This is a genomic window from Agromyces bracchium, from assembly GCF_009709675.1.
Lineage (GTDB): Bacteria > Actinomycetota > Actinomycetes > Actinomycetales > Microbacteriaceae > Agromyces > Agromyces bracchium.
In genome coordinates, this window is the sequence record NZ_WMLB01000017.1 from 55,288 (window position 1) to 110,344 (window position 55,057).

General features: G+C 72.9%; 57 protein-coding genes (2 of these 57 running past the window's edge). 18 read left to right on the forward strand and 39 right to left on the reverse strand.

What is annotated here, in order from left to right:
• From GJ743_RS05660 to GJ743_RS05670, 3 genes are all read right to left on the reverse strand, one after another.
• Window positions 1–240 carry the 5' portion of a hypothetical protein gene (locus GJ743_RS05660; protein ID WP_155050952.1) on the reverse strand. It extends 21 nt beyond the left edge of the window, so 240 of the gene's 261 nt are visible here — the first part of the coding sequence; it begins with the start codon at window positions 238–240; its stop codon lies off the left edge, out of view.
• 109 nt (window positions 241–349) lie between these two features.
• Window positions 350–1,528, reverse strand: coding sequence for a bifunctional 2-methylcitrate synthase/citrate synthase (locus GJ743_RS05665; RefSeq protein WP_155050953.1), 1,179 nt, complete (start codon window positions 1,526–1,528; stop codon window positions 350–352).
• Between the two features lie 185 nt (window positions 1,529–1,713).
• A complete protein-coding gene (locus GJ743_RS05670) occupies window positions 1,714–3,252 on the reverse strand; it encodes an MmgE/PrpD family protein (RefSeq protein WP_328288830.1) in 1,539 nt (512 codons plus the stop codon).
• Window positions 3,253–3,334: 82 nt separating this feature from the next.
• Between GJ743_RS05670 and GJ743_RS05675 the strand changes: the two genes are divergently transcribed.
• Together GJ743_RS05675 and sufU are read left to right on the forward strand one after the other, a co-directional pair.
• Window positions 3,335–4,648, forward strand: coding sequence for an aminotransferase class V-fold PLP-dependent enzyme (locus GJ743_RS05675; protein WP_155050955.1), 1,314 nt, complete (start codon window positions 3,335–3,337; stop codon window positions 4,646–4,648).
• The gene (gene sufU / locus GJ743_RS05680; protein ID WP_155050956.1) at window positions 4,648–5,088 is read left to right on the forward strand and encodes a Fe-S cluster assembly sulfur transfer protein SufU; all 441 of its coding nucleotides are present in this window, start codon (window positions 4,648–4,650) and stop codon (window positions 5,086–5,088) included. Before GJ743_RS05675 ends, sufU begins: the two co-directional genes overlap by 1 nt.
• Window positions 5,089–5,175: 87 nt before the next feature.
• Here the strand turns inward: sufU and GJ743_RS05685 are convergent, their stop codons facing one another.
• The 4 genes from GJ743_RS05685 to GJ743_RS05700 form a co-directional block, all read right to left on the reverse strand.
• Window positions 5,176–5,514, reverse strand: a complete 339-nt coding sequence (locus GJ743_RS05685) for a YciI family protein (protein WP_155050957.1) — start codon at window positions 5,512–5,514, stop codon at window positions 5,176–5,178.
• A gap of 82 nt (window positions 5,515–5,596) precedes the next feature.
• Window positions 5,597–6,034: an SRPBCC family protein gene (locus GJ743_RS05690; protein WP_155050958.1), complete on the reverse strand. Its 438-nt coding sequence runs from the start codon at window positions 6,032–6,034 to the stop codon at window positions 5,597–5,599.
• Window positions 6,027–6,413, reverse strand: coding sequence for an ArsR/SmtB family transcription factor (locus GJ743_RS05695; protein ID WP_155050959.1), 387 nt, complete (start codon window positions 6,411–6,413; stop codon window positions 6,027–6,029). Before GJ743_RS05695 ends, GJ743_RS05690 begins: the two co-directional genes overlap by 8 nt.
• Before the next feature lie 135 nt (window positions 6,414–6,548).
• Window positions 6,549–7,691, reverse strand: a complete 1,143-nt coding sequence (locus GJ743_RS05700; protein WP_328288831.1) for an enoyl-CoA hydratase/isomerase family protein — start codon at window positions 7,689–7,691, stop codon at window positions 6,549–6,551.
• Between the two features lie 56 nt (window positions 7,692–7,747).
• Between GJ743_RS05700 and GJ743_RS05705 the strand changes: the two genes are divergently transcribed.
• The 3 genes from GJ743_RS05705 to GJ743_RS05715 are packed head-to-tail and all read left to right on the forward strand — an operon-like array spanning window position 7,748 to window position 9,063.
• Entirely contained in the window at window positions 7,748–8,131 is a 384-nt protein-coding gene (locus GJ743_RS05705) for a VOC family protein (RefSeq protein ID WP_155050960.1), read from the forward strand.
• Window positions 8,132–8,160: 29 nt separating this feature from the next.
• Window positions 8,161–8,799, forward strand: a complete 639-nt coding sequence (locus GJ743_RS05710; protein ID WP_328288832.1) for a LysE family translocator — start codon at window positions 8,161–8,163, stop codon at window positions 8,797–8,799.
• A 42-nt stretch (window positions 8,800–8,841) separates the two neighbouring features.
• Window positions 8,842–9,063, forward strand: a complete 222-nt coding sequence (locus tag GJ743_RS05715) for a PLD nuclease N-terminal domain-containing protein (protein WP_155050961.1) — start codon at window positions 8,842–8,844, stop codon at window positions 9,061–9,063.
• A gap of 42 nt (window positions 9,064–9,105) precedes the next feature.
• Here the strand turns inward: GJ743_RS05715 and GJ743_RS05720 are convergent, their stop codons facing one another.
• Entirely contained in the window at window positions 9,106–9,642 is a 537-nt protein-coding gene (locus GJ743_RS05720) for a YbhB/YbcL family Raf kinase inhibitor-like protein (RefSeq protein ID WP_155050962.1), read from the reverse strand.
• A gap of 139 nt (window positions 9,643–9,781) precedes the next feature.
• On the opposite strand from GJ743_RS05720, the gene trhO reads away from it, so the two are divergent.
• Window positions 9,782–10,681, forward strand: a complete 900-nt coding sequence (gene trhO / locus GJ743_RS05725) for an oxygen-dependent tRNA uridine(34) hydroxylase TrhO (RefSeq protein WP_328288833.1) — start codon at window positions 9,782–9,784, stop codon at window positions 10,679–10,681.
• 12 nt (window positions 10,682–10,693) lie between these two features.
• Here trhO and GJ743_RS05730 read toward each other — a convergent pair whose 3' ends face one another.
• The 5 genes from GJ743_RS05730 to GJ743_RS05750 all read right to left on the reverse strand — a co-directional run bounded on the left by GJ743_RS05730 (window position 10,694) and on the right by GJ743_RS05750 (window position 17,692).
• Window positions 10,694–12,175, reverse strand: a complete 1,482-nt coding sequence (locus GJ743_RS05730) for an LssY C-terminal domain-containing protein (protein ID WP_155050963.1) — start codon at window positions 12,173–12,175, stop codon at window positions 10,694–10,696.
• A gap of 45 nt (window positions 12,176–12,220) precedes the next feature.
• Window positions 12,221–13,324, reverse strand: a complete 1,104-nt coding sequence (locus tag GJ743_RS05735; RefSeq protein ID WP_155050964.1) for a serine hydrolase domain-containing protein — start codon at window positions 13,322–13,324, stop codon at window positions 12,221–12,223.
• A gap of 85 nt (window positions 13,325–13,409) precedes the next feature.
• Entirely contained in the window at window positions 13,410–14,867 is a 1,458-nt protein-coding gene (locus GJ743_RS05740) for an aminobutyraldehyde dehydrogenase (RefSeq protein WP_155050965.1), read from the reverse strand.
• Window positions 14,868–14,930: 63 nt separating this feature from the next.
• A complete protein-coding gene (locus GJ743_RS05745) occupies window positions 14,931–16,343 on the reverse strand; it encodes an NAD(P)/FAD-dependent oxidoreductase (RefSeq protein WP_328288834.1) in 1,413 nt (470 codons plus the stop codon).
• A complete protein-coding gene (locus GJ743_RS05750; protein ID WP_155050966.1) occupies window positions 16,340–17,692 on the reverse strand; it encodes a glycosyltransferase in 1,353 nt (450 codons plus the stop codon). Before GJ743_RS05750 ends, GJ743_RS05745 begins: the two co-directional genes overlap by 4 nt.
• A 133-nt stretch (window positions 17,693–17,825) precedes the next feature.
• Between GJ743_RS05750 and GJ743_RS05755 the strand changes: the two genes are divergently transcribed.
• Entirely contained in the window at window positions 17,826–18,434 is a 609-nt protein-coding gene (locus tag GJ743_RS05755) for a TetR/AcrR family transcriptional regulator (RefSeq protein WP_155050967.1), read from the forward strand.
• On the opposite strand, the gene GJ743_RS05760 is transcribed toward GJ743_RS05755, so the two are convergent.
• The 4 genes from GJ743_RS05760 to GJ743_RS05775 are packed head-to-tail and all read right to left on the reverse strand — an operon-like array spanning window position 18,416 to window position 22,524.
• On the reverse strand, window positions 18,416–19,648 hold the full coding sequence (locus tag GJ743_RS05760) for an ABC transporter ATP-binding protein (RefSeq protein ID WP_155050968.1): 1,233 nt from the start codon (window positions 19,646–19,648) through the stop codon (window positions 18,416–18,418). The genes GJ743_RS05755 and GJ743_RS05760 overlap by 19 nt on opposite strands.
• Window positions 19,645–20,514 carry an ABC transporter permease gene (locus GJ743_RS05765; RefSeq protein ID WP_328288835.1) on the reverse strand — a complete coding sequence of 290 codons (870 nt, stop codon included), beginning with the start codon at window positions 20,512–20,514 and terminating at the stop codon, window positions 19,645–19,647. Before GJ743_RS05765 ends, GJ743_RS05760 begins: the two co-directional genes overlap by 4 nt.
• A complete protein-coding gene (locus GJ743_RS05770) occupies window positions 20,507–21,409 on the reverse strand; it encodes an ABC transporter permease (RefSeq protein WP_328288836.1) in 903 nt (300 codons plus the stop codon). Before GJ743_RS05770 ends, GJ743_RS05765 begins: the two co-directional genes overlap by 8 nt.
• Window positions 21,410–21,420: 11 nt before the next feature.
• The gene (locus tag GJ743_RS05775) at window positions 21,421–22,524 is read right to left on the reverse strand and encodes a polyamine ABC transporter substrate-binding protein (RefSeq protein WP_230386546.1); all 1,104 of its coding nucleotides are present in this window, start codon (window positions 22,522–22,524) and stop codon (window positions 21,421–21,423) included.
• 120 nt (window positions 22,525–22,644) lie between these two features.
• On the opposite strand from GJ743_RS05775, the gene GJ743_RS05780 reads away from it, so the two are divergent.
• On the forward strand, window positions 22,645–23,907 hold the full coding sequence (locus GJ743_RS05780; RefSeq protein WP_155050969.1) for a hypothetical protein: 1,263 nt from the start codon (window positions 22,645–22,647) through the stop codon (window positions 23,905–23,907).
• The gene (locus GJ743_RS05785) at window positions 23,871–24,866 is read left to right on the forward strand and encodes an SIS domain-containing protein (RefSeq protein ID WP_328288837.1); all 996 of its coding nucleotides are present in this window, start codon (window positions 23,871–23,873) and stop codon (window positions 24,864–24,866) included. The genes GJ743_RS05780 and GJ743_RS05785 overlap by 37 nt, the downstream gene beginning before the upstream one ends.
• A gap of 612 nt (window positions 24,867–25,478) precedes the next feature.
• Here GJ743_RS05785 and GJ743_RS05790 read toward each other — a convergent pair.
• From GJ743_RS05790 to GJ743_RS05805, 4 genes are all read right to left on the reverse strand, one after another.
• Complete coding sequence (locus tag GJ743_RS05790; RefSeq protein ID WP_155050970.1) at window positions 25,479–26,237, reverse strand: iron ABC transporter ATP-binding protein; 759 nt, start codon at window positions 26,235–26,237, stop codon at window positions 25,479–25,481.
• Window positions 26,234–27,280: an iron chelate uptake ABC transporter family permease subunit gene (locus GJ743_RS05795; RefSeq protein WP_328288838.1), complete on the reverse strand. Its 1,047-nt coding sequence runs from the start codon at window positions 27,278–27,280 to the stop codon at window positions 26,234–26,236. Before GJ743_RS05795 ends, GJ743_RS05790 begins: the two co-directional genes overlap by 4 nt.
• The gene (locus tag GJ743_RS05800) at window positions 27,270–28,202 is read right to left on the reverse strand and encodes an ABC transporter permease (protein WP_328288839.1); all 933 of its coding nucleotides are present in this window, start codon (window positions 28,200–28,202) and stop codon (window positions 27,270–27,272) included. The genes GJ743_RS05795 and GJ743_RS05800 overlap by 11 nt, the downstream gene beginning before the upstream one ends.
• Before the next feature lie 71 nt (window positions 28,203–28,273).
• The gene (locus GJ743_RS05805; RefSeq protein WP_155050971.1) at window positions 28,274–29,224 is read right to left on the reverse strand and encodes a siderophore ABC transporter substrate-binding protein; all 951 of its coding nucleotides are present in this window, start codon (window positions 29,222–29,224) and stop codon (window positions 28,274–28,276) included.
• A 163-nt stretch (window positions 29,225–29,387) separates the two neighbouring features.
• On the opposite strand from GJ743_RS05805, the gene GJ743_RS05810 reads away from it, so the two are divergent.
• Complete coding sequence (locus tag GJ743_RS05810) at window positions 29,388–30,182, forward strand: siderophore-interacting protein (RefSeq protein WP_155050972.1); 795 nt, start codon at window positions 29,388–29,390, stop codon at window positions 30,180–30,182.
• Between the two features lie 49 nt (window positions 30,183–30,231).
• On the opposite strand, the gene GJ743_RS05815 is transcribed toward GJ743_RS05810, so the two are convergent.
• Window positions 30,232–31,323 carry a serine hydrolase domain-containing protein gene (locus tag GJ743_RS05815; RefSeq protein ID WP_196216929.1) on the reverse strand — a complete coding sequence of 364 codons (1,092 nt, stop codon included), beginning with the start codon at window positions 31,321–31,323 and terminating at the stop codon, window positions 30,232–30,234.
• Between the two features lie 173 nt (window positions 31,324–31,496).
• Here GJ743_RS05815 and GJ743_RS05820 point away from each other — a divergent pair, with 173 nt between their 5' ends.
• The 5 genes from GJ743_RS05820 (at window position 31,497) to GJ743_RS05840 (ending at window position 35,926) form a co-directional block, all read left to right on the forward strand.
• Window positions 31,497–32,747, forward strand: coding sequence for a cysteine desulfurase-like protein (locus GJ743_RS05820; protein WP_155050974.1), 1,251 nt, complete (start codon window positions 31,497–31,499; stop codon window positions 32,745–32,747).
• Between the two features lie 208 nt (window positions 32,748–32,955).
• Entirely contained in the window at window positions 32,956–33,729 is a 774-nt protein-coding gene (locus GJ743_RS05825; protein WP_155050975.1) for an isocitrate lyase/PEP mutase family protein, read from the forward strand.
• A gap of 46 nt (window positions 33,730–33,775) precedes the next feature.
• Window positions 33,776–34,678 carry an ATP-binding cassette domain-containing protein gene (locus tag GJ743_RS05830; protein WP_155050976.1) on the forward strand — a complete coding sequence of 301 codons (903 nt, stop codon included), beginning with the start codon at window positions 33,776–33,778 and terminating at the stop codon, window positions 34,676–34,678.
• On the forward strand, window positions 34,678–35,508 hold the full coding sequence (locus GJ743_RS05835; protein WP_155050977.1) for an ABC transporter permease: 831 nt from the start codon (window positions 34,678–34,680) through the stop codon (window positions 35,506–35,508). The genes GJ743_RS05830 and GJ743_RS05835 overlap by 1 nt, the downstream gene beginning before the upstream one ends.
• A gap of 28 nt (window positions 35,509–35,536) precedes the next feature.
• Window positions 35,537–35,926 carry a DUF1304 domain-containing protein gene (locus GJ743_RS05840; protein ID WP_155050978.1) on the forward strand — a complete coding sequence of 130 codons (390 nt, stop codon included), beginning with the start codon at window positions 35,537–35,539 and terminating at the stop codon, window positions 35,924–35,926.
• Window positions 35,927–36,006: 80 nt separating this feature from the next.
• On the opposite strand, the gene GJ743_RS05845 is transcribed toward GJ743_RS05840, so the two are convergent.
• From GJ743_RS05845 to hemE, 14 genes are all read right to left on the reverse strand, one after another.
• Entirely contained in the window at window positions 36,007–36,435 is a 429-nt protein-coding gene (locus GJ743_RS05845; protein WP_155050979.1) for a hypothetical protein, read from the reverse strand.
• 187 nt (window positions 36,436–36,622) lie between these two features.
• Window positions 36,623–38,026, reverse strand: coding sequence for a glutamate-1-semialdehyde 2,1-aminomutase (gene hemL, locus GJ743_RS05850; RefSeq protein WP_155050980.1), 1,404 nt, complete (start codon window positions 38,024–38,026; stop codon window positions 36,623–36,625).
• On the reverse strand, window positions 38,026–39,021 hold the full coding sequence (gene hemB / locus GJ743_RS05855) for a porphobilinogen synthase (protein WP_328288840.1): 996 nt from the start codon (window positions 39,019–39,021) through the stop codon (window positions 38,026–38,028). The genes hemL and hemB overlap by 1 nt, the downstream gene beginning before the upstream one ends.
• A 204-nt stretch (window positions 39,022–39,225) precedes the next feature.
• Window positions 39,226–40,023 carry a uroporphyrinogen-III synthase gene (locus tag GJ743_RS05860; RefSeq protein WP_155051124.1) on the reverse strand — a complete coding sequence of 266 codons (798 nt, stop codon included), beginning with the start codon at window positions 40,021–40,023 and terminating at the stop codon, window positions 39,226–39,228.
• A 14-nt stretch (window positions 40,024–40,037) separates the two neighbouring features.
• Window positions 40,038–41,009, reverse strand: a complete 972-nt coding sequence (hemC, locus tag GJ743_RS05865; RefSeq protein WP_328288841.1) for a hydroxymethylbilane synthase — start codon at window positions 41,007–41,009, stop codon at window positions 40,038–40,040.
• Window positions 41,006–42,292: a ferrochelatase gene (locus GJ743_RS05870; RefSeq protein WP_155050981.1), complete on the reverse strand. Its 1,287-nt coding sequence runs from the start codon at window positions 42,290–42,292 to the stop codon at window positions 41,006–41,008. The genes hemC and GJ743_RS05870 overlap by 4 nt, the downstream gene beginning before the upstream one ends.
• Window positions 42,292–43,026 carry a hydrogen peroxide-dependent heme synthase gene (gene hemQ / locus GJ743_RS05875; RefSeq protein ID WP_155050982.1) on the reverse strand — a complete coding sequence of 245 codons (735 nt, stop codon included), beginning with the start codon at window positions 43,024–43,026 and terminating at the stop codon, window positions 42,292–42,294. The genes GJ743_RS05870 and hemQ overlap by 1 nt, the downstream gene beginning before the upstream one ends.
• A gap of 191 nt (window positions 43,027–43,217) precedes the next feature.
• Window positions 43,218–44,348, reverse strand: coding sequence for a class I SAM-dependent methyltransferase (locus GJ743_RS20120; protein WP_328288842.1), 1,131 nt, complete (start codon window positions 44,346–44,348; stop codon window positions 43,218–43,220).
• Window positions 44,349–44,373: 25 nt separating this feature from the next.
• On the reverse strand, window positions 44,374–45,060 hold the full coding sequence (locus GJ743_RS20125) for a GntR family transcriptional regulator (RefSeq protein WP_155050983.1): 687 nt from the start codon (window positions 45,058–45,060) through the stop codon (window positions 44,374–44,376).
• A complete protein-coding gene (locus GJ743_RS05890) occupies window positions 45,041–45,334 on the reverse strand; it encodes a DUF3618 domain-containing protein (RefSeq protein ID WP_155050984.1) in 294 nt (97 codons plus the stop codon). The genes GJ743_RS20125 and GJ743_RS05890 overlap by 20 nt, the downstream gene beginning before the upstream one ends.
• On the reverse strand, window positions 45,321–45,725 hold the full coding sequence (locus tag GJ743_RS05895) for a phage holin family protein (RefSeq protein ID WP_155050985.1): 405 nt from the start codon (window positions 45,723–45,725) through the stop codon (window positions 45,321–45,323). The genes GJ743_RS05890 and GJ743_RS05895 overlap by 14 nt, the downstream gene beginning before the upstream one ends.
• 23 nt (window positions 45,726–45,748) lie before the next feature.
• The gene (locus GJ743_RS05900; RefSeq protein ID WP_155050986.1) at window positions 45,749–46,204 is read right to left on the reverse strand and encodes a YtxH domain-containing protein; all 456 of its coding nucleotides are present in this window, start codon (window positions 46,202–46,204) and stop codon (window positions 45,749–45,751) included.
• 113 nt (window positions 46,205–46,317) lie between these two features.
• On the reverse strand, window positions 46,318–48,009 hold the full coding sequence (locus GJ743_RS05905; RefSeq protein ID WP_155050987.1) for a protoporphyrinogen/coproporphyrinogen oxidase: 1,692 nt from the start codon (window positions 48,007–48,009) through the stop codon (window positions 46,318–46,320).
• Window positions 48,006–49,166: a uroporphyrinogen decarboxylase gene (hemE, locus tag GJ743_RS05910; RefSeq protein WP_155050988.1), complete on the reverse strand. Its 1,161-nt coding sequence runs from the start codon at window positions 49,164–49,166 to the stop codon at window positions 48,006–48,008. Before hemE ends, GJ743_RS05905 begins: the two co-directional genes overlap by 4 nt.
• A gap of 196 nt (window positions 49,167–49,362) precedes the next feature.
• On the opposite strand from hemE, the gene GJ743_RS05915 reads away from it, so the two are divergent.
• The 3 genes from GJ743_RS05915 to GJ743_RS05925 all read left to right on the forward strand — a co-directional run bounded on the left by GJ743_RS05915 (window position 49,363) and on the right by GJ743_RS05925 (window position 52,286).
• A complete protein-coding gene (locus tag GJ743_RS05915; RefSeq protein WP_155050989.1) occupies window positions 49,363–50,079 on the forward strand; it encodes a hypothetical protein in 717 nt (238 codons plus the stop codon).
• Window positions 50,080–50,158: 79 nt separating this feature from the next.
• Complete coding sequence (locus tag GJ743_RS05920) at window positions 50,159–51,583, forward strand: glutamyl-tRNA reductase (protein ID WP_328288844.1); 1,425 nt, start codon at window positions 50,159–50,161, stop codon at window positions 51,581–51,583.
• A gap of 55 nt (window positions 51,584–51,638) precedes the next feature.
• The gene (locus GJ743_RS05925; protein ID WP_155050990.1) at window positions 51,639–52,286 is read left to right on the forward strand and encodes a GNAT family N-acetyltransferase; all 648 of its coding nucleotides are present in this window, start codon (window positions 51,639–51,641) and stop codon (window positions 52,284–52,286) included.
• 292 nt (window positions 52,287–52,578) lie between these two features.
• On the opposite strand, the gene GJ743_RS05930 is transcribed toward GJ743_RS05925, so the two are convergent.
• The 3 genes from GJ743_RS05930 to GJ743_RS05940 form a co-directional block, all read right to left on the reverse strand.
• Entirely contained in the window at window positions 52,579–53,601 is a 1,023-nt protein-coding gene (locus GJ743_RS05930; protein WP_155050991.1) for a DUF4190 domain-containing protein, read from the reverse strand.
• Window positions 53,602–53,690: 89 nt separating this feature from the next.
• Entirely contained in the window at window positions 53,691–54,827 is a 1,137-nt protein-coding gene (locus tag GJ743_RS05935) for a sensor histidine kinase (RefSeq protein WP_155050992.1), read from the reverse strand.
• Window positions 54,824–55,057, reverse strand: partial view of a response regulator transcription factor gene (locus tag GJ743_RS05940; protein WP_328288845.1) — the 3' end only. 576 nt of this gene lie beyond the right edge of the window; 234 of the gene's 810 nt are visible here — the last part of the coding sequence; its start codon lies beyond the right edge, outside the window; it ends in the stop codon at window positions 54,824–54,826. The genes GJ743_RS05935 and GJ743_RS05940 overlap by 4 nt, the downstream gene beginning before the upstream one ends.

Consider the following 55,057-nt stretch of genomic DNA (forward strand, 5'->3'; position numbering starts at 1 on the left):
GCCCGCGTAGTACGTGTCTTGCATCAACCGCTTGTGTACCCGCGTCAAGTCGGCGATCGCCTCGCCGAGGGCGAGCTCGACATTGGGGTTGCCGCCGGTCTTCTTGACCTGGGCAAGAGCCTTCTTGGCGCGCGACAGGCTGTGCTCGACGTTGAGCAGCACATCAGAGACTTCTCCGAGCGCCTGCTCTTGTGCGACCTCGCGCGGCGAGCGGTCGTCAGCCCGTGCGGTTGCACCCATCGTCGGCCTCCCCAGGATCGTGTTCCTCCACAGTACGCCGAGCGACCGACGCGCGCGTGGTCGCTTCCGCGCGCCGCGCGGCCGTCCGGCCAGGCACCTGTGGAGGAGCTCACGCGGCTGGTTCGCCGTCGGCGTTGCCGCGCGGCGGCACGTGCCGCTCCTCGGGCCCCTCGTAGACCGAGAGCGGACGGATGAGCGCGTTCGACGCGAGCTGCTCCATGACGTGCGCAGTCCACCCGGTCACGCGGCTCGCGACGAACAGCGGCGTGAAGATCTCGGTGTCGAAGCCCATGAGGTGGTAGGTCGGCCCCGCCGGGTAGTCGAGGTTCGGCTTGATGCCCTTGCGCTCCTCCATCGCCTGCTCGAGGGCCGTGTAGAGCTCGAGCAGGTCGGGGCGGTCGTAGTGCTCGACCATCCGCTCGAGGGCGTCGCGCATCGTCGGCACCCGGGAGTCGCCGTTCTTGTACACGCGGTGGCCGAAGCCCATGATCTTGCGCTTGTCGGCCAGCGCGGCATCCAGCCAGGCGACGGCGCGCTCCGCGCCGCCCTCACCCGCACCGATCTCGTCGAACGCGTGCATGACGGCCTCGTTGGCGCCTCCGTGCAGCGGGCCCTTGAGCGCGCCGATCGCACCGGTGATCGCCGAGTACAGGTCGGAGAGCGTCGACGCGATCACGCGCGCGGTGAACGTCGAGGCGTTGAACGAGTGCTCGGCGTACAGGATCATCGACGTGTCGAACGCGTTGACGACCTCGAGCTCGGGCGTCTCTCCGAACGCCTGCCAGAGGAAGTTGGCCGAGTAACCGAGGTCGTTGTTCGGCTCGACGAAGTCGAGCCCGCGGCGGCGGAGCTGGTCGTAGGTGACGATCGACGGCAGCTTTGCGAAGAGTCGCACCGACTTCTCGAGGTTCGCCGCGTGCGAGTCGTCGGGCGTCGCCGGGTCGCTGGCACCGATGACACTGACCGCCGTGCGGACGACGTCCATCGGGTGCGCGGTGAGCGGCAGCTCGTCGACGATGCGCTTGGTCTCGTGGTCGAGGCCGCGGTGGCTGCGCTCGAGGTCCTCGAACGCGGCGAGCTCCTCGTCGTTCGGCAGCTCGCCGTACCAGAGCAGGTAGGCGACCTCCTCGAAGGTGACGGATGCCGCGAGCTCCTGCACCGGGTAGCCGCGGTACAGCAGCGAGTTCGTCTCGGGGTTCACCTTCGAGATGGCGGTGACGTCGACGGGGACTCCGGCGAGGCCCTTGTAGATCTTCGGCGTCTCGGCTTGCGGGGTCTGCTCGCTCATCGTGCTCCTCGTGGGGCTCTTCGGACGGGCGGGTCGCCTCGTCGCGACCGCTCCCCCAGCCTACGGCCCGCCGCCCGCGCGCGCGCTTCACAGGAGATCCCGCGATTCACATGAGGGCGTACGCGGATTCGTCCTGCAGATCGCGGAATCTCCTGTGATCCGCCCGGGTCCCGCGCGGACCCCGCTCAGAAGAGGCCCGTGGGGATCTCGACGTGGTTCAGGGCGCCGGGGGCGGCCGTGATCGTCAGCTGGCCGAGTTCGTCGGGGCCGAGTTCGGGGAGGCGTTGCGCGACCTCGAGGAAGCGGTCGATCTCGGCGGGCTCGAGCACCCACTCGGCGAGCGTGCGGAACTTCTGCACGTACTGCTCGCGCCCGAACGGGCGGGCGCCGAGCGGGTGGGCGTCGGCGACGGCGATCTCGTCGACGATCTCGTTGCCGTCGGCGAGGCGGATGACGACGCGACCGCCGAACGCCTTCTCGCCGATGTCGAGCGAGTGGTAGCGGCGCGTCCACTCCGGGTCCTCGACGGTCGAGACCTTGCGCCACAGCGCGACGGTGTCGGGCCGGTGCGCCCGCTCGGGCGTGTACGAGTCCGCGTGGTGCCAGGTTCCGTCCTGCAGGGCGACGGTGAAGATGTACGGGATCGAGTGGTCGAGCGTCTCGCGCGAGGCATCCGGATCGTACTTCTGCGGGTCGTTCGCCCCGGTTCCGATGACGTTGTGCGTGTGGTGCGACGTGTGGATCGTGATCGACTCGATGCCCTCGGGGTCGTCGAGGATCAGCGGATAGGCGTCGTGCAGCTTGCGCGCGAGGTCGATGAGCGCCTGCGCCTGGTACTCGGCCGAGTGCTCCTTCGTATAGGAGTCGAGGATGGCGCGCTTGGCCTCGCCCTGCTCGGGCAGCGGCACGTCGTACGTCGCCTCGGGGCCGCCGAGGAGCCAGGCGATGACGCCGTCTTCGCCCTCGTAGATCGGCACGGGGCTGGTCTCGCCGCGCATCGCGCGGTCGACCGACTCGACCGCCATCTTGCCGGCGAACGCCGGTGCGTGCGCCTTCCACGTCGAGATCTCGCCCTTGCGGGACTGCCGGGTCGCGGTCGTCGTGTGCAGCGCCTGCCCGATGGCCTGGAAGATCGTCTCCCGGTCGAGGCCGAGCAGGGTGCCGATACCGGCGGCGGCCGACGGGCCGAGGTGCGCGACGTGGTCGATCTTGTGCGCGTGCAGCGTGATGGCCTTCACGAGGTCGACCTGGATCTCGTACCCGGTCGCGATGCCTCGGACGACGTCTCGACCCGTCAGGCCGCGCGTCGCGGCGAGGTGCTGCGCCACGGCGACGATCGGCGGGATGTTGTCGCCGGGGTGCGAGTAGTCGGCGGCGAGGAACGTGTCGTGGAAGTCGAGCTCGCGCACGGCGACGCCGTTCGCCCACGCGGCCCACTCGGGCGAGGTCCGGCGCGCGGCATCCGCACCGAACACGGTGGCGCCGTCGCCGCCGATCGAGACCGGGTGCGCGAGTGCCTGGCTGCGGGCCGACACGACGGGCTTCCGGGCGAGGGATGCCGCGGCCACGGCCGCGTTGTCGATGACGCGGTTCACGACCATGTCGACGACCTCGTCGTCGACCTCGACCGGATCGACGGCGACGCCCGCGAGCTGCCAGGCGAGCTGGCCCTCTCGTGCGAGGTTCTCGTCGCTCCGGTGGGTACGCAGGTGGTGGATCTTCACGTCGCTCACGCTATCGAACCGGGCCCCGTCGCGCCCGGTCTTGACGGCGACCTCCCGGCCGGGGCATGGGACGATGGAGGGGATGATCCCCACCGCTACCGAGCGCGTCGGCGCACGCGCGATCGACGACATCCGGAACGACTTCCCGGCCTTCGCGGCATCCGGCGACGCCCGACCCACCGCGTACCTCGACTCGGCCGCCACGGCGCAACGCCCGACGGCCGTGCTCGACGCCGAACGCGACTACCTCGAGCACGACCTCGCGGCCGTGCACCGCGGCGCGAGCGCCGCGACCGGCCGCTCGACGACCCGCTTCGAGGAGGCCCGCGCCGACCTCGCCCGCTTCGTCGGTGCCGCCGACGACCGCGAGATCGTGTGGGCGCAGAACGCGACCGACGCGCTCAACATGGTCGCGCTCGGCATCGCCGACGCGAGCGCCGGCATCGGCGGGGCGGATGCCTCGCGCTTCGCGCTCCAGCCCGGCGACGAGATCGTGCTGACCGAGGCCGAGCACCACGCCAACCTCTTGCCCTGGCAGCGCGTCGCACAGCGGACCGGTGCCCGGCTCGTGCCCGTGAAGGTCGACGAGCAGGGCTGCTGGTCGGTCGACGACCTCGTCGCGGTGCTGACGCCGCGCACGCGCGTCGTCGCATTCGCCGAGATCTCGAACGTGACCGGGCTGATCGTGCCCGTCGCCGACGTCGTCGCGGCCGTCCGGGCGCGCGCCCCTCAGGCGCTCGTCGTGCTCGACGCCTGCCAGTCGGTGCCGCACCGCCCCGTCGACTTCGCGGGGTACGACGTCGACTTCGCGGCGTTCTCGGGCCACAAGATGCTCGGGCCGAACGGCATCGGCGTGCTCTACGGGCGCGCCGAGCTGCTCGACGCGCTCCCGCCGGCCCGCACCGGCGGGTCGACCATCACGCGCGTGACCTTCGAGACGGCGGAGTTCCTGCCCGCGCCGCAGCGCTTCGAGGCCGGCACGCAGCCCGTGTCGCAGGCGATCGGGCTGGCCGCGGCCGTCCGCTACCTCGAGGGGATGGGTATGGATGCCGTCGCGGCCCACGAGGACGCGTTCGCCGAGCGCGTGGTCGAGGGCGTCGCGGGCATCCCCGGCGTGCGCATCGTCGGCCCGCAGGCCGGGCACGCACGCGCCGGCCTCGTGAGCGTCGCCGTCGACGGCGTGCACGCGCACGACGTCGGCCAGTTCCTCGACGACGCGGGCCTCGTCGTGCGCGTGGGCCACCACTGCGCGCAGCCGCTGCACCGCGCGCTCGGCCTCACCGCGACGACGCGGGCGAGCGCGCACGTCTACACGACCGCGGAGGAGGCCGACCGGTTCGTCGCCGCACTCGGCGAGGTCCGCACCTTCTTCGGACTCGGAACGGGAGCCGCGTGATGGCGAACCTCGACGGCCTCTACCAGGAGATCATCCTCGACCACGCGAAGGCGCGGCACGGCGACGGCCCGCTCGAGGGCGCCGACGCCGAGCACCACGAGTACAACCCGACCTGCGGCGACGAGATCACGCTCCGCGTCAAGCTCGACGGCGCGCACGAGCGCATCGACGCGGTCGCCTGGCAGGGCGACGGATGCAGCATCTCGATGGCGTCGGCGTCCGTGCTCACCGACCTCGTGGCCGGTCGGCCGGTCGACGAGGCGCTCGGCCTCGCCGAGGAGTTCCGCACGATGCTGCGCTCGAAGGGCGAGGGCGAGCCCGACGAGGACGTGCTCGGCGACGCGATCGCGTTCCACGGCGTCTCGAAGTACGTCATGCGCATCAAGTGCGCGATGCTCTCGTGGGTCGCGCTCGAGGCGGCGGTCGCGAAGGCGCGCTGAGCGCGGGGGCGGGGTCTCGATACGGGCGCTTCGCGTCCTACTCGACCACCGGGGCCGGCGCTTCGCGTCCTACTCGACCAGCGGGGGTCACATGCCCGGAACCGCCTGCGCGGCATGCACCTCGATCTCGCACCCGCCAGGCATCTTCAGGTGCGGATGCACCTTCGCCAGCGCGAGCGCCGCGTCCATGTCCTCGGCTTCGATGATCGTGTAGCCGCTGACCTCGCGTGTGCTCGGCGCGGTCGAGCCGTCGGAACTCACGCGGACACCCTCCGCGAGCGGCGTGCCGAAGTCGACCATGTCGTCGCCGACCTTCGCCGCCCACTCCATCCACTCGCCCATCACGGCGGCGGTCTGCTCGTCGGTGGGCGGGGTGGCATCGGCGGGGCTCATCGGGGCGTGGTAGATGAACACGAAACGTGACATGGTGTCGGTCCTCTCGGAATCGGTGGCGGGCTTCCGGTCGGGAGCCCGGGGTGCCGGCGACGGCGCCGGTACGGGACGTGGGTCAGCCGGTCGACGGCTCGAAGACGGCGGCGATGGATTCGAGGCATCCGCGCCAACCGTCGCCGTGCCGTTCGGCCGACTCGGTCGACGAGAAACGCGTGTGGGTGATCCGGACGCTGGTGCCCTCGTCGGCGTCGGCGAAGCGCACCTCGACGAGCGTCTCCTCGTCGGTTCCGTCCCACCGCCAGGTGAAGCTCAGCCGGTCGATGGGGTCGACGTCGACGTACGTGCCCGAGGTGGCGTAGACCGCGTCGGGCCCGTGCATCTCGAAGCGGTAGGCTCCGCCGGGTCGCGGGTCGATCGTGGCGACGGTCTCCCCGTACTCGGAGACGGACGGGCGCATCCAGCGCGCCGCGTGCGCGGCATCCGTCCAGAGCGACCACATGGTCGACCGGTCGATCGCGAACGTGCGCTCGATGTCGAAGACGGCGTCAGGCATCGGGGTCGTCCTCCAGGGTGGAGATGTACGAGTCGAGGGCGTCGAGCCGGGCGGTCCAGTACTCCCGAGCGCGGACGATCCACTGCTGCGCTTCGATCAACGCCACCGTGTCGAGCACGAGCCGACGCTCCCGGCCGTCGCCCACGCGACGGACGAGACCGGCCTTCTCGAGGGCCGCAGTGTGCTTGTTGAGCAGTTGCGGTGACACGCCGCGGTCGGCGGCGACCTGCGACATGCGCGGCGAGTCGGTCCTCGCGGCGAGGTAGACGACGAGGTCGCGTCGGGACCGATGCGAGAGCGCCGCGAAGACCGCGTCGAGGCGGTCGGCGTCCCCCTCCGTCCGGGCCTGCAGGCCTCCGTCACCCGTCGAGTAAACCATATGGTTTATTATTCGCCGGACGAGGGCGCCGCACAACCCCCTGTGCCGACCGGTCAGCGCAGGACGCGGAGGGCGGGACTCGATACGGGCGCTCCGCGGCCTACTCGACCAGCGGGGTGCCGGGCGCGACGCGGCCTACTCGACCACCGGAGGCGGGGCGTCCCAGACGGGGTCGTGCAGCTGCTCCCGGAGCACGCGCGCGGGCAGGCCCGGCGGAACGTCGTCGAGCGTGGGCGGGTCCCACTTCGGCGAGCGGTCCTTGTCGATGACTTGAGCGCGGATCCCCTCGTGCAGGTCGTGCTGGCCGATGAACCACGACACGGCGCGGAACTCCTGCTCGAGCGCGTCCTCGAGGCTCGGAAGCGTGCGCGCCCGTCGCACGGCCTCGAGCGTGATCGCGAGCGCCGTGGGCGAGAGGGTCTCGAGCTCGTCGGCGGCGGCCGCCGCGTAGGCGTGAGCCGGTTGGTCGGCCGGATGGGACGACCCGTCGCCCGCGCCGGGCGCGCCCCACGCGGCATCCGCTCGCCCCTCGGCGAACGCCCGCAGGCGGTCGATGATCTCGTGCACGGTCGGCGCCGAGAAGCACGCGTCGACCCACGGGCGTGCAGCGGCGAGCGCCGACGGCCCTGGCGTCTCGTCGAAGAGCATGACGATCTCGGACGGCGTGCCGGGGTCGGCCCGTTCCTCGAGCGCCTGCAGCAGGTGCGGGATGCTCGCGCTCGGCACGAACGCGTCGGCGAAGCCGGCGTGCATGGCGTCGGCGGCGTCCATCGTGCGTGCGTTCAGCGCGAGGTGGATGCCGAGCTCGCCGGGGGCGCGACCGAGCAGCCAGGTGCCGCCGACGTCGGGCGTGAAGCCGATGCGGGTCTCGGGCATCGCGACGCGCGAGCGCTCGGTGACGATGCGGATCGACGCGTGCCCGGCGAGGCCGATGCCGCCGCCCATCGTGATGCCGTCCATGATCGCGACGACGGGCTTCGGATAGCGGGCGATCGCGGAGTTCAGCCGGTACTCGTCGCGGAAGAAGCGGAGCGCCTCGGCGACGTGGCCGCCGGTGGCGTACATGTAGAGCTCGCGGATGTCGCCGCCCGCGCAGAACCCGCGCTCGCCCGCGCCGTCGAGCACGACCATCGAGACCTCGGGGTCGTGCCGCCACGCATCGAACACGGCGGTGAGCGCGCGGATCATCTCGTAGCTCAGCGCGTTCAGCGCCTGGGGCCGCTCGAGCGTCAGGTGGCCGACGCCGTCGGCGACGCTCGCGGAGATGTGCTCGCTCACGGTGCAACGGTAGCGGCATCACCGGTCGCGGCGTAGCGTCCTCCGAGGGAGGGACCATGATCGAATCCGCGTTCCCCATCGTCGAGGTGCCCGACATGGAGGCCGCGCTGCGGTTCTACCGCGACGGGCTCGGCGCGACCGTGACGTACCGCTATCCGCCCGAGGGCGAGCCGCTCTTCGCGACGCTGCAGGCGGGGTCGTCGCAGGTCGGGCTCGGCCTCGCCGACGGCTCGACGGCCGGCGAGGGCGCCGGCATCCTGCTGTGGTTCTACGTCGACGACGTCGATGCCGTGACAGCGTCGCTCGCCGAGGCGGGGTTCCTCGTGGTCGAGGAGCCGACCGACAGCGACTGGGGGGAGCGCGTCTCGCTCGTCACCGATCCGTTCGGCACGCGGGTGCGGCTCGGGCAGCCGATCGCGCCGCCGCCCGACGAGGAGTAGCCCGGCTCGGCCGAGCGTAGGATCCCCTCGTGGTCCCCGCATCCAACCTCTGGGCGTTCGTGCTGGCCTCGGTGGTGCTCATCGTCATCCCGGGGCCGAGCGTGCTGTTCGTCATCGGCCGCTCGCTCGCGCTCGGCCGCATGGGCGGGCTGCTCAGCGTCGTCGGCAATGCGATCGGGATGCTGCCGCTCGTCGCGGCCGTCGCGCTCGGCGTCGGCACGGTCGTCGCGCAGTCGGTCGTGCTGTTCACGGGCATCAAGATCGCGGGCGCCCTCTACCTCGTCTACCTCGGCGTGCAGGCGATCCGTCATCGAGCGGATGCCGCGGACGCCGTCACCCGACAGGTCGCGCCCCGCTCCCCGTGGCGCCTGCTCGGCGAGGGCTTCGTCGTCGGCGTCACGAACCCGAAGACCATCGCGTTCTTCGTCGCGGTGCTGCCGCAGTTCGTCGACTTCCACTCCGGCGCGATTCCGCTGCAGATGGCGATGCTCGGAACCGCGTTCGTGGTGCTCGCGCTCGCGTGCGACTCGGTGTGGGCCCTCGCGGCCGGAACGGCGCGCGACTGGTTCGCCCACTCGCCGCGCCGGGCGTCGCACCTGGCGGCCTCGGGCGGCGTCATGATGATCGGTCTCGGCGGCGTGCTGGCGTTGTCGGGCAACAAGCACTAGAACGGTCGTTGGAGAGGGCCGGCACCGGGGATCGGAGGAGCCATGGCCAAGGCGAAGCAGTGGAGCGACCTCAGTCGGGGTCAGCAGGTCAGGGGCATCGTCACGGGGGTGATCCAGCTCGCGCTGGCGACGGCGGCGTGGACCGACCTGGCCAAGCGCGACCAGGACGACGTGAACGGGCGCAAGTGGGTCTGGGCGATCGTGATCGCCGTGAACTTCATCGGCCCGATCTCGTACTTCCTGTTCGGTCGACGGGTCGACTGAGCGAGCGCGCCGCGGGCGGGCCGGCGGCCGGCGGGCCGGGACTCAGTCTCGATTGACGGTGCCGGTGAGGATGCCGCGCGCGAGCGCGTGCGTGAAGCAGCGGATGCCGAGGACCGCGGGCGTCGACGCCGGGTCGAGGTCGAGGCTCGGCACGTCGAGCGCGTGCACGACGAAGACGTAGCGGTGCACGCCCGTGCCGCGCGGCGGTGCCGCGCCGCCGAAGCCGCGATCGCCGTCCTCATTGGCCAGCACCATCGACCCCTCGGGCAGCGGCGGCCCGCCGGGCGTGCCGACGCCGGCGTCGAGGCTCGTGGTCTCGAGCGGCAGGTTCAGCACGGCCCAGTGCCACCAGCCCGACCCGGTCGGCGCGTCGGGATCGAGGCAGGTCACGGCGAAGCCGCGCGTGCGATCGGGGAACCCGCTCCACGACAGCTGCGGCGAGCGGTCGACCCCGCCGGCGCCCTGGCTCCACTGCGGTCGGGCCAGGGGGCCGCCGTCGACGAAGTCGGTGCTCGTCACGGTGAACGAGTCCACGGGGCGGAGCTTCTGCAACGCGTCGTAGGGATCCACGTCGAGCATCTCGAACCTCCTGGTCGGCGACGTCCGGGCGGACGGCCCGGTCGGCGGTCGGGCTCAGGGTACGTCCGACGCGGATGCCGTCGCCCGCGCACACGCCGCGTCGCGGCATCCGCCCAGCCTGCGCCCCTAGGATCTCGGGGTGCCGCTGCCCAAGATCCTGCTGTTCTACGCCTTCACGCCGCTCGCCGACCCCGACGCGATCCGGCTGTGGCAGCGCGACCTCGCCGAGTCGCTCGGGCTGCGCGGGCGCGTGCTCGTCTCGAAGGACGGCCTGAACGGCACGCTCGGCGGCGAGATGGGCGCGCTCAAGCGCTACGTGCGGAAGACCAAGGCGTACGCCGGGTTCCGCGGACTCGATGTCAAGTGGAGCGAGGGCACCGGACTCGATGACGATGGGCGCAGCGTCGACTTCCCGAAGCTCAGCGTCAAAGTGCGCGACGAGATCGTCTCGTTCGGCGCCCCCGGCGAGCTCGTGGTCGACGAGTCGGGCGTGGTTGGCGGCGGCGCGCGGCTCTCGCCGGACGCGCTGCACGCGTTGGTCGCGGAGCGCGGCGACGAGGTCGTCTTCTTCGATGGCCGCAACGCCGTCGAGGCCGCGATCGGACGCTTCCGCGACGCGATCGTGCCGCCCACCGAGACGACCCGAGACTTCGTCGGGCTGCTCGACTCGGGCGCGTACGACCACCTGAAGGGCCGCCCGGTCGTGACCTACTGCACGGGCGGCATCCGCTGCGAGGTGCTCTCGAGCCTCATGGCGAACCGTGGGTTCGGCGAGGTGTACCAGCTCGAGGGCGGCATCGTCCGTTACGGCGAGCGCTTCGGCGACGACGGGCTCTGGGAGGGCTCGCTCTACGTCTTCGACGGCCGCGGGTCGGTCGACTTCAGCGACCACGCCGCCGCCGTCGGCGTCTGCGAGGGCTGCGGCGCGGCGACGAACCGCACGGTGAACTGCACGGATGCCTCCTGCCGGACGCAGCTCTTGCGGTGCGAGGCGTGCACGCCCGCGCAGTGCGTCGAGCACGCGGCATCCGCCGCCTGACCCCGCCCTGCCCTACCGCTCCCGACCTCGACGCCGGGCGCGCGACTGCCGCGCGAAGGCGCGCGCGTCGCGGCTCGAGAGCGCGAGGAGGAGCAGGATGTCGAGCGCGACGGTGACGAACGTCGTCCGCACCGTGACCTCGGCCGAGCCGGTGAACGACTCGATCGCCGTGCCCGTGATGCTGATCGTCGCGAAGAGCATCACCGCGATGCGCGAGAAGTTGCCGCCGGCCCAGATCCGCCAGGCGAACACGGCCTGGATCGCCAGCGCGACCCCGAAGAAGACGACCATCGCGACGAGGGCGCCCCGCGCGATCGCGAGCGAGTCCGGGTCTGCCGACGCGTCGATGCCGAGCTCCTCCCGGAGCACCTGGTCCCACTGGATCGCGACCGCGGCGACCCAGACGATGCCCGCGAGGACGCGGAGGACGACGACCACGACGCCGAACGAGGTCGCGCTCGGCCGGGGCATCCGTCGCACCGGCTCGCGCTCGGCCAGTCGCAGCGGCGATTCGAACGCCGCCCGCTTCGCGACGGGCTCGGTTTCCCCGGCGGGCGAGGCGATGGCGCGCGGGCCGTCGACGGATGCCTCCGCCTCGCCGGTCGCCGAGCGCATCGCCGAGCGCGTCGGCGCGGGCGCGGCCTCTGGCTCGGCCTCGCTCGGTGCGCCGACCCGCACGACGGGCAGGTCGCCGTCGGTGCGGATCGTGTCGCCGCCGCCGTTGCGCGAGTGGTATCCGGTCGAGAAGTCGCGGAGCACCTCGACACGGATGCTCGGATCGGCCTCGACGAGCGTGGCGATGATGTGGTCGCGCTCGACGTCGATGTCGGCGTCGATCTTGTGAGTGACCTGGAGCGTGAACAGCGAGAAGCCCACCGACCGGTCGAACGTGCCCGCCGCCAGCCAGTCGACCCGGCGACCACCGGGCAGGAGCCAGCCGTCGGGAGTCCGCCAGAACCGCACGTGGTGGCGCTTCGCCGGGTTGCCCGCGACCTCCTGCTGGTAGGCGAAGTCCTGCTTCATGCCGAAGAGGAACAACGGACTCACCGGGGCCTCGTCATAGCTGCGTCGAGTGATCGTCGACGTGATGATGCGCCGGCTCGAGGAGAGCGTGACGTCGTCGGCACGCGTCCAGCCGGCGGCCCGCATCGCGGCGTGCAGCGCCTCCTCGTCGCCGTCGAACGCGAGGTTGACGGGGTCGCCGAGCAGTCCGTCGCTCGTACGCGTGCGGCCGATGAAGTAGTCGGGCACGTAGATGGTCGTGAGGATGCGGTGCAGGCGCGGCAGCACGAGGTAGGCGAGCACGAGCCAGAACACCAGGAAGAAGCCGATGCCGGCCCAGCCGAACTCGAACGACTGGTTGAAGATCAGCCACGCGAGCCAGACGGACGCGGCGCCGGCGAAGACGAAGAAGAATCCGTCGAGCAGGCTCGTGAACGACGTGCGCGACGGCAGCGGCGGAGGCGGCTTCTCGTCCGCGACATCCGCCCGCATGCCTGCATGCTAGCGCCGGGCAGCGCGCGGATGGTGCTGCCGCGGTCACTCGCGGACGATCGCGAGCAGGTCGGTCGCCTCGTCCCACGGGTAGGTGTCGCCGCTGTTGCGGAGCACGATCACGGCGCGACGGCTCTCCACGTCCGCGGCCATCGAGACGCAGAACGTCCTCGACCATCCGTAGAAGGCCCGGACCTCGCCCTCGAGGCTCGAATCGACCTCCCAGAAGTAGCCGATCCCCTTCCCCCAGGGCGTGTCCTCGAGTAGGCCGAAGGCCTCGCTGTCCGCGAACTCCCCGGAGAACAGCCCGCGTGCGAGCGCGATGATGTCGTCGATCGTCACGACGACGCCAACGGCGGGCGCGAACGCACCCGGCGCCACCGCACCGCCGCTCGACGAGGTGTTCTTCGGCTTGGCGAGCGCGTCCGGCACGTCCTCCGTCTCCTCGACGAGCACGGCGTCGTCCATGCCCAGCGGGTCGAGCACCCGCTCCTGGAGCAGTTCGGCGTAGTCGCGGTCGGCTGCCGCTGCGAGCGCATTGCCGAGCAGTGCCGCCTGGAGTTCGTTGAACTCGTAGTGCGGCTCGGCGCTGACCGGCGCGGTCTTCGCCGCCTCGAGCATCTCGTCGAGGCTGATCGCCGGCGCCGGCGCCTCCTCGCCACCCGTGCCGCCATCGTCCGTCTCGACCGTGTCGTCGGAGGATTCCGCGGTTCGGCTGTGCCAGACCGTGAGGGGCCCGGTCACCGGCAGCCCGGAGTACTGGGTCGCCAGCGCCCGCAGCGTGACCGATGCGGCGGCGGAGTCCCCGAGGGGCAGGTACTCCCCGACCGGATCGTCCAGCGCGACCTCGCCCCGCTCGATCGCCTCGGCGAGCAGCAGACCCGTGAGGAAGCGCGTGCCCGTGCCCAGCTCGAACATCGTCGACGGATCGGTCGACACGAACGCGGTCCGTACCTCGTCGCCGTCGATCACGGCCATCGCGACGCGATCGGTGCCGTCGCCGAACTTCTCGCGCGCGTATTCGAGCAGTTCCTCATCGCCCGACAGGAGCTGATCGTAGGGCGGGCCGTAGAGGCACCCGGTCATCGCCGCGACCGCTGCGATGACGAGCACGATGCGTGGGTGCGCCACGCGACGACGCGCGGCCATAGGGCGGATGCTACTCCTGCGGCCCCGGCGCGGAAACGCCCGTTCGGGGGTGCACCGCCGCTCCCCGCCGCCCCGCCCGTTCCGCTCAGGCGGGCCGGAAGCCGGACGTCTCGGGCGGCGGCGCGTGCCGGATCATGAGGTGCCGCGTGACCGAGTAGTCGAGCAGCGGCTCGAGCGACATGTCCTTGCCGAAGCCGGAGCCCTTGACCCCGCCGTGCGGGGCCTCCGAGGCGATCGGCAGGTGGTCGTTGACCCACGTGACGCCCACGTCGAGCGACTGGCTGACGCGCATCGCGCGGGCGACGTCCGAGGTCCAGACCGACGACGCGAGCCCGTAGGCGCTGTCGTTGGCGAGGCGGATGCCGTCGGCCTCGCCGTCGAAGGGCAGGGCGACGAGCACGGGCCCGAAGACCTCGCCCTGCACGATCTCCGACGACTGGGCGGCGCCCACGAGGAGGGTGGGTGCGTAGTACGACCCGGTGCGGTCGATCGCGTGGCCGCCGACCAGCGCCTCCGCGCCTTCGGCGACGGCCCGGCTCACGAACCCGTCGACGCGGTCGCGGTGCCCGCGCGAGATGAGCGGGCCGATGTGCGTGTCGGCGTCCATGGGGTCGCCCGCGACGATGCCCGAGAGGGCCTGCCGGAGGGCGGCCACGCCGTCGTCGAACACCGAGCGCTCGAGGTAGACGCGCGTCGCCGCCGTGCAGTCCTGGCCCGTGTTGTACGTCGCGCCGAGTGCGACGGCCTGCGCCATCGCGCCGAGGTCGGCGTCGGCGAACACGATGACGGGCGCCTTGCCGCCGAGCTCGAGGTGCACGCGCTTGACGCCCTCGACGGCGCCGCGCATGACGGCCTTGCCGGTCTGGGTCGAACCGGTGACGCTCACCATGTCGACCTCGCGGTGCGCGACGAGGGCCTGCCCGACCTCGGCGTCGCCGGTGACGACGTTGAAGAGGCCCGCCGGCAGGCCCGCCTCGACGGCGAGTTCGGCGAGGCGGAGGGTCGTGCGCGGGGTCGCGGGCGCGGGCTTCACGATGACGGCGTTGCCCGCGGCGAGCGCGGGCCCCGCCTTCCAGATCGCCATGATGAGCGGGAAGTTCCACGGCGTGATGCCGGCGACGACGCCGACCGGGCGCCGGGTGAGGATCGACGTGTAGCCGTTCGAGAACGAGCCGGCGCCCGTGCCGTCGAGCGAGCGCGCGGCACCGGCGAAGAACCGCAGGTTGTCGATGCCGAACGGCAGCTCGCCGTCGAACGCGGTCGTCCACGGCTTGCCCGAGTCCTCGACCTCGAGCGTCGCGAGGTGCTCGGCGTCGGCCTCGATCGCGTCGGCGAGGCGGAGCAGCGCGAGCGAGCGCTCCCCCGGCGTCTTCGCGGCCCAGGCGGGCTGGGCGGCGCGGGCCGCGGCGGCGGCCTCGTCGACATCGGCGAGGCCCGACTCGCGGTACGCCGCGACCTCCTCCTCGCTCGCGGGGTTCACGATGACGGCGTCGCCGCCCGTGCCGGCGCGGTACTCGCCGATGAAGGTGCCGGTCGTGGTCATGTGCGTGTGCCTTTCGTCGAGGGGATCTCGATACGCCGCTGCGCGGCGACTCGATCACCGGGCTCAGGAGTTGAAGCCGAGGCCGAAGCGGTCGAGCGTGCGCAGCCACAGGTTGCGGCGGCCCTCGTGGGCGTCGGCCGCGAGGATGCTGCGGCGCGTGTACTGGATGATCGGGTTCCGGAACGGCTCCGGTGGAACGGGGAACGGCCGCCGGCGCACGATGTCGTAGCGCAGCCGCGACGTCGGCTCGCCCGCGAGGAGGTCGAGGGCGACATCCGCACTGAATCGGGAGGCGCCGACCCCGAGGCCGGTGTGCCCGACCGCGTAGGCGACCCGACCGCCGCGGGCCGTGCCGTAGGCGGCGGTGAACCGGGTCGTCGAGTCGATCGGGCCGGCCCAGCGGTGCGTGAACCGCACCCCCTCGAGCTGCGGGAACGTCTCTGCGAAGTGCCGCGCGAGCAGCGCGTGCGATCCGCCCTGCTGCTCGTACGCCGCGTCGACGCGGCCGCCGCGGTGGTAGACCGCGTCCCAGCCGCCGAAGAGGATCCGCCCGTCGGAAGTGGGCCGGTAGTAGTGGAACTGGTTGCCCGCGTCGGTGAGCCCCTGCCCCTCCGCCCAGCCGATCGACTCGCGCTGAGCGACGGTGAGCGGCTCGGTCATGAGCACGTGGTCGTAGAGCGGCATGATGTACGACCCGAGTCGGCGCAGCGGCCCCGGGTACGCGGCCGTCGCCACGATCGCCCCGCGCGCGAGCACCTCGCCGTCGTCGGTGCGCACCACGACCCCCGCGCCGGAGCGGTCGATCCCGGTCACGCGCGACCCGTCGTGGATCCGCACGCCGCGCCGCTCGAGCTCGGCCGCCATGCCCCACGCGAGCCGCGCCGGGTCGACGAGCACCGTGCCCGTGCGGTCGCGCAGCCCGGCGAGGTAGGTCGGCGAGTGCACGTCGGCCTGCACCTCGTCGCGCGACTGCAACTCGAGCGCGACGCCGTGGCGGGCACCGAGCTCGGCCGCCTCGCGGAGGCCCGCGACCTGCCATTCCTCGACCGCGAGCGTGGTCTTGCCGACCCGCCGCAGGTCGCAGTCGATGCCCGCCGCCTCGATCGTCGCGACGAGGTCGACGAGGTTCCGCTCGCCCTCCTCGTGCAGCGCGCCGACCTGGTCGGGCCACACCATGGTGCCGTGGGCGAGCCCGTGCGTCAGCGACGACGCCACGAATCCGCCGTTGCGGCCGCTCGCCCCGTAGCCGACCCGCTCGGCCTCGAGCACGACGACGGATGCCGCCTCCCCGCGCTCGAGCGCCCGCCACGCCGCCCACAGGCCCGTGAACCCGGCGCCGACGACGACGAGGTCGGCCTCGTGCCGGCCGGCGAGGGCCGCGCGCGGGGCCGGCGCCTCGGGACGGTCGGTCCAGTAGGGCCGGGGTGCGGCGTCCGAGATCGCCGCGGCCGCGGCATCCGTCATCGAAGGGCTCACTCGGCCCCCGACGCGCCCGAGCCGACGCCGACGCCGGCACCGACCGGGAGCCCGACGCCCGCGATGATCTCGGCGGCCTTCGCGACGCCGTGGCGCGAGCGGATGGCGACGCCCGCCGCCTCGGAACGCGCGCGGAGCGCGTCGTCGGCGAGGATCTCCGTGACCGCGGCGCGGAGCTCGTCGGCCGTGAAGCCGTAGGTGTCGAGGCGGCGGCCGTAACCCTGCTCGTCGACGCGCTGGGCGTTGTCGTACTGGTCCCAGAAGAGCGGCAGCAGGATCATCGGCTTGCCGAAATGCATGGCCTCGGTCGTCGTGTTGTTGCCGCCGTGGGTGATGACGAGGTCGGCGAGCGGCAGGAGCTTGGTCTGCGGCAGGAACTCGGCGCCCCACATGTTGTCGGCGAGCTCGAACTCGTCGTGCAGCGGACCCTTCGAGACGATGACGTTCACGGGCAGCTCGGCGAGCGCGGCGATGACGCGTTGCATGAGCTCGACGTCGGCCGAGCCGAGCGAGCCGAGGCTGAAGTAGACGAGCGGCCGGCTGCCGTCGGTGAACGACGCGGGCAAGTCGGCGGGCGCCTGCTCGGTCTCGCGCACCGAGGAGTCGAGGCGGTGCCAGCTCTCGTCGAGCGGCCGCACGTCGGTGTAGTCGAGTTCCTCGGGGTAGACGTAGAGGTTCGCGTCGCCCGTGTGGATGAACTCGAGGTCGGGCAGCGGCGGCGCGCCCTGCTCCTGCACCCACGCGTTGAAGGACTCCCAGAGCGGGCGGTGCGTGCGCTCGTACTCGGCGCGGAACGCCGCCCAGCCCTCGCGGTCGTCCTTGCCGAGGCCCGAGAACACCGGCGCGATGTCGTCGCCCGGCACCTCGAGCGGGTTGCAGCTCACGATGCGCACGAACGGCACGCCCGCGGTCACGAGCGCGGGGAACGCGAGCACGTTGTCCTCGATGATGACGTCGGGCTGCACGCGGCCGATGATCGCCTTCAGCTGCGGCTCGCAGAACTTCGCGCCGTTGACGAGCTCCTCCCAGATCGGGAGGGTCACGGTCTCGAGCTGCTCGGCGGTCGTCTTCCGGAACTCGGGCGCGACCTCCTTGATGTAGTCCTTCCAGAACTGGCCGGCGTCCTGCTCGGCCTCGTCCTCGCCCTCGGCCGGCTCTGCGGCCGGCGCCAGGTCGACGAGGTCCTCCTCGAAGCCCAGCGCGGTGAGCTTGCCCTGCCACGAGCGCTCCGCGGCGAAGACCACGCGGTGCCCCTGCTTCACCAGCTCGTTGGCGATGCCGATGCAGTTGTTGGTCGGGCCGTAGGCGCTCTCGGGCATGAAGAGGAAGGTGCGGCGAGCGTCGGTCATGGCGACTCCGTTCATCGATTCTTTGCGGCAGGTTATAGAGAATTCAGCACGCCCGAAACCCTGTATTCCAGAGACAGTTCGGGCTAACATTGCGGGGCAGTGCAGACAATCTGTCCGCTCGGGAGGGAGCACCATGGCGAGGCCCAAGCGGCAGGAGGAGCGCCGGAGCCAGCTGGTGGCCGCGGCGCAGCGGGCGATCGCGGCGCACGGCCCCGACGGGGCGCGCCTCAACCGCGTGGCGGAGGAGGCGGGGCTCACCTCCGGCGCGGTGCTGTACTACTACCCCGACATCGACGAGCTCATGTTCGAGGCGAACCGGGCCGGCATGGAGCGCTTCTACGAGGGCCGCGTCCGCATGCTCGAGGGCCTGCCCGACGACCCGGTCGCGCGACTCGTCGCCCTGATCGACTCGGGCCTGCCGAGCGGCTCCGACGACACCGAGGTGCGCCTGCTCTGCGAGCTCGGCGGGTCGGCCGGCCGCAACCCGCTCATGGCGTCGCTGCTCACCACGCTCTACGACCGCCAGGTCGGCATGTACCAGGTCGTGCTCGAGCAGGGCGCCGCGCGCGGGCTGTTCGCGCTCGCGCAGCCGACGCTGGTCATCGCGCGCAACCTCGTCGCGCTGGAGGACGCGTACGGCTATCGCATCGTCGCCAAGCACCCGACGCTCGACCGCGCCGCGGCGGCCGAGCTCCTGCGCGAGTACGCACGCCTGGCGACGGGTCACGCGCTGACGTCCTGAGCTCGGGGCGGGGCGGATGCCTCGGGCGCGCCGGTCGCGGCGGGCGACGCGTCCCCGGTCGCGGCGGTGCCAGCGGCGCCCGCCGCCTCGTCCGTGTCCGCCGCGGTCGCGGCATCCGTCACCGGGATCGCCGTCGTCGGGATCGTCGTGCCGTACGACGGCGGCTGCGACGGATCGCGCGGCACCGCCGTCGCGCGCCCGAACGTCACGCCGACCTCGGCGCCGCGGGCGAGCCGGGTCGCGCCGTGCACGCTCGCGAGGAGCGGCGCCGGGAGCCCGGGGACCTCGACGGAGATCGTCGACGCGCCGCCGAGGAAGTACGTGTCGACGACCGTTCCGCGGAGCCCGCCCGACACCTCGGTGCCGACGGTCACGTCCTCCGGGCGCACGACCGCGGTCGCGGGCGACCCCGCGGCGAGCGCGTGCGATGCGGGCACCGGCCCGATGCCGGGCACGGTCACACCGTCGACCGTCGCCTCGCCGTCGAGCAGGTTGGCGGTGCCGATGAACGCGGCGACGAACCGGGAGGCGGGCTCGGCGTAGAGCTCCTGCGGGCTCGCGAGCTGCTCCAGGCGACCCTCGTTGAGCACCGCGATGCGGTCGGCCATCGACATGGCCTCCTCCTGGTCGTGCGTGACGACGACGAAGGTGAGGCCGACCTCGTGCTGCAGCCGCTTCAACTCGAGCTGCATCGAGGCGCGCACCTGCCGGTCGAGCGCCGACAGCGGCTCGTCGAGGAGCAGCAGCTTCGGTCGCTTGATGATCGCGCGCGCGAGCGCGACGCGCTGCCGCTGACCTCCCGAGAGCTGCGACGGCCGCCGCTTGGCGAGGTGCCCGAGCCTGACGACCTCCATGACCTCGCCGACGCGCGTGCGGATCTCGGCGCGACCGACGCCCTCGGCCTCGAGCCCGTAGGCGATGTTCTTCTCGACCGACAGGTGCGGGAACAGCGCGTAGCTCTGGAACATCATGTTCACGGGCCGCTTGTGGGCGGGCAGCGGCAGCAGGTCGAGCCCGTCGACCGTGATGCGCCCGGCGGCGGGCGTCTCGAAGCCGGCGATCGAGCGCAGCAGCGTGGTCTTGCCGCAGCCCGACGGCCCGAGCAGCGCGAAGAACTCGTTGTGCGCGATGTCGAGCGAGATGTCGTGCAGGGCGACGGTGTCGCCGTACACGGCGCGGACGCCGTCGACGCGGAGCAGGGGTTCGGCGGTCATCGTGAGGTTCCTGTCAGTCGGGTGAGGCGCTGCGCCGAGATCACCGCGACGATGCTCACGAGCAGCAGGAGGGTGGCCAGGGCGTTCACCTCGGGCGTGACGCCGAAGCGCACCATCGAGTAGATGACGATCGGCAGCGTCGGCTGCGTCGGCGCGGTCGTGAAGAACGCGATCACGAACTCGTCGAGCGAGAGCGTGAACGCGAGCAGCGCCCCCGCGACGATGCCGGGCGCGAGCTGCGGCAGCGTGATGCGCAGGAACGTCTTCGCCGGCCCCATGCCGAGGTCGCGCGAGGCCTCCTCGAGGCTCGGGTCGAGGTTCGCCATGCGCGCGAGCACGATCGCCGTGACGAACGCGGTCGCGAACACCCCGTGCGCGAGGATCACCGAGTGCAGCCCGAGCGTGAAGCTCAGCAGCGAGAAGAACGTGAGCAGGCCGATGCCGAGCAGCAGGTCGGGCAGGATCGCCGGCGCGATCGCGAAGGCCCGGATGAGCCCGCCCCGCGTGTAATGGTGGATGCCGTAGGCCAGCAGCGTGCCGAGCACGGTCGCGATGAGCGTCGCCCCGGTCGCCACGATGAGCGTGTTCACGAGCCCCTGCATCATGGCCTCGTCGGCGAAGAGCTCCGGGTACCAGCGCAGCGAGAACCCGGTCCAGACGAACAGGTTGCGCGACTCGTTGAAGCTCATCACGACGACCACGAGGATCGGCAGGTAGAGGAACACGTAGCCGAGCCACAGGGGCACGAGGATGCCGCGGGGCTTGCCGCGACGCGCGCGTGACGTGGCCGGCGCGGGCGCGCCATCCGTCATCGCCGCCGCAGTCTCGCCGGCGCGATCGGTCGCGGGTGCGGTCGTCTCAGCCACGGCGCGGTCCTTCCGTGATGCGACGCGAGACCGCCGCCTGGATCACGATGACGACGACGAGCAGCATCGTGAGCACGAGCGCGAGCGTCGCACCGAACGGCCAGTCGCGCGCCTCGTAGAACTGGTCGCGCACGAGGTTGCCGACCATGACGGTCTTGCCGCCGCCGATGAGCTCGGGGATCACGAAGTTCGACATCGCCGGGACGAAGACGAAGATGCAGCCGGTCAGCGCACCCGGCAGCGACAGCGGCAGCGTGACCGTACGGAACGCGCGCCACGGCGAGGCGCCGAGGTTCGTCGCGGCCTCGCGGAGCGAGGGGTCGAGCTGCTGCAGCGACGCGTAGAGCGGCAGCACCATGAGCGGCAGGTACATGTAGAGCAGCCCGACGACGATCGCCTGCGGGGTGTAGAGCATCGAGATCGGCTCGTCGGTGATCCCGATCGCCTGCAGCCACTGGTTCACGAACCCGGCGTTGTTGAGCAGCAGGATCCACGCGTAGGTGCGGATCAGGAAGTTGGTCCAGAACGGCAGCACGACCGCGATGAGCGCGACCGTCCGCCACTTCGGCGACAGCCCGGCGATCGCGTACGCCATCGGGTAGCCGAGGAGCAGCGCCAGCACCGTGACGATGAACGCGAGCCCGACCGACTGCAGGATGACGCCGACGTAGAGCGGTTCGGCGAGCTTCGCCCAGTTGTCGAGCGTGAACTCGAACACGAGTCCGCCGAAGCGGCCGCGCTTGAAGAACGTGTAGAACGCCAGCAGCCCGACCGGGATCGCCATGAAGACGATGAGGAAGAACACGCCGGGCGCGAGGAACGGTGCGGCGGCGAGCCCCCGCCGGGCGCGCTGGGCGCGCACGGCGGGGGTCGCCTGCGGGGTCGTGGTGGTCACGGCGCTCCGGGTCAGTTGGTCGCGAGGACTTCCGCGTTGAGGTCGACGTACTTCAGCGAGTCCTCGCCGAGGTCGACGATCACCTCCTGCTCGAAGAGCTCGTCGACCGTGATGCCGAGCGTCGGGTACGACTCGATGAGCGCCGGGTCGAGCGCCTCCATGGCGACCTGGTTCGGCACCTTGTAGAGGATGTTCTCGGCGACCCAGGTCTGCACCTCGGGGTCGAGGATGTAGTTGATGAAGGCCATCGCGGCCTCCTTGTTCTCCGAGCTCTTCAGCACCGTCATGGTGTCGACCCAGAGGTCGGCGCCCTCGTCCGGGACGACGAACTTGATGTCGGGGTTCTCGGCGATGCCGTAGTTGCACCAGCCGTCCCATGCCTCGACCATCGCGGCCTCACCGGAGACGAGCTTCGAGTAGAAGGTCGTGTCGTCATAGGCGAGGAGCGTCGGCTTGGTCTCGAGGAGCTGGGCCTTCGCCTCCTCGAGCTCGGCATCGTCGGTGGTGTTCACCGAGTAGCCGGCGGCCTTCAGCGCGGGCAGCGCCAGCCACCGGTCGGTCGAGAGCATCGTGGTCTTGCCGTCGAGCTCGGGCATGGGGTTCAGCAGGTCGTTCCACGACGTCGGGTCGAAGCCCGTGAGGTCGGGGCGGTAGCAGAGACCCGTGGTGCCCCACGCGTAGGGCTCCGAGTAGACGTTGCCCTCGTCGTAGGCGAGCTCGAGCGCCTCGGGGTAGAGGTTCGACTCGTTCGGGACGAGCTCCTTGTCGAGCTCCTGCAGCAGGCCCTGCTCGGCGAGCGCCTGCGCGTACTGGCCCGACACGAACGCGACGTCGATGCCGGGGTCGGAGCTCGCCGTGAGCTTCGCCACCACGTCCTCGTTCGTGGCGTGGTTCACGATCGTCGTCTTCACGCCCGTGGCTTCCTCGAACTTCTCGGCGAGGTCCTCGGGGTAGTAGTCGGCCCAGATCGACACCGTGAGCGTCTGCTCCGAGATGTCGGCGGTGCGGTCGATGTCGGACCCGTCGCCGCTGTCACCGCCGGCGCAGGACGAGAGGACGAGTGCGAGTGCAGCGGTGCCGGCCGCGGCAATGGAGATGCGACGCATGGTGGGCATGAGGTACCTCCTGGGGACGTCGGAAAGGTTGAGGAATTGTTGCACCGGGCATCAAGAAACCGCAATGGTTTCCGGGACGCTCTAGAGCCGGTTTTGCACAGTTGTTACAATCCGGATTCAATGAACTCGTTGCTCATCGGCGAGCGGCCCGAGATCGCCGGCCGCGCGCTCTCCGTCGCGCCCTCCGGCGAGGTCTGGGTCGAAGGCGCCCGGCCCGCGGCGGGTGACGGCATCGCGCGGGCACTCGCGCGGCTCGTCGATCCGACCGTGGCGACGGATGCCGCGGAGCGGGCGATCGCGGTCGACCAGACGAACACCTCGGTCATCGTCGACGAGCGCCTGGTCGTGAAGGTCGTCGGCCGGTGGGCGGCGGCCGACCGCGCCGCACATCTCCTCGCACGGCTGGCCGAGGCGGGGTCGACGGATGTCGCCGGCTACGCCGGCCGCGTCGACTGGGAGCACCCGACGCTCGGCACCTCGACGCTCGCGATCGTCACCGAGTACCTTCCGGGGGCACAGGACGGCTGGGACTGGGCGGTCGACGACGTGGTCGCGCTGCTCGGCGGCGCCGCTGCCTCTGGCGCTGCCGGTGCCTCTGGCGCTGCCGGTGCCGGGGCCGCTGCCGGCTCCGGCTCCGGCTCTTCGCACGACGCCGGCTCGGAGCCGGCCTTCCCGGCGGTGCTCGGCGCCACCGTCGCACGCCTGCACGACGTGCTCGGCGCGCACGCGGTGCCCGCGCCCGACTCGGCTCCGTCCGAGCGCGCGGCGCGCGCCCTCGCGGCGCTCGACGCCGCACTCGAGGCGACCGACCGCTCGACCGGCCCGACGGCCGCGCGCCTGGCGAACCGCGCCGAGGCGCTGCGCCGCGACATCCGCTCGCTCGATGCTGCGTCTCCCGGCCTCGCGTTCGACCTGCACGGCGACCTGCACGTCGGCCAGGTGCTGCGCTCCCCCGGCAGCCCGCCGCGGTACACGGTCATCGACTTCGACGGCGACCCGCAGCAGGGTGCGTCCGAGCGAGGGCGAACGGATGCCGCCGCGCGCGACGTCGCGCACCTGCTGGTGTCGCTCGACCTCGTCGCGGCCGTCGCGCAGAAGCGGCTCGGACGCGCCGAGCCCGCGGCGTTCGCGTGGGCCGACCGCGCGCGCGGCGCGCTGCTCGGGTCGTATCGTGCGACGCTCGTGCGGGGCGACCTGTTCGACCCGGCGCTCGTGCCCGGGCTCGAGGCCGAGCAGCTGGCCGCCGAGCTCACGTACGCCGACCGGTTCCTGCCGCGCTGGCGCTACGCGCCCGATGCCGCGATCACGCACCGCTACCCCTCGACCGACGAGCTTCCGGAGGACCCGTGGACACCGCCGCCTTTCGAGCCGACCTCGACCTGATCCCCGAGTCGCTCGGCCGGCTCGCCGACGCGCTCGACGCGGGGCTCGCGGGCCTCGAACCCCTCGCACTGCTCGGCGCATCCCGGGTGCTCGTCGTCGGCATGGGCTCGAGCCGCTACGCGGCCGACGTCGTCGCCCGCCGCTTCCGCGCCGTCGGCGCGAACATGCTCGTCGAGCTCGCGAGTGTCGAGCTGCTGCCGCCCGCCGCCCCCGACCTCGTCGTCGTCGCGGTCTCCGCCACCGGCGGGAGCGTCGAGGTGCTCCGCGCGATCGAGCGCTACCGCGGAACCGGCCGCCTCGTCGCGATCACGAACCGGGCCGAGTCGCCCCTCGCCGAGGCGGCCGACGTCGTCGTGCCGCTCCACGCCGGCGTCGAGGCGTCGGGCGTCGCGTGCCGCACGTTCCGGGCGACGTTCGCCGTGCTCGACGAGGTGCTCGCCGAGCTCCTCGGCACGGCGCCCGCCGCACGATTCGACGCCGCGGCGCTGCGACGTGGCGCCGACGCGAACGCGGCGCTGCTGAAGTCATCCGCCGACTGGCTCGACCCCCTCGCCGACCTGCTCACCGGACCCGACGGCACGTGGACCCTCGCCCCCGCCGAGCGCCTCTCGAGCGCGCAGCAGTCGGCGCTCATGCTGCGCGAGGTGCCGCGCCTCGGCGCGTTCGCCTCGGAGACCGGCGACTGGTCGCACGTCGACGTCTACCTCACGAAGACGCAGGACTACCGCGCGCTCGTCTTCGCCGGCTCGGCCTGGGACGCGCAGGCCCTCGACTGGATGCACCAGCGCGGCTCGCGCTTCGCCGCCGTCGGCGGCGCGCTCGACGGCGCCGAGCTCACCGTCCGCTACCCGGGCGACGACGACCCGACCGTCGCCGCCCTCGCCGACACCCTCCTCGGCGAACTCGTCGCCGACCGCCGGCTCACGGTGCCCGCGCCGCACGCCCGCCCGGCCGGCTGAGCCGTTCCGGGCCGTCGACGCCCCCGCCGCCGCGAACGGCCGCCGCGACCGCGCGCAGCACCGCGATCGCATTCCGCACCCCGCCCCGGCCCCACCATCGCCCGGGCCCGGCGCCAGCCCTAGCCCCGGCCCCGGGCGGTTGTCGTCGGTTTCGGCGGGTGCGACCGCCGATGCACCCGCCGATACCGACGACGACGTACTTCGCAGGTGCAGGCGGTCCCGCATGCCACCGTGCCGAACCAAGTCCACCGCCGTGCCACCGCTCGGGAGGACCCGGCGTCGGTCATGTCCCTGTTCACACAGACCCGGCGTCGGTCACGTCCCTGTTCACACAGACCCACCGTCATATCGCTGTTCAGACGAGGGAGAAAGGTAGACGGGGAATACTTTTCTCCCTCGTCCTGACGACGATGCGATTCGCCCGGTCGCGCTGGAAAGCGTCCGGGCGGCCCGCCAGACCCGCGAACCCGCGGCCCCGCGAACCGCGAACCGCGACCCGCGAACCGCGAACCGCGACCGAGCGCGCCCCGCAACCCACGAGTCCGCGACCGAGCGCAAGCGGGCGCGAGCCTTCGACGCAGCGCGCGCGTCGCGCGAGAGACGCAGCCCCGCTCAGCGGAAGTACAGCCCCACGGGCGACCCGTCGATCTCGCGCACGTCGATCGGCAGGTCGTAGACCGCCTCGAGCACCTCCGATCGCATGACCGACGCGGGCGGGCCGTCGGCGATCACGCGGCCGTCGCGCATCGCGACGATGCGGTCGGCGTGGGCCGCGGCGAAGTTCAGGTCGTGCAGCACGACCACGACGCGGGTGCCGCGCTCGGCGGCCAGCCGGCGCAGGAGCCGCATGATCTCGACCGCGTGACGGAGGTCGAGGCTGTTGAGCGGCTCGTCGAGCAGCAGGTACCGCGTGTCCTGCGCGAGCGCCATGGCGATGAACGCGCGCTGGCGCTGTCCGCCGGAGAGCTCGTCGAGGAAGCGCTCGGCGAACGGCTCGAGGTCGAGGTACGCGATCGCCTCCTCGATCGCAGCGCGGCCGGCGGCGTCGATGCGGCCGCGCCCGTGCGGGAAGCGCCCGAAGCCGACGAGGTCGCGCACCGTGAGGCGCGCGGTCAGGTGGTTCTCCTGCCGGAGCACCGCGACGAGCCGCGCGAGCACGTCGCCCTTCGTCGCGCCCACGTCGAGGCCGTCGATCTCGATGCGGCCCGAGTCGAGCGGGAGCAGGCGGCCGATGAGCGAGAGCAGCGTCGACTTGCCCGCGCCGTTGGCGCCGATGATCGCGGTCACGCCGACGTCGCCGAGCTCGAGGGCGACGTCGTCGACGACCGCGGTGCGGCCGTAGCGCTTGGTGGCGGATGCGACGGAGATCATCGCACTCCCTTCCTGACGAGCATGAGGATGAACACGATCCCGCCGACGAACTCGATCACGACCGACAGGGCCGTGCCGAGGCCGAGCTGCTCGAGCAGGAACTGGCCGCCGACGAGGCAGATCACGCCGAGCAGCACGGCGGCGGGAAGGGTCGCGGCATGGCGGAAGCTGCCGACGACGAGGTAGGCGAGATTCGCCACGAGCAGGCCGAAGAACGCGACGGGGCCGACGAGCGCCGTCGACACCGACACGAGCACGGCCACCAGCACGAGCACGACGGCGACCGTCCGGCGGTGGTCAACGCCGAGTCCGATCGCGTGGCTCTCGCCGAGCAGCAGCACGTCGAGCCGACGCACGAGCGGCACGGCGACCGCCGTGACCGTGACGACCGCGACCGCCGAGATACCGAGCAGCGTCTCGTCGACGCCCGTGAAGCTGGCGAAGAACGAGTCCTGCAGCACCGCGAACGCAGCCGGATCGAGCATGCGCTGCATGAACGACGACACGCTGCGGAACAGCACGCCGAACACGATGCCGACGAGCACGAGCAGGTGCACGCTGCGCGCCGAGCGGGCGAACACCCACCGGAACAGCAACCCCGAGAAGACCACCATCGCCCCGACCTCGACGAGCCACATGAGGTTCGGGTCGGTCGTCGCGAGCGCTCCCGCGCCGAACGCGAACACCACGACGGTCTGGATCAGCACGTACAGCGCGTCGAACCCCATGATCGCGGGGCTCAGGATCCGGTTGCCCGTGATCGTCTGGAACAACACGGTCGACACCCCGATCGCGACGGCGACGAGCAGCATCGCCGCCACCTTCCGCAGACGGAACGGCACCGCGAAGGCCCACGACCCCTCGATGCCGACGAACACGAACACGGCGACGGATGCCGCGGCGAGCGCCGCGAGCAGTGCGAGCCGCACGCCCGGTCGCGCGAGCGCGACCACGACCCGGTCGCGGGCCCCGCGCCGCGCGAGCGCGTCGGGTGCGGCCGCGGCCCGCGGCATCCGCTCGATCACCGACGGTTCAGTGCGCACGGGACCCCTTCCGGAGGAGCAGCCAGAGGAACAGCGCGGCGCCGACGACGCCGACGACGATCCCGAGCGGGATCTCGTAGGGGAAGCGGATGAGCCGGCCGAGGAGGTCGCACGCGACGACGAAGCCGGCGCCGAGCACCGCGACCCACGGGATGCCGCGACGAACGTCGTCGCCGATGACCATGCTCACGATGTTCGGGACGACGAGGCCCAGGAACGGGATGACGCCCGCCGTGACGACCACGGTCGCGGTGATGACGGCCACGATCGCGAGTCCGCCCGCGAGGACGCGGCCGTGGTGCAGGCCGAGGTTGGTCGCGACGTCGCGACCGAGCCCGACGACGGTGAAGCGGTCGGCGGCGACCCACGCGAGGACGGTCAGCACGAACGCGATCCAGAGCAGCTCGTAGCGGCCGCGGAGGATGCCGGAGAAGTCGCCCGTCATCCACGTGCCGAGCGTCTGCAGGAGGTCGTAGCGGTAGGCGATGAACGTCGTCACGGCACCGATGACGCCGCCGAGCATGATGCCCACGAGCGGCACGAGCACGATCTGCCGCACGGGGATGCGGCGGAGGACCAGCAGGAACAGCCCGGTGCCGGCGAGGGCGAAGACGGCCGCCACGCCCATCTTGCCGATGAGCGGCATGCCGGGCGCGAGGAGGGTGACGGCCAGGAGGCCGAGCGCAGCGGACTCGGCGGTGCCAGTGGTGGACGGCTCGACGAACCGGTTCCGCACGAGCATCTGCATGATGAGCCCGACGATGGCGAGCGACGCGCCGGCGAGCACGAGCGAGATCGTGCGCGGGATGCGGCTCGCGACGAGCAGCCGCGCGGCCTCGCCGTCGGTGCCCTGCGCTAGCAGTGACCCCGGGGTCACGTCGGCGACGCCGACGAAGGTGCTCGCCACGGCGAGCAGCGCCACGCCGACCGCCGCCGGCGCGAGGAGGCGGGCGGCGCCCCGCGAGGGAGGCGCCGCCCGGAGTGCGACGGTGCTCAGGAGAGCCCCTCGATCACCTCGTCGACCATGGTGTTCACCGCGGTCAGGCCGCTCATCACCACGTACCAGGCCTGCGCGTCGAGGTAGACGACCTGGTCCTCGCTCCACGCGGTGGTGCCGGCGACGACCTCGTTGTCGAGGATCTGCTCGGCGGCAGCGCCGCCCTCGCCGATCGCCGCGTCGCGGTCGACGACGAACAGCCAGTCGGGGTTCGCCTCGAGAATGAACTCGTTCGAGACGGGGTCGCCGTGCGTCGCGGCCTCGACGTCCTCGATGACCGGGGTCAGGCCCAGCTCGTCGTGCAGCCAGCCGAAGCGCGAGCCCGGGCCGAACGCGGTGATCTCGCCGCCGCTCGTGAGCACGATGAGGCCCGCGCCGGCGTCGGCCGTCGCCTCCTGCGCCTCGGCGATCTTGTCGTCGATCTCGGCGAGCGCCTCGGCCGCCTCGTCCTCCGCGCCGAAGATCTCGCCGAGCGTCTCGACGTTCTGCTCGAAGCTCGCGAGGTAGTCGGTCCAGTCGAGCGAGAGGTCGATGGTCGGCGCGATCTTCGACAGTTCGGGAAGCGCCTCGGCCGAGCGGTTCGCGACGATGATGAGGTCGGGCGCGGCGGCGTTCACGGCCTCGTAGTCGGGCTCGAAGAGCGTGCCGGCGTTCAGCACGTCCTCGCTCGCGTACGCGTCGAGGTAGTCGGGCAGGTTGTCCTTCGGCACGCCCGCCACCTCGACCCCGAGGGCGTCGAGCGTGTCGAGACTCGCGATGTCGAAGACGATGACGGTCTCGGGGTTCACGGGCACGACGGTCTCGCCCTGCGCGTGCTCGACGGTGATCTCCGTCGCCGCGTCGGCGGTCGGTTGCGTCTCGGCGGCCGAGCCGCTCGCGCACGAGGCGAGGGCGAGGGTCGCGAGGCTGACGAGGGCGGTGGTGCCGATGATCCGGGCACGCGTCATGAGGGTTCGCTCCAATGCTGGGTTGCGCCGCGCAGTCGGCGGCCGATGGCACCCGCGACGATCGAGCGTCGGACGTCGTCCGGCGTCACGATCGAGGTAAGGGTTACCTAAGTGAGGTTAGACTAACCTCACTTCTCCCCCGATGTCGACTGGATGACGCCGCATGCCCTTCACCCTCGCCCGCCGCCCCAACGAGCTCGTCTTCCGCCCCGTGCGCCTCGCCTCGCGCACCGCACTCGCACCCGACTACGTTCGCCTGCGCTTCGAGGGCGAGGCGCTCCGCGGCTTCGACTCGCCCGGCGCCGATGACCACATCCGGGTGTTCTTCCCGCCGTACTCGGCCGGCGCCGGCGACTCGGCCACTCCCGCCGACCTCGCCCCCGAGGCGCTCCGCGCCTTCCCCAACCGCGAGTACACGCCCCTGAACTGGGACACCGGCGCCGGCGCGCTCGAGCTCGAGTTCGTCGTGCACGGCGACGCCGGCGTGGCCGGCCCGTGGGCGGCATCCGCACCCGTCGGTTCGATCGTCGGCGTCGGCGGCCCGCGCGGCTCGCTCGTGCTCGAGGGCGAGCCCGACGCATGGTTCCTGGCGGGCGACGAGACCGCGATCCCGGCGATCCGGCGATGGCTGCGACGGATGCCTGCCGGCGCCCGCGGTCACGTCCTCGTCGAGGTCCGCGGCCCCGCCGACGAGCTCGACCTGGACGCCCCTGCCGGCGTCGAGGTGCGCTGGGTGCATCGCGGCGACGCGCCCGCAGCGAGCGCGCTGGCGGCCGAGCTCGACGCGCTCGCGTCCGGCGACCGGCCCGAGGGCGACGTGTTCGCGTTCATCGCCGCCGAGCAGGCGATCGTGCGGCCCGGGCGCGCCCTGCTCTCCCGCTGGGGCATCGACGCCGACCGCGCCGTCGTGAAGGGCTACTGGAAGCGCGGCGAGTCGGAGTACCACGCGCCGCACTGACCCCGCCCGCCCCGGGGCTGTCGCCCCGCATGCGGCGTCGCGGCCTGGCTCAGCCGACCACCAGTCCGAGGAGCGGGCGCAGCCGCAGCCACGGCCACGCCTCCTCTGAGTTCGAGAGCAGCACGGCCGCGCGCCCCGCACGCTGGTCGGCGAGCACCGCGCCGGTGAACCCCTCGGCGGAGCCCGTGACGTAGACGACCTCGCCGTCGTCGGATGAGATCCGCTCCCAGAAGAGTCCGACCTCGATCTGCGGCCACCGGGTGGCAGCGATCGGTTCGAGCGCCGCGCTGTCGGCGAAGGGGCCGTCGAGGATCGCCCGGGCGAGCGCGACCCCGTCGTCGATCGTGACCACGACGCCGACCGCGGGCGCGTACGCCCCCGCCCCTCTCGCGGCCACCCGCTCGCCCTGCCGGTCGTGCCCCTGCGCGAGGCCGTCGGGCAGCAGGTCACCCGATTCCACCACGAGCGCGTCCGCCATTCCGGCGGGAGCGAGCACTCGCTCCGCGAGCAGGTCGGCGTACCGCGTGCCCGTCGCCGCCGCGAGCGACTGCCCGACGAGCGCGCTGTCGAAGTCGCTCGGGTTGTACTCGAGTTCGGGCACGAGGTCGAGGGCTGCGACCCGGGCGAGCAGGGCGTCGAGGCCGCCCCGGTCGAGGGCCCGTTCGCCGGGCGCCGCGGCCGGCTCGTACGCTCCCGGCCCGAGCGGGTCCTGCGGGAGTCCCGCGTGGTGCGTCGCGAGGTCGCTGAGCGACAGCCCGGCCGCGGGCACGTCCCCGAGGTCGAGGTACGCCGACACCGGGTCGTCGAGCGCGACCTCTCCCCGGTCGATCGCGTCGGCGAGGAGCAGCCCGGTGAGCGCGCTCGTCGCACCGCCGAACCCGAACCGCGTGCCCGCGTCGGCCGAGACGAACGCGGTCCGCACCTCGTCGCCGTCGATCAGGGCGATCGCGACCCGGTCCCGGGCGTGCGTGTACTGCGCGCGCGCGATGGAGAGCAGTTCCTCGTCGCCGGTGAGGAGCTGGTCGTACGGCGGGCCGGAGACGCATCCGCTCATCGCCCCGATCGCCACCGCCGCGACGACGACGGCGGCGACGTGCCGGTGCGGGTGCGGATGCCGGTGCGCCACGCGGTGCGCGGCCATAGCGCGCATGCTACTCGCGCTCCCTGATCGCACTCTCGGCGACGCTCCCCGGCCGTGCTCCCCGGCCGCGCTCCGACGTCCGACCCGCGCATGAGAATCCGGCGGATGCCCGCGCGTGAAGCATCATCGGCCGGATTCTCATGGGCCGAGTCAGGGCGGTTAGGCTCGCGCGCATGGCCTACGACGTCGCCCGCATCCGCTCCTGGTTCCCCGCGCTCGAGCACGGCTGGGCGCTCTTCGACGGCCCCGGTGGCACGCAGGCGCCGCGGCAGGTCGGCGAGGCGATCGCGTCGACGCTGACCGGCCCGCTCTCGAACCGCGGGCAGCTCGGCGAGTCGGCGCAGCGAGCGGATGCCGCGGTCGCGGCGTTCCGCGACGCCGTCGCCGACTTCACGGGCGCCGACCCGCGCGGCGTCGTGCACGGCCGGAGCGCGACGCAGCTCGTCTACGACTTCTCGCGCCACCTCTCGAAGGGCTGGGGCCCGGGCGACGAGGTCGTGGTCACCCGGCTCGACCACGACTCGAACGTGCGCCCCTGGGTGCAGGCGGCCGAGCGTGCAGGCGCGACCGTTCGGTGGGTCGCGTTCGACCCGGCGACGGGCGAGCTCCCGATCGAGGCCGTGGCATCCGCCCTCACCGACCGCACCCGGCTCGTCGCCGTGACGGCCGCGTCGAACCTGATCGGCACGATGCCCGACGTCTCCGCCATCGCCGAGGCCGTGCACGCCGTCGGCGTGCTGCTCTTCGTCGATGGCGTCCACTACGCGGCCCACCAGCTGCCCGACCTCGGCGCGCTCGGCGCCGACTTCTTCACCTGCTCGCCGTACAAGTTCCTCGGCCCGCACTGCGGGCTGCTCGTCGCCGACCCCGCGCTCCTCGAGACGATCGCGCCCGACAAGCTGCTGCCCGCGACCGACGTCGTGCCCGAGCGGTTCGAGTTCGGCACGCTGCCGTACGAGCTCCTCGCGGGCGTCACGGCGGCGGTCGACGTGCTCGCGTCGCTCGCCGAACCAGCCGACGGGCCCGCCGGCCTCCCCGCCGCGGCCGGGAGCGCGACGGATGCCCCCGCCTCCCGCCGCACGCGCCTCGCCGCGTCCTACGCCGCGCTGCACGAGCACGAGTCGCGCCTGCTCGCCCGACTCGAGTCGGCGCTCGCCGACCTGCCCGGCACGACCGTGCACTCGCGCGCCTCGCGGCGCACCCCGACGCTGCTCGCGACCTTCGCGGGCCACGAGGCATCCGCCGTCTCGGACAGCCTCGCCGCCGATCGCGTGCTCGCGCCGAGCGGCAACTTCTACGCCCTCGAGGCGTCGCGCCACCTCGGGCTCGGCGACGACGGCGGGCTGCGCATCGGGCTCGCGCCCTACACCGACGACGAGGACGTCGATCGGCTCATCGCCGGCCTCCGCCGCGCCGTCGCCTGACGCGCCCGCGCTGCGCACGCACCCCGCACCCGCGCGCCCTGCGCACACGCACCCGCGCGCCCCTCCCCCAGCGCATGGGAATTCATTTCTCACCGCCGCACGCGACCCCGTCGACCGGAATCTCATGCGGGAGGAGGTCACGAACAGACCTGCGACGAACCGGGGCGTTTCCTCCGCCGGGATGCCGTCGGGCAATAGTGTGGAAGGCATGACCCCCGCCGAGGCCGGCGCCGAGTTGCGCCGACTGCACGTCGACGATGAGCTGCTCCAGGTCGTCAACGTGTGGGACGTGGTGAGCGCGAACACCGTCGCCGCCCTTCCCGAGACCCGGGCGCTCGCGACCGCGAGCCAGTCGATCGCGGCCGCCTTCGGGTATCCCGACGGCGAGCACATCCCGGTCGACCTCATGCTCGACATGGTCGGGCGCATCGCGCGAGCCGTCGAGGTGCCCGTCAGCGCCGACCTCGAGGCCGGGTACGGCGACCCGGGCGAGACGATCCGACGCGCGATCGGCGAGGGCGTCGTCGGTGCGAACCTCGAGGACCAGCTCAAGCCCCTCGCCGACTCGGTTGCCGCGGTCGAAGCCGCTGTCGCCGCGGCCGACGCCGAGGGCGTCCCGTTCGCGCTCAACGCGCGCACCGACGCCTGGCTCCGCGGCAAGGACCGGCCCCGCGAGGTCTGGATGGCCGACGCGATCGAGCGCGGACGCGCCTACCTCGACGCGGGTGCGACGTGCGTGTTCGTGCCGGGGAACTTCGGCGAGGACGTCGTGGCCGAACTGGTCGAGGGCATCGGATGGCGGAGGGTGAGCCTCATCGGGCTGCCCGACGTCCCGACTCCGGACCGGCTCGTCGAACTCGGCGTCGCACGCATCTCGTACGGGCCGTACCCGCAGCGCGTCACGCTCGCGTCGCTGCAGGACCTCGCGGCCATGCTGTACCGCGGCGGCGTCCTGCCCCGCGGCATCCGCCCGCTGAACTAGACCCGCCGGCATCGCCGGCCCGACCCGAACACCGAGAGGATCGCGCATGGGCGATGGGACCACCATCGAGATCACCGGACTCACCAAGCGCTTCGGCGCCGTCACCGCGGTCGACGACCTGACCTTCACGGTCGAACCGGGCCGCGTCACCGGCTTCCTCGGGCCGAACGGCGCCGGCAAGACGACCACGCTGCGCACACTGCTCGGTCTCGAGCGCCCGACGGCCGGCACGGCGACCTTCGGCGGCACCGTCTACCGGGACCTGACGAAGCCGCTCGAGACCGTCGGCGCGGCGCTCGACGCGGCCTTCCATCCGGGACGGACGGCCCGCAACCACCTGCGCGTCACGGCGACCGCCGCCGGCATCCGCTCGTCACGGGTCGACCAGGTGCTCGAGCAGGTCGGAATGTCGGAGTTCGCGAGCCGACGCGTCGGGGGGTTCTCGCTCGGCATGCGGCAGCGGCTGGCACTCGCGACCACGCTGCTCGGCGACCCGCGGGTGCTCGTGCTCGACGAGCCGATCAACGGCCTCGACCCCGAGGGCATCAAGTGGATCCGCGGGTTCCTGCAGTCGCTCGCCCGCGAGGGCCGCACCGTGCTCGTCAGTTCGCACCTCCTGAGCGAGGTGCAGCAGTCGGTCGACGAGGTCGTGATCATCTCGCGCGGGCGGCTCGTCCGGACGGGTCCGCTGTCGAGCCTCGAGCTCGACGCCTCGCCGCGGACCGTCGTGGACTCGCCCGACCGGGCGCGGCTCGCCGCGGCGCTCGACCAGGCCGGCCTCGAGTACACCGAGGGGCGCGGAGGGCTCATCGTCGTCGAGCCGGATCCGGGCATCGTCGGGCATGCGGCGTTCGTGGGCGGCGTCGAGCTGAGTTCGCTGCACCGGCTGAAGTCGGGGCTCGAGGAATCGTTCCTGGCCCTCGTCGGCGAGGGTGAGGGTGAGGCGTGATGTCGATCGTGCGGTCCGTCGGCGCGGAGTTCCAGAAGGTCCTCACCACCCGCATGTGGTGGCTGCTCGCGATCGTCCTCGTCGGGTACGTCGCGATGATGTCGGGCGGCTTCGGCGCGTTCCTCGGGTGGGCGACGCAGAATCCGGATGCCGCGGCGGCGGCGGGCGGCAACACCGGGCTCCCGCCCGGGGTCGACCTGGCACCGCTGCTCTACAGCTTCGCCTCGTCGATCGGGTACGTGTTCCCGGTCCTCCTCGGGGCCCTCGCGGTGACGACGGAGTTCCGGCACCGCACGCTCACGACGACCTTCCTCGCCGAACCGCACCGGACCACCGTGCTCTCGGGCAAGTTCGCCTCGCAGCTCGTCGTCGGCGCGGTCTTCGGCGTCATCGGCTTCGCCACCTCCGTCGGCGCGGGCGCCGCCGCCCTCGCCGCCTTCGACCTCGACACGGGCCTCGACTCGAGCGACACGTGGGCGCTCATCGGTCGCGGCATCCTCGCCATGGCCCTCTGGGGTGCCATCGGCGTCGGCCTCGGTGCGCTCGTGCCGAACCAGGTCGCGGCGATCGTGATCGTCATCGCGTTCACGCAGTTCTTCGAGCCGGTGCTCCGGCTCGTGTCGTCGCTCAACGACGTCACCGCGTCGATCGGGCGGTTCCTGCCTGGGGCCGCGAGCGACGCGCTCGTGGGCGCCTCGTTCTACAGCGTGGCCTCGCTCGGCGCCAGCGACTCGCTCGAGTGGTGGCAGGGCGGACTCGTGCTGCTCGCCATCGCCGTCGTGACGACCGTCATCGGCGGGGCGACGACGTGGCGCCGCGACGTATCGTGACGGGCTGCCGCGGGCGTAGCATCCGTCCATGAGCGTGCTCGCGATCGTCGGCAGCGTGGTGGTGGTGCTCGCCGCCCTGCTGCACGTGTACATCTTCGTCCTCGAGAGCGTCCGCTGGATGCAGCCGTCGACGTGGCGCGTATTCGGCGTGCGCGACCGCGATCAGGCCGAGGTGCTCCGCCCGATGGCCTACAACCAGGGGTTCTACAACCTGTTCCTCGCGATCGGGGCGCTCGCGGGCGTCTGGCTCCTGTGGACCGACCTGCCGAGGGCCGGGCTGGCGCTCGCGCTCTTCACGACGGCGTGCATGGCCGCGGCGGCCGTGGTGCTGACCACCACGGGTCGCGGGTACCTGCGGCCGGCGCTCATCCAGGGCACGCTGCCGCTCCTCGGGTTCGTGCTGCTGCTGTTCGCCTGAACCGGCCGTGCGTCGGGCTGCCGCCGGCGTCGCTCGGGGCGGCTGCCGCTCGCGGCGGGCGGTCGCTCGCGGCGAGCGGCTCAGTCGCCGCTCGTCTCCTCCTGCGCGAAGTCGTCGGCGTCGACCCGTGCCGCGGCCGGCTCGGCATCGTCGTCGTTCGGCGCGCCGACTTTGAGCTTGTCGATCAGCTCGGTCGCTCGGCTCGTGCTCAGGACGAGCCGACCGAACTCGCCGCCCGAGAGTTCGAGCACGACCGCCTGCCGCTTGCCCTTCACGAGCACGAAGTCGCTGCCGGTGTGCGTCTTCCAGACGCCCACGGCGATGACGAGCGGCACCTCGGTGCCACGGCGGCGGATGCCTCGGATCCAGATCCACGGGTCGTCGGTGATGATGGCCGAGCGGATGTCGTCGCGCTGGACGATCACGTCGGCGCCCCGCAGCGCGAGCGACTTCTCGGCCGGCGTGAGGTGGACCTCGAGCCGATCGTTGTGGACGCGCAGGTTGGCCATGGATTCCATCCTGCCCGAGGCCGCCGTCACGGGCGTGGTCGACGCTCCACAAAGGCTGGATCGGTTCCGTGCACGGAATCCACGACCCATCGAACCGTTCTCAGGAGCGGAGGCCCGAGTCGCACGCTTCTCAGGACGACACGCCGCCGAACACGGCGACACGCCGAAGAACTCCTGAGAACGGTGCTTACGCCGGCGGGCGGGCGGATGCCGCGGCGCGCGCCGCAGCCGGCAGGGCGTCGAGGATCCGTGAGGTCGCGGTGTCGTCGTGCGCGGCGGTCACGAACCACGCCTCGAACACGCTCGGCGGCAGCGAGACGCCCGCGTCGAGCATCGCGTGGAAGAAGGGCGCGTAGCGCCACGACTCCTGCGCGAGCACGCCCGCGTAGTCACGCGCGCCGCCGGCGCCGGCCTCCCCGAAGAGGAAGCTGAAGAGGTTGCCCGCGACCTGCACGCCGTGCGCGACGCCCTCGGCCGAGAGGGCCGCCGAGACCTCGCGCTGCAGCAGCGCGCTCACCTCGTCGAGCTTCGCGTAGACCGCGTCGTCGGCGAGCCGCAGCGTAGTGACGCCAGCCGCGACCGCGACGGGGTTCCCCGAGAGCGTGCCCGCCTGGTAGACCGGGCCGAGCGGCGCGAGCCGCTCCATGATCTCGGCGCGACCGCCGAGCGCGGCGACGGGCATGCCGCCGCCGACGACCTTGCCGAACGTGACGAGGTCGGGCGTGAACGCGGCATCCGTCTCGGCCTCGATGCCCCACCAGCCGGCCTTCGAGACGCGGAAGCCCGTGAGCACCTCGTCGCTGATGACGAGCGCGCCGTGCGCGTGGGCGAGCTCGACGAGCGCGCGGTTGAAGCCGGGCAGCGGCGGCACGACGCCCATGTTCGCGGCGGCGGCCTCGGTGATGACCGCGGCGATGCGGTCGCCGTGCTCGGCGAACACCGCGGCGAGCGCGTCGAGGTCGTTGTAGGGCACGACGAGCGTGAGCGCCGCGACGTCGGCCGGCACGCCCGCGGAACCCGGCAGCGCGAACGTCGCGAGGCCGGAACCCGCCTCGGCGAGCAGCCCATCGGAGTGCCCGTGGTAGTGCCCGGCGAACTTCACGAGCAGGTCGCGACCGGTGAAGCCGCGCGCGAGGCGGATGGCGCTCATGGTCGCCTCGGTGCCGGTCGAGACGAGCCGCAGCTTCTCGACCGGCGCCACGCGGGCTTCGATGAGCTCGGCGAGCTCGGTCTCCACGGGCGTCGAGGCGCCGAACGAGAGGCCGCGGGCCGCGGCATCCTGCACGGCCCCGATCACCTCGGGATGCGCATGGCCGAGGATGGCGGGGCCCCAACCCGCGACGAGGTCGACGTACTCGCGCCCCTCGGCGTCGGTCACGTACGGGCCGCGCGCCGACACGAGGAAGCGAGGCGTGCCCCCGACGGAGCGGAACGCGCGCACGGGCGAGTTCACGCCGCCGGGGATCGCGGCCTGCGCGCGGGCGAAGAGGTCGGCGTTCGTCGCGCCCTCCGGCGATCGGGTGGGACGCGCACCGCCCGTCCCCTCCGGCGATCGAGTAGGACGCGCAGCGCCCGTATCGAGATCCGTCATCATTCGGTCCCCTCCCGGAGCCATCCGGCGAGCTCGGTCGCCCAGTAGGTCAGCACGGCGTCGGCGCCGGCCCGGCGGATGCCGCGGACCGACTCGATCACGGCGCGGCGGCGGTCGATCCAGCCGTGCATGGCGGCGGCCTCGATCATCGAGTACTCGCCTGAGACCTGGTACGCCCAGACCGGCACCTCGCTCGCGGCGGACACGTCGGCGAGCACGTCGAGGTACGACCCCGCGGGCTTCACCATGACGATGTCGGCGCCCTCGTCGATGTCGATCATCGCCTCGCGCAGGCCCTCGCGGCGGTTGCCGGGATCGAGCTGGTACGTGCGGCGATCGCCCTCGAGGGTCGACTCGACCGCGTCGCGGAAGGGCCCGTAGTAGGCCGAGGCGTACTTCGCCGAGTAGGCGAGGATCGCGGTGTGCGTGAAGCCGGCGCCGTCGAGCGCCTCGCGCACGGCGGCGACCTGGCCGTCCATCATGCCCGAGAGGCCGAGCAGCTGCGATCCGGATGCCGCCTGCACGAGCGCCATCTCCTGGTACCGCTCGAGCGTGGCGTCGTTGTCGACCCGGCCGAGCGCGTCGAGCACGCCGCAGTGGCCGTGGTCGGTGAACTCGTCGAGGCACAGGTCGGTCTGCACGACGAGCGCGTCTCCGACCTCGTCGGCCACGACGCGCGTCGCGACGTTGAGGATGCCGTTCGGGTCGACACCGCACGAGCCGGTCGCGTCGCGGGTCTCGGGCACGCCGAACAGCATCACGCCGCCGACGCCGGCGGCCGCGGCATCCGTCACCGCCTGCTTCACGGAGTCGAGCGAGTGCTGCACGACGCCCGGCATCGAGGCGATCGGCATCGGCTCGGTCACGCCCTCGCGGACGAAGATCGGCAGGACCAGCTCGGCGGGGGCGAGGCGGGTCTCGGACACGAGGCGGCGCAGGGCCGGCGTCTCACGGAGTCGCCGGGGCCGCACGCGGGGCGCGGGTGCGGAAGTCACCCGGCAAGCCTACGCGGGCGCGGCTGTGCGGTCGGTGGGCGCGAGGCGTCGACCTCGGGGGCCTCGCCGCCTGCGCTCGCCTCCTCGGGGCGCCCACGCCCCCTCCAAGTGAGGTTTCTGCGCTCGAGGCACGTTTGAAACGTCACTCGGGCGCAGAAATCTCACTTGGAGCGAGCAAGCGAGCGAGCGGATGCCGCGGGCGGCTCAGGCGCTCGCGAGCGCCGAGCTCACGACCGCGTCGATGAGCGACTCGGCGCTCCGCTCGGCCGCGATCACGTCGACGCGGAGGCCGAAGGCCGCGGCATCCTTCTGCGTCTGCGGGCCGATCGCCGCGACCAAGGTCTTCTCGGGAACCGGCCCGAGCTGCGCCTGCACCTGCTCGGCGACGCTGCCCGAGGTCACGAGGATCGCGTCGACCTTGCCGGCGCGCACGTCGTCGACGACCTTCTGCGCGACCGGCACGCCGACCGTGCGATACGCGACGACGGCCTCGACGTGGTGGCCGATGCGCTCGAGCCCGACCGAGAGCACCTGCTTGGCGATCGCCGAGCGGAGCGCGAGGACGCGGAGCGGCACGACGCCCTCGGTCGCGGCCTCCCACTCCTCGAGGAGCCCGCGCGCGGAGTTCTCCTCACTCGGCACGATGTCGGCGCGGTAGCCGGCGGCGACGAGGGCGGCCGCGGTGGTCTCGCCCACCGCGGCGACCTTCGTCGCCTCCGGGATGACCGCGCCGTACGAGGACAGCACGTCCACCGTCGTCGCGCTCGTGACGGTCACCCAGTCGAAGGAGCCGGAGGCGAGCTTGGCGAGCGCCGCCTCGAGCGCGGGCTGGTCGTCGGTCGGCGCGAAGTTGATCATCGGCGCGATGACCGGCGAGGCGCCACGGGCCCGGAGGGATGCGGCGACCGAGTCGCCCCAGGGCCCGCCACGGGGCACGAGCACGCGCCAACCTGCGAGCGGCTTGGAGCCGTCGGCTCCGGGCAGGTTGATCGCGCCGGTCATCGGTTCGAATTCGGTCACGGCGACTCCTGGGCAGGTGCGAGGTCGGCGGCGCCGTTGCCGAGGAGGTCCGCGACGACACGTGCTGCGACGTCGCGTGCCGCATCCGCCAGGTCGGCGGCCGAGCGGCTGTCGGGGGTCGCGGCGTGCGAACTCGTCAACTGCCGCGTCCCGTCGGCACTGTACACCGTCGCCGTGAGGAACAGAAGTTCGTCCTCCACGAACGCCGTGGCGCCCACGGGGGCCGCGCAGCCGGCCTCGAGGCCCGCGAGCACGAGGCGTTCGGCGAGCACCGTCGCCCGGGTCGTGACGTGGTCGACGGCGTCGAGCCCGCGCTGCAGGTGGCGTGAAGCGCGCTCGTTCCGGACCTCGAGCGCGAGCGCGCCCTGGCCCGGTGCGGTCGGCCAGTCGCTCAGCGGGAAGCGCTCCGTCGCGGCATCCGCCCGCCCCAGTCGGCCGAGGCCCGCGGCCGCGAGCATGACCGCGTCGAGCTCGCCCTGCTCGACGAACCCGAGGCGCGTGTCGATGTTGCCGCGCACGTCGACCGCGACCACGTCGGGCCGTGCCGCGGCGAGCTGCGCGATGCGTCGCGGCGAGCCGGTGCCGATTCGCGCGCCTTCGGGCAGCTCGGCGAGCGTGAGTCCGTCGCGCGCGCACAGCGCGTCGCGCGCGTCGGCGCGCTTGGGCACGGCGCCGAGTCGCAGCTGCGGGTGGTCGGCGGTCGGCAGGTCCTTCAGCGAGTGCACGACCACGTCGCACTCGCCCGCGATGAGGGCCTCGCGCAGGGCGGCGGCGAACACGCCCGTGCCGCCGATCGACTGCAGCGACGCACGCGACGTGTCGCCCTGGGTCGTGACCGTGACGATCTCGATGTCGGCGTCGGCCGCCTTCCCGAGGCGCTCGGCGATCTGCGTCGTCTGGGCGAGCGCGAGCGCGCTCCCCCGCGTCCCGACGCGGATCACGTCGCGCTGCGCCGCTGCGGCGGTCACGGCGCGATCCCCGCGAGGGCCGGCTTGAAGCCGAGGCGGACGTTCTCGCAGCAGCCCGGCCGGCAGACGTCGTACCAGGGGCCGAGATCGGTGGCATGCGGACGCTCGGCGGCGGACGTGCCGTTCACGCGCTCGAGCACGAGGTCGACGAGGCCCGCGACGTACGCCGGGTGCACGCCGGGCGTCGGCACGCGGACCGCCGCGAGCCCGTGCTCCTCGGCCGTCTCCATGGCCTCCTCGTCGAGGTCCCACATGACCTCCATGTGGTCGCTCACGAAGCCGAGCGGGACGATCACGACGGCCTTGCGGCCCGCGGCCGGCAGCTCCGCGATCGCGTCGTTGACGTCGGGCTCGAGCCACGGCTGCGTCGGGGGGCCCGAGCGCGACTGGTAGACGAGCTGCCACGGCACGTCGCCCGCGCCGGCCTCGCGCATGACGACCTCGGCGACCGCGGTGTGCTGGGCCGCGTACGCGCCGCCCTCGCCGAAGCCCCGCTCCGCGGGGCCCGACTTCGCGGCATCCGTCGTCGGGATCGAGTGGGTCGCGAACAGCACCTCGACATCGGTCGTCGGGTCGAACGACTCGTGGTCGGCCTCGAGCTTCGCGAGCGCCTCGCGAACGCCCTCGACGAACGGCGCGACGAAGCCGGGGTGGTCGAAGAACTGGCGCACCTTGTCGATCTGCACGACACCGCCCAAGCCGGTGTCCTCCAGCGCGTCGGCGAAGTCCTCGCGGTACTGGCGGCAGCTCGAGTACGAGGAGTAGGCGCTCGTGGCGATCGCGATGAGCTTCGTGAAGCCGCGCTCGCCCGCCTCGCGCAGGGCGTCGTTCATGTACGGGTCCCAGTTGCGGTTGCCCCAGATGACCGGCAGGTCGATGCCGCGACCGGCCAGCTCGGCCTCGAGCGCCGCCTTCAGCTCGCGGTTGTGCTCGTTGATCGGGCTCACGCCGCCGAAGTGGCGGTAGTGGTGCGCGACCTCCTCGAGCCGTTCGTCGGGGATGCCGCGGCCGCGCGTGACGTTCCGCAGGAACGGGATCACGTCGTCCTGGCCCTCCGGCCCGCCGAAACCCGCGAGCAGGATCGCGTCGTACGCGACGGGCGCCTCGACGTGCTCGGGTCCGGCCTGGGCCGGCTCGGTCGCTCCCGGCACGACCGCACCGGGGGCGAGGGGGGCGGATGTCGCGGCCGCGGGCTTCACGCCGCGGAGCGGGTGGCCGGCCGCAGCGGCGACTGCGCGCTCGGCCGATCCGGCGCCGACGCCGCCGAGGTTCGTCGCGGCCATTACTGCAGCACCTCCACGAGCTCGGCGGTCGTGATGCGGCGACCCGTGTAGAACGGCAGCTCGTCGCGCACGTGGCGGCGCGCGTCGGTGGCGCGCAGGTCACGCATCATGTCGACGAGGTCGGTGAGCTCGTCGGACTCCATGGGCAGCAGCCACTCGTAGTCGCCGAGCGCGAACGCCGACACGGTGTTCGCCACGACGCCGCGGAACGCGGCGCCCTTGCGGCCGTGCTCGGCGAGCATGCGGCCGCGCTCCTCCGGCGGGAGCAGGTACCACTCGTAGCTGCGCACGAACGGGTAGATCGTGAGCCACGACTTCGGCTCGATGCCGCGAAGGAATCCGGGCACGTGCGCCTTGTTGAACTCGGCATCGCGGTGCACGCCCATGGCGTTCCAGGTCGGGAGGAGCGCGCGCAGCAGTCGCGCGCGGCGCAGCTCGCGGAGCGCCCACTGCAGGCCCTCGGCGGTCGGGCCGTGCAGCCACAGCATGACGTCGGCGTCGGCACGGAGTCCCGACACGTCGTAGATGCCGCGGACCACGACGCCCTCGTCCTCGACGACGCGGATGACGCCGTCGAGCTCGCCGACGAACCGGGGGACGTCGTGCCCGTCGAGGTCGTCGGGCCGCGTCGGGTCCTTCCGGAGGACGGCGAAGAGCGTGTAGCCCTCGGGCGAGGGGGTCGGGTCGGACTCGGGTGCGCTCGCGGCTGCCCCTTCGGCAGCGGGGGAAGACATAGCACTATCCTCCCCCGGCAAGCTGAAAGCTCAAAAAGGGGCGCCGACGGATGCCGCGCGCAGCGCGCCGCACGCCCGTGGGGCGCGCGGCGCCCACAGCTGCGCGTGAGAATCCGCCCGCTGCCGGCGCATGCAGGGGCATCAGGCGGATTCTCATGCGGGAGATCGGGGCGGGGCGGGGCGCGCGGCGCTCAGGCGTGCAGTCGGGTGAAGCGGAAGGACGCGAACCCCTCGATCGGCAGCACCTCGGCCGACGCGAATCCCGCGCTCCGCGCGTAGCCCTCGAGCGTCTCAGGGCGCATGACCGTCCCGGTGCCGACCGACCCCGGCGTCGAGAGGCTGTCCGGCAGGCAGACGAGCAGGCTGTAGCCGTACATGATGCGCTCGACCTCGTCGCCGTCGGGCGCGAACCGCTCGGCGACCGCCTCGTCCATGATCACGACGGCACCGTCGTCGCGCACTACGCGCCGCAGCGCGGCGAGCACCTCCACGGGATTCGGCATGTCGTGCAGCGCCTCGAAGATGAACGCCGCGTCGTAGGCGTCCTCCTCGGCGAGCGCCTCGCCCCCGTCGAGGTGGAAGGTCACGCGATCGGCGAGCTCGGCCTCGTCGGCGTGCGCGCGGGCCGATTCGATCGACGGCCCGTCGACGTCGACGCCGTCGACGACCGCCTCGGGGTAGGCCCGGGCGAGCGCGAGCGACGACCAGCCGTGTCCACAGCCGACGTCGAGGATCCGCGCGCCGGGCCGGCTCAGCACCGCGTCGAGTTCCGGCACCGACGCCAGCGCGCCGGCCAGCTGGCGGTCGAACCACGGGCGGTTGATGTCGCCCTGCGCGTCGCGCATGTCCTTGCCGAACGACGCCCAGGGCACGCCGCCCCCGGTCCGCGCGGCATCGAGCAGTCCCGGCAGCTGAGCCGCGGCGCTCGCGACGATGCGCGCGATCGGGGCGAGGTAGGCGAGCGACTCGTCGTCGGTCAGCACCTCGGCGTGCGCGGGCGGCAGCGAGTACCGGCGAGCGGATGCCTCGGCGTCGGGGTCGTCGACGGCGAGGATGCCGCTCACGGCCTGGTGTTCGAGCCATTCGCGGGTGTACCGCTCGCCGGTCTCAGCGGCCTCGGCGAGCTCGGACGAGGTGAGCGAACCGCGCTCGGCGAGGATCCGGTACCAGTCGAGCCGGTCGCCGAGGTGCACGGACAGGGTCTCGAAGGCGCCGAGCGCGGACGCGAAGATGCGATCGGCGAAGGCGTCGACGGGATCGGCCGCGTCGGGCGCAATGGCGTCGGGCGTGGGCGTGGGAGCGGTGGGTTCGGTGGCGGACACGTCGCCTCCTTGCGGGGTGGGCCGCTCAGTCGGTGAGCAGCCGGGTGGAGTGCTCGAGATGGGCGCGCATGGCCTCGGGCCCGCGCTCGAGGAGCTCGACGAGCAGGCGCCGGTGGTCCTCGACGAGGTCGGCGACCGTGGCGTGCCGCCGGATGTGGGCGACGAACAGCAGCATCTCGCTGCCGATCGCCGAGTGGGCTTCGATGATGCGGGGGCTGTCGGATGCCGCGACCAGCGCCGCGTGGTAGTCGGCGTGATGGCGCTCGATGCGCCGCCACGCGGCATCCGTCGCCGCGCCTCGGCCGCCGTCGCCGGCCCGTTCCATCTCGTCGACCGCCGCACGGGCGGGTTCGAGCACGTGGTCGGGCAGCGTGCCGCCGAAGCGCGCGAAGGCGATGCGCAGCGCCTCGATCTCGAGCGCCGCGCGCAGTTGCTGAAGCGCGACGATCTCGCGGTCGTCGAAACTCGTCACGCGGACGCCGCGGTACGGCTCTGCGACGGCGAGGCGCTCGGCGACGAGCCGCTGGAACGCGGCGCGGACCGTGTGCCTGGACACGCCGTGGCGGGCCGCCGCGGACTCCTCGCGGAGCGGGGTCCCGAGCGCGAGTTCTCCGTTCAGGATCTCGTCGCGCAGCACCGCGGTGACGCGCTCGACGGCGGTCGAGGCCGCTGCGGCGTCGACGCGGTCGGATTCAGCGGTCGAGGTTGGCACGCACCACGAGCCAGACCCCGACGCCGACGGCCGCCACGACCCCGGCGGCCAGCGCGATCGCCGCGCCGGGCTGTTCGTCGGCGAAGCGCTGCATCTTCCGCTTCGCCCGCGCCGTCGCGCGCGCCGCGCGCTTGGGCACGTTGAGCTTCTCCTCGAGCGCGCTGAGCGTGCCGGCGAGCTGGTCCCGCGCGGCGCGTGCGTTGTCGTGCGCCTGCAGCCGCGTGAAGTTGCGCTGCTGCTTCCTGTCGAGCCGGACGACGTCAGTGGCCGCCATAGTCGCCCCTTCCGGTGATCGCGTCGATGTCCTGTCGGACGCTCTCGATGGTCTCGAGCGGCTCGCTGCCGCGACGGAAGCTCGAGAGCGCGATGCCGACGAGGATCGCGATGATGAGCAGCAGGATGCCGGAGACGGTCAGTGCCGCCGCCCAGCCGGGCATCACGAGCGAGAGCGCGAGGATGCCGGTGGCGATGAGGGTGCCGAGCAGGAAGATGCCGACGAACGCCGCGGCGATCACGAGCCCCGCGCCGATGCCGAAGTGCTTGGCCTTGTAGCTCAGCTCGGCTTTGATCTGGTCGATCTCGGCCTTGACGAGCGCCTGGATCTGGTCGGGCAGCTCACCGACCAGGGTGAACAGCGACCGGTCGTCGTTGAGTGGTGCAGCCATCGGGTGTCACCTCCGGTGGTCGGTCAGGACGAGGACGAGGACGAGCCGGATGAGCCCGAGGCCTTGGAACCCGATGCGCCGGACTTCGCCGAACTCGAGCGGGTCGACGAGCCGGACCCGGAGGACTTCGACGCGGTCGAGCCCGAACCGGACGACTTCGACGTCGATGACTTCGCGGTGCTCGACTTCGACGCCGACGATTTCGCGCCGCCCGAGGACTTCGAACCCGACCCGTCGGTCGTCGACCCCTCGGACATCTGCCGCACCAGCTTCTTGGCGTTGTCGAGCACCGTGTCGCTCACGTCGCCGACGCGCGCCATCGCGAAGTCCTTCACGGTCTGCACGCCGTCTTGCACGGCGGGCTGGTTCCAGACGCCCTCGGCGGCCTTGCGGATCTGTTCGTAGCGTTCCCGCCCCGCTCTCGTGCCGAGCACGTAGCCCACGCCGAGACCGACGACGAAGAGGATCTTGCCCTTCATGTGCACCCCGTCCCCCGCTGCGGTTCTTCAGACAGCGTCACTCCAGCGTAGACCTCGGAAGGTGCGGCGCAAGGGGGTTGCCGGGCGATCCGGCCGATCGTATGCCGATCCGGCTATGCATCCTCGGCGAGGCGGAGCGACCGGCGGCGGATGCGCTCGGCGGCCTCGATGGCCTGCGGCACGACCGAGGCGAGCCCGGTACCGGCGACCCACGACCCGGCGAGGGCGAGGTCCTCGTCGTGCTCGAGTGCGGTCTCGAGCGCCCGGACGCGAGCGCGCTGCCCCACGGCGGCCTGCGAGAGCGCGTCGCGCCACGCCGATCGTCCGTGCGCGCGCAGCTGCGATGCGTCGAGGTCGACCCCGAGCAGGGCGGATGCGTCGCGCAGGGCGAGTTCCGCCACGGCGTCGTCGCCCAGGCCCTCGAGCGGGCTCGCGGCCCCTGCCCGCCCGTAGGACAGCCGGACCACGTGGCGACCGCCCGCGGCCTCGGCGAGCCAGGGCCACTTCGCGCTCGAGTGCGTGAGCGCCTTCGCCGTGACGCCCGGCGTGCCGGCGGCGACGAGCACGCCGGTGCCCCGCGGTGCGGCGTCGAGCTCGGGGGCGTCGAGCACGAGCGTCACGAGCTCGACGGATGCCGCGGCCGGCCAGTCCTCGGCGAGCGCGCCAGCGGGCGCGATGCCCGCGAGCAGTGCGCGAGACACGTGCGCGGGCGTGGCGACGATCGCGAACCTCGCATCGACCGTGACGGATGCCGCGGCGTCACCGGCCGGCACGCCGCCGGGCTGCTCGCCACCGGCGACCGGCACGGGCTCGCCGAGCGGGATGCCCGCGTCGGCCGGCGCGGTCTCGCCGATCGCGCGCCACGTCGCCGCCGAACCGTGCGCGGCGGCGGCCCGCCGCTCGAGCGCGGTCGCGCGGACGCCCGTGCGGACCTCGGCGCCGAAGCGCACGAGCTCGGCCGTGAGCGCGTCGACGAGCGTGTGCATGCCGCCGCGCAGTCCGAGCACGGCGCTGCCGGCGCGTCGCGCCTCGATGAGCTGCCCCACGCCGCCGGAGAGCGATCCGGCCCGGGTCATGGCCTCGTTGAGGCCGGGGGCGACGACGTCGACATCGAGGTCGTCGGGGTCGGTCGAGTAGACGCCCGCCGAGATCGGCGTGACGAGTCGGTCGAGCACGGCGTCGCCCATGCGCTGGCGCACGAGCGGGCCGAGGCGCTCGGCCCGTCCGATCTTCAGGATCGGCGTGATGCGGTCGCGCCACGCGCGCCACGCGCCGCCCCAGCCGATGATCGCGCGGACGTCCTCGCCGAGCGGGTTCGCGGGGATGCCGAGCACGCCCGTCCGCGGCAGGCGAGCCGCCCTGCGTCCGTTGCGGTCGCCCCAGACGAGCCACGCGCCGGCCGGGTTCGGCGACTCGACGGCGTCGGCGAGCCCGAGCCGCTCGATGAGCTTCGAGACCGAGTCGTTGCGGGTCGCGAACGACTCGGCGCCCGCGTCGAGCGCGAGCCCGTCGACCTCGATGCGGCCGAGGCAGCCGCCCGGGCGGTCGGACTGCTCGAGCACGACGACGCCGAGACCGAGGCGCGCGCACTCGAGCGCGGCGACGAGTCCGGCGATGCCGCCGCCGAGCACGACGACGTCGGTCGAGCGGTGGTCGGGTCTCGATACGCGTCCGGCTTCGCCGGGCGCTACTCGACCACCGGAGGAGTCAGCGCCGGCTTCGCCGGGCGCTACTCGACCACCGGAGGAGTCAGCGCCGGCTTCGCCGGGCGCGACTCGACCACCGGTCGCGGCGGGGTCGGTCATCGGCCCGCCTCGTGGACGAGCTCGACGACGCGCGTCAGCACGTTCGGGTCGGTCTCGGGCGGCACGCCGTGTCCGAGGTTGAAGACGTGGGAGGGCGCCGTGCGGCCGCGCGCGATGACCTCGCGCACCGCGGACTCGAGCACGGGCCACGGCGCCGCGAGCAGCGCGGGGTCGAGGTTGCCCTGAAGCGGCACGCCCTCGCCGACGCGGAGCGCGGCGACGTCGAGCGGCACGCGGTAGTCGACGCCCACGACGTCGACGCCGACGGACTTCATCGCGCCGAGCAGTTCGCCCGTGCCGACCCCGAAGTGCACGACCGGGACCGCGTGGGCGCCGGCGTCGCCGGCGGCATCCGTCGTCTCGTAGGTGAGGTCGTGCACGTGCGTCAGCGCTGCCGCCGACGCCGGGGCGACGTGCGCCTCGTAGTCGGCGAGCGAGAGCGCGCCCGCCCACGAGTCGAAGAGCTGAGCGGCGGATGCTCCCGCGAGCACCTGGGTGCGGAGGAAGCGGCCGGTGAGCTCGGCGGTCCAGTCCATGAGGGCGCGCCACGCGCCCGGGTCGGCGTGCATGAGCGTGCGCGCGGCGAGGTGGTCCTTCGACGGGCCGCCCTCGGCGAGGTACGCCGCGAGCGTGAACGGCGCGCCGGCGAACCCGATGAGCGGGGTCGAGGTCGGCGCGCCGGGCGCGGTGAGTGTCGCGAGCTCGGCGACGGTACGCTGCACGGCCTCGGTGATCGGGCCGGCGGCCTCGTCGAGGCGGGCGGGATCGATCGCGGTGAGCTCGGCGACGGCCGCGGCATCCGCGTACGCACGACCGAAGACGGGACCGCGGCCCGGCTGGATCTCGACGTCGACGCCGACGAGCTTCAGCGGCACGACGATGTCGCTGAAGAAGATGCCCGCGTCGACGCCGTGGCGGCGGACCGGCTGCAGCGTGATCTCGGCCGCCATGGCCGGGTCGAGGCACGCGTCGAGCATGCGCGTGCCGACGCGGAGCTCGCGGTACTCGGGCAGCGACCGGCCGGCCTGCCGCATGAACCAGACGGGCAGGGTGTCGCTGCGGAGGCCCCGGTAGGCGCGGACGAGGCGCGAGTCGTGGGTGAGGCCGGCGGCGAGCGGATGCTGCGGGGAGAGGTTCACCGTGACATCCTCCCCCATCGGGGCTGGACGGGCACTGTGGCTCCGGCGCGACACCTCGCCTCCGACCATCGCCGTGTTGGCCGATCGGAGAACTGGGGCTGGTGGCCGCGCTCTCACCTCGCTAGGGTCGGTCGCGTCGTGCGTCCCCGGCACGACGACGCGCTTCGCACCACCCCCGCGATGCGCGCCTCCGCCACCCACGGAGAACACCATCGTGTCCAGCATCGCAACGCGGCATCGCACCGGACTCATCGTGCTCGTCGCCCTCGTGGCCGTCGCCGTCGTCGCCGCGCTCGCCCTCGGCGGCCGGCAGGTCGAACGGATCGTCCCGACCCTCCCCGACGTGCCGGGCACCCCGGTCGCACTGGGGCTCGCCGCCGTCGCCGGCCTCATCGTCCTCGTCTCGGCGATCGTCCGGGGTGCGGCATCCGCTCGCGCACGGGCCCGTCACCGCACGCTCGAGTCGGTCCACGGCGCAACCGTGAGCTGCGGCATCCGCAACCGCGACCTCGTCGGTCGGCTCGACGAACTGAGCCGTCCCGGCAGCCGTCATCCCCGACTCCCCGCGCGGTTCTCGCTGGTCGCCGACGACCACGGCATCTCCTTCTGGGGCGGGGGTCGCCGCCCGAGGCGCGCTGCGTCGTTCCCGTGGCGCGAGGTGCGCAACATCCGGGCCGATTCGACCGTCGCGGGCAGCACGAGCGTCCCCGTCGCAGTCGTGCGGATCCGTCGCGACGGCTCGAGCATCGAGCTGCCGATGATGCTGAGCGACCCGCGCCCCGGCCGGTACGCGCTCACCGATGCGCCCTTCTTCGCGACCGTGCGCGCCTGGAAGGCACGCCACCGCGCGGCGCTCGCGGCCGAGGGGCTCGAGCTGCCGCCGGCGACGGGTGCGATCCCGATCATCCGCCAGGACCGGCCGGCCGCCTGACCCGTCGGCCGACCCGTCGCCGGCGAGACGTGTGACGCGGCCGGTCGGAGCCGGTTTCGACGCCGGGTAGAATCGACCGGTGCTCATCTGTCTCTCCGCGAGCCACAAGAACGCCGGCTTCGACATGCTCGAACGTCTCTCGGCGTCCTCCGAGCACGCCGGACCGCGGGTGACCGACGGGCACGACGCCGTCCGCGGCGCGGTCGTCGTCTCCACGTGCAACCGCTTCGAGGCCTACCTCGACCTCGACGTGCCCGACGGCGACTCACCCGTCGAGGCCGTGCACGACGCGATCTTCGCGGTCGGCGACGTCGCAGGTCTCTCGACCGACGAACTGCGCAGCACCTTCGACTTCGTGCACGGCAACGCCGTCGCCGGGCACCTCTTCTCCGTCGCTGCGGGCCTCGAGTCGGTCGTCGTCGGCGAGGGCGAGATCGCCGGCCAGGTCCGCCGCTCGCTCGAACGCGCGCGCCACGAGGGCACGACCACCCCCGAGCTCGAGCGCCTGTTCCAGCGCGCCTCGCAGACGTCGCGCAAGGTCAAGAACCGCACGGGCATCGGGCACGAGGGCCGCTCGCTCGTGCGCCTCGCGCTCGACCTCGCCGAGAGCCGCGTGACCGACTGGTCGGCCGTGCGCGTGCTCCTCGTCGGCACCGGCCGCTACGCCGGCGCGTCGCTCGCCGCGCTCCGCGACCGCGGCGTCGTCGACGTCGCCGTGCACTCGGTCTCCGGCCGCGCGAGCCGCTTCGCCGCGAACCACGGCATCGACGCCGTGTCGAACGCCGACTACGCGATGGCGGCCGCGGGCGCCGACCTCATCGTCACCTGCACGACCGTCGACCACCACGTCGTCGATCGCGACCTGCTCGAACTGGGCCGCGCCGAGCTCGCCGTCGTCGACGGGCGCGCTCCGGTCGCCCTGCGGCCCGGCCGCGAGTCGACTGGCACCGCGGGCCGGGCGGATGCCGCGGCCGCAGCTGACGACGCGACCGACGCGCCGCGCCAGCTCGTGATCGATCTCGGACTCCCGCGCAACGTCGCACCCGACGTCGTCGGAGTCGCCGGCGTCGAACTGCTCGACCTCGAGACCATCAAGATCCACGCACCGCTCGAGGAGTTCGGCTCGACCGACGCCGCCCGCGAGATCGTCGACCGCGCCGCCCGGAACTTCGGCCGCGTCGCCGAGGAGCTCGACCTCGCTCCCGCCGTCGTGTCGCTTCGCCGCCACGTGTTCGACGTGCTCGACGCCGAGATCGAGCGCGCCCGCTCGCGCGGCGACGACGACGGCCGCACCGAGGCCGCGCTGCGCCACATGGCCGGCGTCCTGCTGCACACTCCGATGGTCCGCTCCCGCGAGTACGCCCGCGCCGGCGACCAGCAGGCCTGGCTCGACGGTCTCGAGGCGATCTTCGGCATCCGGCCGGAGGCCGAGCCGACGGCATCCGCCTTGGCTTCGGACGCCGACGACCGCGACGACGCGCGTCGGGCTTCCGGCTCGCGCTGACCCGATCCCGCCGGCCGGGCCCTGCTCCCGGTTCGGCGCGGTACGCTGCCGTTCGATGTCCACGATCCTGCACGCGCTGCCCGACGAGGCCGCCGACGCCGGCCCTCCGGCCCTCCGCCTGCCGTACGACGTCGCCGAGGTCGAGCGCCGGCCGTTGACGACCGCGCGGATGACGCTCCGCCCGCTCGCCGCCGTCGACGCCGACGACGTCTGGGAGTACCAGCGCCTGCCCGAGGTGCTCCGCTACATCCCGTGGCCCGAGCGCCGGCGCGAGGAGGCTCGCGAGCACACCGAGGCGCGCGCGGCGATGCGCCGACTCGTCGCCGACGGCGACGCGATCTTCCTCGCGATGGTGCTCGACGGGCGCGTCATCGGCGACCTGATGGTCCGGCTCGCGAGCGCGCAGCACGCGCGACTCGAGATCGGATGGGTCGTGCACCCCGACTTCCACGGCCGCGGCCTCGCGACCGAGGGCGCCGACGTGCTTCTCGACCTCGCGTTCGGACGGCTCGCCGCGCACCGCGTCGTCGCGCACCTCGACGCCCGCAACGCGGCATCCGCCCACCTCTGCGAACGCCTCGGCATGCGGCGCGAGGCGACCCTCGTCGAGGAGGAGTACAACGACGGCGAGTGGCAGGACACGGCGTCGTACGGCATGCTGCGGCGCGAGTGGCGCGCGCTGCGCGCGGGCCGCTCGGTCTGAGCCGCCGTTCAGCAGGCCCACCCGCCCCGCAGATCGGTCTGCGTAACGCTCGGGCGGCCCTCCGGACACACCTTCACCTCGCAGACGAGGTGGAAAGGTGAACCGCGAATACTTCTCCACCCGATCAGCTGAGGGAACTCGTTCGCCAGCCGGCGCACGTGGGCGGCGAGCTCGTCGGCGCTGACCGATCCGAGGTCGGCGCCGGTCCGTCCCGCCGAGGCCTCCTTCGTGCGCCGTCCGGGGGGTGGCCGCCGCCGATCAGGGGCATTTCGCCACGTCGCGGCGCGGCCGCTCAGCCGACGGAGAGGGTCCAGTCCTCCGTGGCGATGACCGTGACGACCGACGGGCCGGCCGCGAGCGGCACGCTGCCGTCGTAGGCGCCGGTCACGTCGATGAGCGCCGCGCCGCCGAACGCCTGCTGCGACTGCTGGGCGACGACGAACGGGTCCTCGGCATCGTCGCCGGTGTGGGTCGCGGCGAGCGTCGCGGCGCCGCCGCCGTAGAGGTAGACGGCGTCGTCCTCGCCGTTGGCGGCGTTCGGCAGTTCGGATGCCGCGGACATCTGCTGGATCGAGATCGTCCACGAGCCGGTCGCCGTCACCTGCACGCTGCGCGCCGACGAGGCATCCGCCACGCCCCAGGCGGTCGTGCCGTCGTAGTCGTCGGTCGTCTCGACGAGCGGGTCGCCGGAAGCCTGGTTCGACGCGTCGAGCAGGGTGAGGGTGAAGGGCGCGTCGTCGCCGTCGAACGTGGCCGTCACGATGCCACCCGTGATGCCGTCGGGGATCGCGACGACGTCGTCACCCGTGCCGCTCGCGTCGACCTTCGCGAACGTGCCCCAGGTCTGGTCGGCCCACTCCTGCACCGTCGGGGTCGGGGTCTGGGTCGGCGTGCTCGTCGGCGTCTCGGTCGGTGACGCCGACGGCGAGGCGGACGGCGTCGGCGAGGCGGTCGGCTGGGTGCCGCCGGTGCCAAGCGCGCCCGTTCCGTAGAGCACCCCGACGATGATCGCGAGCACCAGCGCGGCGCCCGAGACGACCGTGCCGGCGGTCGCGACGCCCTTCGAGCGGTCCGCCTTCGTGAGGCCGACGATGCCGAGCACCAGGCCGATCGCCGCGAGCACGACACCCGCGATCCATGCCCACTGCCACGCGAACGCCGGCAGGGCGAGGACGGCCGCGACGATGCCGACGACGAGCGCGCCGACGCCGAGGCCGTTGCGCGTGGCGGGCTGCCCCTCCGGCTCCGAGCCGGGCGCGTCGAGCACCTCGGTGCGGTCGTCGTCGGGCGGGTTCGGTCCGGATGCGTTCGTCATCATTCCCCCGTGGATGCTCGGACGTGCGCTCCCGCGCCATGATGGCAGGCCCTCGGGGGGTCGGCAACGACCCGGTGCGCGCGGCAGTGTCACCGGGCGCGCGGCAGCGTCACCGCGAGCACCGCACCACCCTCCGGCGCGTTCGACGCCGACGCGTCGCCGCCGTGCGCGCGGGCGATGCCCCGCACGATCGCGAGTCCGAGACCGGCCCCGCCCGTCACGTCGAGCCGGTGCGGCGAACGCGCCGACGAGCCGCGCCAACCCGCCTCGAACGCGTGCGCGAGGTCCTCCTCGGCGAAGCCCGGTCCGCTGTCGGCGACCGCGAGGCGCACCTCGTCGCCCGTGCCGTCGACGCTGACTTCGATGCGCCCGCCCGCGGGCGTGTGCTGCAGCGCGTTCGCGAGCAGGTTCGCGACCGCGCGTCCGAGTTGCAGCGCGTCGCCCTCGACCGTGGGCGACGCGTCCGGCGCAACGTCGAGGTCGAGGCGGACGCCCGCGCCGTCGGCGAGGCCGCGCAGCTCAGCGACGGCGTCGCTCGCGACATCCGCCAGCGACAGCCGCTCGGTGCGCAGGTGCAGCGTGCCCGCGTCGATCTGCGACACCGCGAACAGGTCGGCGACGAGCGCGTCGAGCCGGTCGACCTGCGACGCGATGCGCGCGAGGTAGCGGTCGGGGTCGGGCGCGAGCCCGTCTTGGAGGGCCTCGGCCTGGGCGCGGATGCCGGCGAGCGGCACGCGCAGGTCGTGGGCGACGCGCGTCACGAGCTCGCGGCGGGCCTGCTCCTGGCGCTCGACCTCCTCGCGCGCGGCGCGGATGCGGGCGTCGGATGCCGCGAGCTCGTCGAGCACGGCCCGGAACTCGCCGATCGGCAGCGGGCGGGGTTCGACCGGGATGCCACGACCGAGGTCTTCGGCGGCCGACCGCAGCACGCGCGCTGCGCGCGCGATCTCGGCGCCGAGGATCGACGCGGTGAGGATCGCGACGACCCCGCTCGTCACCGCGATCGCGAGGGCGATCTGCGCGTCGTGGTCGGAGAGGTACATCGCCTGCGTCGCCACGAGCACCCCGCCGACGACGGATGCCACGGCCGCGACGACGACCGTGACGAGGTGCACCACGATCGGCGCCCACGCGAACCGACGGAGCAGCAGCCAGGCGATGAAGCCCACCGCGGCGGCGATCGCGGCCGACACGGCGACGACGAGGAGGAGATCGGTGCCGCTCATGGGGATTCTTCCCCCCTCGGCGGTTCCGTCGAAGCGGTCGGGCCGGGGCCGGCCTGCGTGGCCGGCGTGCCCGCCCCCGGGTCGTCGAACCGGTAGCCGTACCCCCAGACCGTGACGAGCATCCGCGGGTTCGCGGCATCCGCCTCGATCTTCTCGCGCAGCCGGCGCACGTGCACGGTAACCGTCGAGAGGTCGCCGTGGCTCCAGCCCCAGACGCCCTGCAGCAGGTC

What these genes read in the sequence shown, in the direction of transcription:
- GJ743_RS05780 (WP_155050969.1), top strand. Translation starts at nt 22,645, where the DNA reads ATGAACTCGTTGCTCATCGGCGAGCGGCCCGAGATCGCCGGCCGCGCG.
- GJ743_RS05845 (WP_155050979.1), bottom strand. Translation starts at nt 36,435, where the DNA reads ATGGCCAACCTGCGCGTCCACAACGATCGGCTCGAGGTCCACCTCACG.
- GJ743_RS05790 (WP_155050970.1), bottom strand. Translation starts at nt 26,237, where the DNA reads ATGATCTCCGTCGCATCCGCCACCAAGCGCTACGGCCGCACCGCGGTC.
- GJ743_RS05690 (WP_155050958.1), bottom strand. Translation starts at nt 6,034, where the DNA reads ATGCCTGACGCCGTCTTCGACATCGAGCGCACGTTCGCGATCGACCGG.
- GJ743_RS05925 (WP_155050990.1), top strand. Translation starts at nt 51,639, where the DNA reads ATGTCCACGATCCTGCACGCGCTGCCCGACGAGGCCGCCGACGCCGGC.
- sufU (WP_155050956.1), top strand. Translation starts at nt 4,648, where the DNA reads ATGGCGAACCTCGACGGCCTCTACCAGGAGATCATCCTCGACCACGCG.
- GJ743_RS05695 (WP_155050959.1), bottom strand. Translation starts at nt 6,413, where the DNA reads ATGGTTTACTCGACGGGTGACGGAGGCCTGCAGGCCCGGACGGAGGGG.
- hemQ (WP_155050982.1), bottom strand. Translation starts at nt 43,026, where the DNA reads ATGTCTTCCCCCGCTGCCGAAGGGGCAGCCGCGAGCGCACCCGAGTCC.
- GJ743_RS05815 (WP_196216929.1), bottom strand. Translation starts at nt 31,323, where the DNA reads ATGGCCGCGCACCGCGTGGCGCACCGGCATCCGCACCCGCACCGGCAC.
- GJ743_RS05720 (WP_155050962.1), bottom strand. Translation starts at nt 9,642, where the DNA reads ATGCTCGACGTGGATCCCTACGACGCGTTGCAGAAGCTCCGCCCCGTG.
- GJ743_RS05685 (WP_155050957.1), bottom strand. Translation starts at nt 5,514, where the DNA reads ATGTCACGTTTCGTGTTCATCTACCACGCCCCGATGAGCCCCGCCGAT.
- GJ743_RS05755 (WP_155050967.1), top strand. Translation starts at nt 17,826, where the DNA reads ATGGCGAGGCCCAAGCGGCAGGAGGAGCGCCGGAGCCAGCTGGTGGCC.
- GJ743_RS05895 (WP_155050985.1), bottom strand. Translation starts at nt 45,725, where the DNA reads ATGGCTGCACCACTCAACGACGACCGGTCGCTGTTCACCCTGGTCGGT.
- hemL (WP_155050980.1), bottom strand. Translation starts at nt 38,026, where the DNA reads ATGACGGATCTCGATACGGGCGCTGCGCGTCCTACTCGATCGCCGGAG.
- GJ743_RS05750 (WP_155050966.1), bottom strand. Translation starts at nt 17,692, where the DNA reads ATGACCGACGCTCGCCGCACCTTCCTCTTCATGCCCGAGAGCGCCTAC.
- GJ743_RS05825 (WP_155050975.1), top strand. Translation starts at nt 32,956, where the DNA reads ATGACCCCCGCCGAGGCCGGCGCCGAGTTGCGCCGACTGCACGTCGAC.
- GJ743_RS05715 (WP_155050961.1), top strand. Translation starts at nt 8,842, where the DNA reads ATGGCCAAGGCGAAGCAGTGGAGCGACCTCAGTCGGGGTCAGCAGGTC.
- GJ743_RS05675 (WP_155050955.1), top strand. Translation starts at nt 3,335, where the DNA reads ATGATCCCCACCGCTACCGAGCGCGTCGGCGCACGCGCGATCGACGAC.
- GJ743_RS05740 (WP_155050965.1), bottom strand. Translation starts at nt 14,867, where the DNA reads ATGACCACGACCGGCACCTTCATCGGCGAGTACCGCGCCGGCACGGGC.
- GJ743_RS05805 (WP_155050971.1), bottom strand. Translation starts at nt 29,224, where the DNA reads ATGACGCGTGCCCGGATCATCGGCACCACCGCCCTCGTCAGCCTCGCG.
- GJ743_RS05835 (WP_155050977.1), top strand. Translation starts at nt 34,678, where the DNA reads ATGTCGATCGTGCGGTCCGTCGGCGCGGAGTTCCAGAAGGTCCTCACC.
- GJ743_RS05775 (WP_230386546.1), bottom strand. Translation starts at nt 22,524, where the DNA reads ATGCCCACCATGCGTCGCATCTCCATTGCCGCGGCCGGCACCGCTGCA.
- GJ743_RS05905 (WP_155050987.1), bottom strand. Translation starts at nt 48,009, where the DNA reads ATGACCGACCCCGCCGCGACCGGTGGTCGAGTCGCGCCCGGCGAAGCC.
- GJ743_RS05735 (WP_155050964.1), bottom strand. Translation starts at nt 13,324, where the DNA reads ATGGCCGCGCGTCGTCGCGTGGCGCACCCACGCATCGTGCTCGTCATC.
- GJ743_RS05760 (WP_155050968.1), bottom strand. Translation starts at nt 19,648, where the DNA reads ATGACCGCCGAACCCCTGCTCCGCGTCGACGGCGTCCGCGCCGTGTAC.
- GJ743_RS05935 (WP_155050992.1), bottom strand. Translation starts at nt 54,827, where the DNA reads ATGAGCGGCACCGATCTCCTCCTCGTCGTCGCCGTGTCGGCCGCGATC.
- GJ743_RS05860 (WP_155051124.1), bottom strand. Translation starts at nt 40,023, where the DNA reads ATGACCGGCGCGATCAACCTGCCCGGAGCCGACGGCTCCAAGCCGCTC.
- GJ743_RS05840 (WP_155050978.1), top strand. Translation starts at nt 35,537, where the DNA reads ATGAGCGTGCTCGCGATCGTCGGCAGCGTGGTGGTGGTGCTCGCCGCC.
- GJ743_RS05810 (WP_155050972.1), top strand. Translation starts at nt 29,388, where the DNA reads ATGCCCTTCACCCTCGCCCGCCGCCCCAACGAGCTCGTCTTCCGCCCC.
- GJ743_RS05830 (WP_155050976.1), top strand. Translation starts at nt 33,776, where the DNA reads ATGGGCGATGGGACCACCATCGAGATCACCGGACTCACCAAGCGCTTC.
- GJ743_RS05900 (WP_155050986.1), bottom strand. Translation starts at nt 46,204, where the DNA reads ATGAAGGGCAAGATCCTCTTCGTCGTCGGTCTCGGCGTGGGCTACGTG.
- GJ743_RS05870 (WP_155050981.1), bottom strand. Translation starts at nt 42,292, where the DNA reads ATGGCCGCGACGAACCTCGGCGGCGTCGGCGCCGGATCGGCCGAGCGC.
- GJ743_RS05890 (WP_155050984.1), bottom strand. Translation starts at nt 45,334, where the DNA reads ATGGCGGCCACTGACGTCGTCCGGCTCGACAGGAAGCAGCAGCGCAAC.
- GJ743_RS05705 (WP_155050960.1), top strand. Translation starts at nt 7,748, where the DNA reads ATGATCGAATCCGCGTTCCCCATCGTCGAGGTGCCCGACATGGAGGCC.
- GJ743_RS05930 (WP_155050991.1), bottom strand. Translation starts at nt 53,601, where the DNA reads ATGACGAACGCATCCGGACCGAACCCGCCCGACGACGACCGCACCGAG.
- GJ743_RS05730 (WP_155050963.1), bottom strand. Translation starts at nt 12,175, where the DNA reads ATGCGGGCGGATGTCGCGGACGAGAAGCCGCCTCCGCCGCTGCCGTCG.
- hemE (WP_155050988.1), bottom strand. Translation starts at nt 49,166, where the DNA reads ATGGGGGAGGATGTCACGGTGAACCTCTCCCCGCAGCATCCGCTCGCC.
- GJ743_RS05665 (WP_155050953.1), bottom strand. Translation starts at nt 1,528, where the DNA reads ATGAGCGAGCAGACCCCGCAAGCCGAGACGCCGAAGATCTACAAGGGC.
- GJ743_RS05820 (WP_155050974.1), top strand. Translation starts at nt 31,497, where the DNA reads ATGGCCTACGACGTCGCCCGCATCCGCTCCTGGTTCCCCGCGCTCGAG.